The sequence below is a fragment of the Yersinia aldovae ATCC 35236 genome, assembly GCF_000173735.1.
In the GTDB taxonomy this organism is placed as follows: Bacteria; Pseudomonadota; Gammaproteobacteria; order Enterobacterales; family Enterobacteriaceae; genus Yersinia; species Yersinia aldovae.
Genome location: NZ_ACCB01000004.1, coordinates 1 through 57,671, shown reverse-complemented (window position 1 = coordinate 57,671; position 57,671 = coordinate 1). Strand labels below are relative to the sequence as shown.

Here is a 57,671-nt window from a genome sequence, read left to right as displayed (position 1 = left end):
GTTCGTATAGATACTGATTGAACATACAGAACGATAAAACTGGATTGTGCTACGCACTTTTCGGTTTGTTCGCCCATCCAATGATGATTGCTTACAGTTTATTACCACATGAGCCGATCCCCGATAAGAGCCTGGGGGGACCTTTTTCTTTCGATCATTAATTGTCCTATTAGGATTGTCTTTATTACCCAAACGTCTCTTCTAACGCCAATCTGAGATTGCCTATATTTCCTTCAACATATTCCAGAGTAACCGCGACACTTGAATGTCCTAACAAGGCTTGAACAGATTTTAGATTGCGATCCCGTGATTTCATCGCTGCTGTGTCGATCCTTTTGATATGGAAGTCCGATGAGATGAGAACCAACCTTATTTGTTATACCCTTCTGGGCCTGGCGTTACTCGCCAGTCTGTTCTTTCCCAGCCCCGCCTGGATGGGGTTACTGTTCCTCAATCTGTTAACGCTGTTGGTGTACTGTGCAGACAAACAAGCAGCACGCAAAGGCTGGCAGCGAGTGCCGGAAACCACGCTATTAGTGTTCGGTCTCATGGGCGGCTGGATTGGTGGATTCATCGGTCAGCAGCTGTTCCGGCACAAAACTCAAAAACAACCTTTCAGAACCTGGTTTATACTCAGTGTCGTCCTAAATATGGCTGTAGTTTTGGGGATAGGATATTGGATATACAGGTGCTGAGTGTTTTGCGATATTCACTTATAATCAATGGTAAAAGTCGCTGTCGCGTTAACACTGCCAGCAGAAACGCGGTCACTTGTTTGATAGAATTTTGCTTTATAAAATAGTTTTTCTCTGTGGCGATATAACCCAGAGCAATCTCTTTATTAAACTCCAAAGGATTATCACCATCCAGGATCTGGATACCCACTCCTGCTGAGGTTGATGTGGTATCAGCATTGATTACCCCATCTGTACCACCTCCCTGCCAGGTAATGCTCGCTTGCGGCTGTCCTTTACATTTCACATCAATATTGAACGCCCGTTCCCCGATAGCGCTATTTTTGCCTGTAAAGTGACTTTTTAATACAGCCCCCATAGAAACATTAAACTCTGGCGTAAGAATATCACAAGATTTTTCCTTTACGCTAAACACGTTAATATTATATGAAAATAGACTGCCTCCTATATTTTCATATTGTTTATATTTCATGTTTATAATGATACTGTCAGAATGACCGGAAACTATATTCCCAGTTTTAATTAAAGAAAAGGTATTTTTATATTTAGCCTCTGTATTTAGCCCACGAACACTCCCTATACTCATGCGCTGTCGTGCCCCACGTTCGCTTTCAGTCACCCATTGAATACCTACGCCAGGAATCGCCGTCTTAAAAATTCTATTACGGGATTCTGAACCAACTGCCGTGTCTACAAACATCCGCATTTCCTTCCAGGAAGAACACTTTATCTTTGATTCTACGACAATTTCCTCCCCAAATGCATCACCGACACTAACATCATTACGTATCGAAACATCACCAAAGGAGACAAATATATTATTAGCCGAACAATTGGGAACAGCAGAAAAAACCAATGATGAATAACAGATAAAAATGATAGTTATTGAATAAATAAGAGCATGTACATACACTTTTATTCTATTGAAGATAAATCTCTCTAACGTAAACATACTTAAATCCTTTTAATGACGACAATCGGCAGCAATCTGTAATACACCCGAGTTTTGTGATAATGCAGGTAAATCAGTTTTTACATAACATTGCTGTCCTTTCTCTTTACCCCATGTCACCTTTATTTCGGCTTTTTCTGGCACACCACTGAGATAAAGCTCACCGTTATCGCCAACAATTCCGCTGCTACTACTATCGGTTAATACAGCACTGGCACCGAAAGGGACGGGTTTACCGTTATAGCGCAATGTCACCAATACACGGTATCCCTGACGGACACGAAAATCGGCAGATATCACCGCGCCACGGGTTGGCACAACATTTTGCACGGCGTTATCGATATCAACATTGTCAGCCAGCGCTTCAGTATTCAACGTAATACGGTTATGGGCATAAGGTTCCACCGAAGGAATAACGGCATAACCGCGCGAGTCTGTTTTGATTCCACGATGATTTAGAATTTCTGTCTCTGCCGTTCCGACGGCGTTGACCAATACAACAGTTTCGCCCAGTGGCTGGGATAAAGTAATACCGTTTTGATGAGCCACGATACCACCAGATAATCCGTAATTTAGTAAACGACTGTTACTGCTGTAGCTATAATCTATATTCCCTCGGCCAGATGAGTAGATATATCCTAATGAAGCGCCAGCACTTGAGCTTGTCTGATTATTACCTTCGCTCCCTGTAATACCATATGACAAAGAAGCGTCTTTAAGCGCGGTGCCATTAATAGCAATCTGCTCGCTTCTCTGCCGGCGGTTATTCATAGTGACGCTGTAGGTTGCCCACCCACCCGGTAGCCATTTATCCAATGGGATAGAAACATTAAAAGATGCCTGCTTATTATTAAATTGAACAGATTCAGCATTGTCGCTATAAGCAATATTTAATCCATAACTAACTCTGGCATAATTAATGTTATAACCGGCAGACAATGATTGGTTGATACCCTGCATTCCCCAGTAATCTTGCTGATAGGCAGATAAATACAAACTACCAAAATCTCCCATGCCTTGACTTAAGGTAAGCTGCACCCGGCTACGCTTGTTTTGGCCACGGCTGGAGTCTTTTTTTTCTGTCCATTCATTTGCCTCAGCAAATGAATAATAGCCAGAAGTAGAATAGCGATACCCAGCCAGTGTCAGTGATGTCCCTGTTGCCTCAATGCTTTTGGCATATTGGATACGGTAGGATTGCCCTTGTTTATGTATATTATGACGAAGCTGAGTGTCTGCGAGTGTCGTATCCAGTGAGAACGCGCCAAAAGCACCCAATCCAAGGCCGACACCCCCATTTAAGGCTTTGTAGTTATCCGCAATCTGCGTGCCAGATAACAGACTTAGCCGATTGGAGAAACCATAAATAAATGCAGCTTCGCTAAAATAAGGCTTATTCACCTCAGCTTTCGCATGGCGATAACGCCCGAACGTAAACTGATACTTTAATTGCCCTTCTCGCTGCATCATTGGCACCGACGAGAATGGTTGTACAAACTTACGTTGCTGACCGTTCTTTTCTGTAATCGTCACATCAAGATCACCCGAACCTGAGGTGGAATAGAGATCTGTAATAACAAATGGCCCAGGAGAAACGTAGCTTTCGTAAATAACGTAATTATTTTGGCGAATGGTAACCCGCGCATTGCTCTGGGCAATACCACGAATAATGGGTGCAAAACCACGCTGACTGCCTGGCAGCATTAAACTGTCAGAGGCAATAGAGGCACCAGTAAACTGTATACTTTCAAATATATTGCCAGCAGTAAAAGTCTCACCAATCGTCATCTGGCTTTTTAACTGTTGAATGTCTCGTTGGATATAGCTACCTAAGGTAGATAGATTACTTTTATTTGCTTTGTCACCCGAATCGTAGTTATAGACAGATTGATTACGCAACCGCCAAGGGCCAATATTTACTCCACTGCGTAAATTTAAAAAATAACTTTGGCTATTTTTAATATCATTATGATTATCAGAGCCGCTAAAATCATAGCTCATCAACAATGCTGATTGCCCCTGTTGCCATAAATGAGGTGAAACCGCATCTCTGGCTTGATAATCCAAGGCTGCCTGCGGAATGCTAACATCTAACCGCTGACTATAAAAATCGAACGTCGTCGATGCTTGTGGTATGTATTCTCTGATATCATTAATAACATCTTCAGCAGATAATTCTGTCAGCGCTGGGAAATCAGAAAAATTTACACCCAAGTTTTTTAAATCACCCACGGTTAACTGTGGTGATAGAGTGTTATTTTGTAGTTGAATAAAGTTAATCGTTATGACTTCTCTCTCTTTGCCATTAAGCATAATCATAACCGGATATTTTCCGGGTAACTGTCCACCAGAGATGGAGAACACACTTAAATCAACAACTGGTTGTTCAGCGTTATTTAATTCTAATGCTGACACCCGAAAATGCTCTTGTGCGTAAATAGGTAGTGAAAACAATATGAAGAAGCAAAGAGAAAATACCAAAATGAAGTCATATTGAAATGATTGTTCACCATCTTGCTTTGTATTAAACATAACTCTCTCAGCCTCCTGCTGATCTTGCATATTCCTGTTAAAGCAGATCCTTTGTTATCTCCGCACTAATGCCACCATAGCTATTAATACTATTCCAACTGATTAATCCTGGCTGTCTGGATGGTAAGAGATAATACATGGTTTCTTTTGGCGCAATCATATCTACATTGGGAATCACCTTACCGGCCACTTTTAACTGCCCAATCGTCACGTAGTAATTACTGGGATTGTTAATCGCTAGTTGATTGCCTCTTTGGCTGAAGATAAGGGATTTATAAGCCTCCTCAGCATTGCCTTTAATACCTTCCGGGCGGTAAAACAGCTTAATCCGCGTTTTTACTGCTATCACTAAAGTATTTTGTTCACTTTCGTTAACCGAAGGTATCGACTTCACATTCAGGTAAAAAACTGATTCACGATCTGTAGATAAATGACCGCCAGTACGTGTGATACGTAGCGTATTTTCTTTTTCTGCATCCAACCTGAATAGGGGTGGCGTCACGATAAAGGGCGGTTTTTCACCTTTTATATTGCTATTGATAAATGACTGAATTAGATAAGGCCTATTTTCACCAGAATTCGTTACTGATATAGATGTTTCTTTCTTTTCTCCATTATAAATAACGCGAGTGCCGCCAACGACAACGGCTGCCATAGAATTTGTCAACCATAAAGATAAAATGAAAAAGCAAAGGATATGCCTCATTTTTAATATGCCCTGTATATATAACAAGTTTTTTATAATAAGTTCGTTCTTACATGAAAAATGTACTGAGTAAAAGATAAGAACGAACCATTAATTATATTATGCTGGCGTTATTTATATTCAATCTCAAAACTAACGCTCGCATTGGCTGGGCCAGCTGCCTTAGTGGCGCCGTTAGAGACGTATGCAGCTTGTAGTGGGATAGTCATATCTTTAGTGGCGATAGCAAGACCTAAATTATGCGAAACATCATTGATTTTTATTAAATCATTTGTCGCACTATAAATACCAATACCAACGCCGGTAGCACCAGAATCATCTAATTTAATAATATCAGGAACGTCAGAATCAGCCGTGCCTGTAAGTTTAATCGACAATGCAAGTTTATCTGCTGCAACAACGGGGCAATCTTTTAGCTTTATTTCAAAGCCAATTTTTGAGCCAACTACAGCGCTCTTAGTTCCAATATCGGCTTTGGAGTAATTCCCCATTTTTACTGGCCCGACAGTTCCATCCAAAGCGCAAGATGCTTCATATATTTCACCAGTAAATTTCACTGTACCTGTAACTGCATAAGAGGCGCTGCTTGAGAACATAAATGCCGAGGTTAATAGAGGCAAAAATAAATACTTTTTCATTGACTGCTCCTTGATAAATAAAATGCATATCCATGTGCTATCCGTAAAGTGGAACAAACACCGAACATTCGATAATAAAAACAGAAATTCCGTATAGAGGTTATCCCTATACTTACATAGCTTGCTAACTAGCAACAAAACTATAAACAACAAAAACAGAAAAAGTGAACACTTACGTGCTCAACGGCTTTCATAAATACACTGATAAAATAAGGTCATTCCTCAGTTAATCTTCCTTGATTAAATTTTCACGTCTATATTCCTAAGGCGAAAGAAGCATACTGCATTTACCGACTCAGGTCAAACCGTGCACTATTCGCATGTATTAGTTAAATATAAAACAGTAAAAATTACTTATAACAATAGGTTACACGATCAAAATAGTTTAAATTAAACAAAAAAATGAAGATATCATGATAATTAATTTTATCTTTTTCACTCTGTTACTCTGCTTTATTTAGTTATTTATTCCCTCTAATTCAAAGTTAAGACTTGAGTCTCACAAATATCAAAATGGTGTCATGAGCGTGGCCGCTACATTAGCTTTTCTGTTTTTTATCTCGTTTTATACTCTGATTTCACGTCCCGCAAGACGCCCCCCCCCTCGCGCGAGGATGGCTGGAGTCGTTTTCTCTCAAAACAGGGCAACAGCATCAGAGAATAAACCAAACTTACCGACGGAATATGCTCGCTTGTATCATAGGTGCTAGCCACTACGAGAATACGTAACCAGGTAGTCGCTATTCCCATTTTGCCGCCAGAGCTGTAAATCCCGAACCCACAACATCAAAAACTCTGGGCTGCTGAACCCGTGGAATTATAAATACAGCGTTGAAGCCCACTCATTCAAAATAAATTTATAGAGAGTGCTAACGACTATTTTCGTGATGCACGTTCGGAAAAGCATAGATTCAGTGATATCGTTCAGGCTTGGAAGATAATCAAGGCATCACGGGGAGGTTATAATGTATGCGCCCTCATCAGACGTTGAATTATATTACACCGTAGGAATTTACCGCAATATGGCGGAATCCTAAAATTAGCAGTCAACAACCCAATATTACTCACTGAGCTTTGTATCTATTCTGGGGCGGGTCAGTTGCTGCATCCAATAAGATGGTTTGAGTGGTTTCAATCAGCACATTTGATGGTCAATGTCTATATTTTAAAATTTCTTTTCTCTATTTTTCAGATCTGTGCTCTCTACCACACTCTCCTTACACAATAAAATACTTACGAGCCAAAAAATCATTTAACTTATACATTCTATAATGCCATTCAAATCTAACCTGACTGGATTGAATTTCACCTAAAAAACAGATATTTGATATGAGATTATTCTTAGTGATATTCATTATCATTTATGTTACTTGTAACATCTAGTATTAAGACAAGATGTGTTCACATTATTTTTAAGTAGAAACGCCTAAATATTCATTTTTTTTATTAATAAAAGCATACACTTACACTCTAAATGTTACATATAAAATTGGATTTTATAGCCAAGATTTAGGGTGGTAAGATCAACGATACACTAAAAAAACAGATCAAGATCAATAATTTGGTTAAAAATTTATTGGCATAAATTTAAGATAAGTCTAGTATTATCATACATCACACATTAATGAAAAATGACCTACCATGAAGAGTATGATACCAAGCAAGTCAGATTCCCATGATGATTGCATGGCCTTACAGAAAACATCCTGACACAGTGACTACAAAGTCTGTTTTTGCTATTTGTGCGGTGTGTTAATTTATTTTTCATTAGACTAAAACGCTTTTTGTTTCTTGTTAAAATAAATAGCCTAAGAAACGAACACTGTCGCTATCTCAATGGTATTTTCCATAAGTAATAGCTTATGGCGATATGGCCATTCGCCTTGAACGTGTGTTATTTGAAGCGTGGAAAGTGATTTATTTTTTGTTCTATTTTTGACATGAGATACTTTAAAGAACAATCAATATGTTTAAATAAAGTCTATTTATCATAATGTAAGCTCTACTGTATTAAGGACAGAACAGTGAATTTCAATCCCACCATAGAGGAGTGAATATATGGCGTAATGCTACCTGTGTCATGCATCCGTACAATGTAAAGATAAGTTCATTACTGGCCTAAACTGATGGTTAGGGATGACTTATCAATATTATTTTATTTAGTGTTAATCCCATTCAATACTCTATGGGTGTATTTACTGTGCCTATTTTTCAATCAATAGATACTAATTATTCTGGGAAATTAAATATGAAAAAGATCCAACTACTTGTCCTTAGCGCCAGCCTTTTTACATTTAGCACCCTCAATAGTGCTAATGCGGCACCCACAGGTTCGGTCGAATTTACGGGGTCGATTGTTGATACCCTTTGTAGCATTGTCGGTGGTGGTACCGTCAATGTAGCACTCGGTATGTACCCATTAGATAGCTTGAAAACAACTGGCGCACAGACTACCCCTAAAGATGTTGTTCTGAACCTGGAAAACTGCCCGGCTTCAACCGCAACCGTCACATTCAGCGGCACCGCGAGTACAAACCCGAATTTACTCGCCATTACTGTTGATGGTGGCGATGAGGCAACAAACGTTGCTGTTGCTCTGTTTGAGGAGAACGGCACTACAACTGTTCCTTTAAATCAAGCATCTTTAACAAAAACGTTGGTCGATGGGACGAATACATGGACGTTTAAAGCTGCTTATCAAGCACTTACCGCGGGTGTTACGGCAGGCAGTGCTAACGCCACTGCAACTTTCGAAATCGCTTATAACTAAGTTATTACCCTGCTGGGAATGGATGCCCAGTGTCCCATATACGTGTGTGGATAATTAGACCACTTATTTATTAGCGAGGAGAACGTGATGCTTAAGATAGGCATGATTGCTGTACAAATTATATCGTTAATGTTTATTTCAAATGCGGCTTATGCTGGCGTCATTATTACGGGTTCCCGCCTCATTTATGATAGCTCAAAAAAAGAGGCGTCCGTCGCCATAAGGAACCCCGATGAAGGAATGCCTTATCTTATTCAGTCATGGGTTGATAATTATTCCAGTAATAATACGCAAAAACCGCCATTTGTTGTGACTCCGCCCCTGTTCCGACTTGATGGGAAACAAGAGAACATTCTGCGTGTTATGCTCACCGGCGGCGCATTACCCAATGATAAAGAATCGATATTTTGGGTTAATATAAAAGCTATTCCCGCCACGCAAAAAAATGCCGTCAACAGATTATCTATCTCTATTAACTCCAAAATGAAGTTGATTTATCGCCCTCGGAATTTGTTTAATGGAGCCAGTGAAGCCTATAAGAAAGTCACGTTTTCCCGTGTTAATAATCAGCTACAAATCACTAACCCCACACCTTACTATATTTCATTTTCACGTATCTATATTAATAATCAGCCGATTAAAGAGAGTGTCATGGTGTCGCCTTTTGATAAGAAAGTGTTGAGCCAACCCATTGGGGCATCAGCGCAGATCAGTTGGGGAACCATCAATGACTACGGTGGCATCACACCACGGCAGAACGTGGTTTTATAGCCCGCATCGGTTCTATTTTTTTAAATTTTATCCCTTCAAGATAATGCAGAAGGTTAGGGAAAAACATGCTCAATCTTGTCTCTGTATACTCGACGCCTACCTGTTCTAAAGCGACTTATCCTGCGTATCGGTATTCATGGCTGGCTATTTGCATCAGTACTCAGGTCACCCTGGGGGCAATGTTCTATCCAATATTTGTCAATGCAGAAGACTATTTCAACCCGGCATCGCTTGAGATGAGGGGGAGCGCAGAAAAACTGACAGATCTGAGCCAATTCTCTCGCGCGGGAGGGCAGTCTCCGGGTACCTACTGGGTTGATATTTATTTAGGCGATCGCCGCATTAGCTCGCAGAAGGTGAATTTTGTCGATATCAATGGCAAGCTACAACCGGAGTTAACGCCCCGTCAACTCGGTGATATAGGCGTGAAAATTGATGCATTTCCCGCGTTAAAAGCATTACCACCCGATACGCCATTAACAGATTTAGGGCTGTATATACCCCAGGCCAGCAGCCGTCTTGATTTTAATCAGCAGAGATTGAATCTCAGCATTCCGCAGGCTGCATTGGACAATCGTGCGCGCGGGTACGTTAGCCCCGAGTTGTGGGATTCAGGGCTGACTGCATTGTTGATGGATTATAATTTCAGTGGTTCGAATACCCTCAGCAATAATCAGTCCGCAGCTAACAATAGTTATTACCTGAATTTGCGCAGCGGGCTGAATATGGGGGCATGGCGATTACGTAACTATTCCGCTTATTCTGACAGTAGCAGCGGTGGGCAAAATTGGGACAGTATTAATACTTATGCCCAACGTGATATCCAATCTCTCCGCGGGCAACTGGTGCTTGGGGAAACTGCATCCCCCGGTGATATCTTCGACAGTGTGCAATTCTTAGGTGCTCAGTTGCTTTCCGATGACAATATGCTGCCTGACAGTTTAAGAGGCTTTGCGCCAGTTATTCGTGGCATTGCACAGTCGAACGCTCAGATTACTATCCGTCAGAATAACTCCATTATTTATCAGAGCTATGTCGCCCCTGGCGCATTTGAAATCACTGATCTTTACCCGACCGCAGCCAGTGGTAATCTGGACGTCACTATCCGGGAGGCAGACGGTAGTGAACGGAGCTTTACCCAGCCTTTTTCGTCCGTGCCAATTATGCTCCGCGAAGGGCAAATGAAATATGCGGCCACGGCCGGGCAATATCGGTCTTCAAATAATAATAGCCAAACGCCTAATTTTGGTCAGGCCACACTGATTTATGGCCTGCCCTATGCCACAACCGTTTATGGTGGATCACTGATTGCAGAAAACTATACCGCAATAGCAGTGGGCCTCGGTTATGGCTTTAATGACTGGGGGTCAATTTCTCTCGATGGTATTCAGGCCAATACAGAATTACCGGATACGACAACTCATTCAGGGCAATCTTATCGATTCCGTTATTCAAAAGATATTGCCGTAACGAGCACCTCATTTAGCCTGGCTGGATACCGCTACTCCACAGAGGGTTATTATGATTTTCAAGAAGTGAATGAGTGGAGCAATGTCGACACCACTAATGGTATGTCGAATTATAATAAGCGCAGCAAAATACAGGCCAATATCAGCCAATCAATGGGAGATTTCGGATCGCTTAATTTCTCTGGTTATCAACAAGACTACTGGCGAAAAGAGGGTTATGAACGTAGTATTATGGCTGGATATAATCTGAGCTACAAAAGTATCAATTATAGTTTCAGTTACAGCTATACCCAAAATCCGGGAAGCGATATTGCGGCAAACCAACAGTTCGCTTTTGGCGTGCATATTCCACTCAGCCGATGGCTGCCTAATAGCTGGGCGACTTATAGTATTAATACGACTAAAGGTGGAAGTACGGCACAGCAAGCTGGGCTGAGTGGAACGGCGTTAGCTGATAATAATCTGAGCTACGGCATTTCACAGGGATACAGTAATCGGGGAGGGGGCAGCAGCGGGAATGCCAATCTGAGTTATAAAGGAACCTATGGTGAAGTGAGAACAGGTTATAACTATAGCAATGATTCTCATCAGCTTAATTATGGTCTGAATGGCGGCATTGCGGCCCATCCTTACGGTGTAACTTTCTCACAACAATTTGGCGATACCGCAGCATTAGTTCGAGCCCCAGGAGCAAAAGGTCTGCGGGTAGAAAATAATACCGGCGTTTATACCGACTGGCGGGGATATACCGTGGTGTCTTCTGTCAGTACCTACCGCAATAATCGTATTGCACTGGATACCCAATCGATGGCCGATGATGTCGATATCGATCTGGCGGTTCAGAACGTAGTCCCGACACAAGGGGCACTTGTACTGGCTGATTTTAAAACCCGTGTTGGTAGCCGTGTATTAATCAATCTCCAATACCGGAATAAACCCGTGCCCTTTGGCGCAATCGTCACCCAAAGCGATGTTGCAGCAACCGCACAGCCCAACACCAGTATCGTTGGGGACGAAGGTCAGGTTTATATGAGTGGCATCCCCGATAATGTGCATTTAGAGGTGAAATGGGGGGACGATATTTCGCAACGCTGTCAGGTGAGTTTTACATTACCTGAGGTTATTAATTCACCTTCTATTCGCCACATAGATGCAATTTGTCAGTGAATATTGCTCATAATTATTTGAAGGAAATATATCGATGAATAGCAAAGCTCCTACACATCGTAACTATTTATTAAAAATGGGATTATTAGTGCTGTTTTTATTCTCCATTCAGGGGAGGACAGCATGTCTATTTATAGGAGGAGGAGATCGTTCAACGGAAGCGTCCTGGAATCCCGGAAATATCGATACCGCAGGTAAAAACGTCGGTGACCTGCTTGCTGATAGTGGCTCAAGAAATTTAAGTTGGCCTGTTAATTTCACCTGTTCTGCGACATGGAGTCGAACGTGGCAGACGTTGATCTTTATAACGCCCTCATCGCTGGCACCACCCGATCTAAACTCCGTTATGATGGATACGAATATTCCAGGGGTGGGTGTACAAGTGACTACGCTCAGAGGCGACAGGACGACAGTCTTCCCCCCGTCTCCTTTTACAAATAGTAATTTAGTCCCCAACGTACAGTATGGCGCTGCACCCAACGGTATTTATGTACAAGTCAAATTGTATAAGACGTCTGACAGTGTGGGGTCAGGAGCATTGACGACAGGGCTAATATACGACGAATCTATTCGTGACACTCAAATGGGTATATCAATCACACGGTTCAAATTAACGGGCGGAACCATCATAAACTCGGGTTGCTCGGTGGCAACCCCCTCCGTTGATGTGAACTTAGGGATGATTCCTAAAAATATATTTACACATATTGGTAGTACATCAGAGGCTAAAAGTTTCAAGATTGACCTGACTAATTGCTCGATTAATACTAACGTTAATATCACTTTTGATGGTGTGTCATCAGGAACAGCGGATATCCTTGCATTAACGCCAGGTGGAGCTACCGGCGTGGGCGTCCAGCTATTGGATAATTCAAATAACATCATTCCACTTAATGCTCCCTTTTTTGTCGTGAACACAACAGAAGCAACTTATTCCATTCCTTTAAAAGCGCGTTATTATCAAACTGAGGGAGCAGTAGGGACCGGTATTGCAAACAGTACAGCAAACTTCACCATGACATATAATTAAATCCGCGAAAATAACGCAGCTAATTTATGTCAGGCGATTGTTATAGATTGATGGGGCTGTTCACAGTGAATTGCCCCACACTTATTAATTACACTGCGCTTCATAATTCAATATATAGCTAAAGCTCTCTGGTTAAAATACGTCCAGCGGGAGTGAATACAATATCACCTCTATGCCGGTGGCCAAATTCAGTATTCCACTTCACTATCTGCCTAATACGTTAAACTCATGATAAATCCAAGTATATAAATCAGCATTATTAGTGATGTTAAGTTTATTCATTACCGATCTTTTTTGAAAACTCACTGTTTTCACACTTTTGTTCAAAGCTTTGGCAATCTGAATCATACTATATCCTTCTGATATCAATGAAATAACTCTATTCTCGACTACAGACAGGGGATTTAGGTTTCTTTTTTTGATAGGAGACGGATCCCGTGATGACTCTAAAAAAAAGAAAACCAAGCACAACGTTTGACTTACATATGATAGTATTCACTTTATCATCACGATAAATATAATTATTATTTCCCTGAAAGGCATCAGACACATATTCACTGCTATTCACTATTTTAAGTGCATCACTACTGAACTTGACATTACCTTTACCATCAGGAATATAGAACGCCAACACATCCAATCCATTATGGTCCCTTACAATATTAACTTGTATTGAATAACATTCAAAACTAGTTTCTAAAATAACCTTAAGCCCCTCAGCAAATATATTATTATTATCAGATATTGTAGCAATAATCATAAGGCACCTCATAAAGTTAATATAGCTATAAACATATAAATCAATAAGCCACATGACAAATTTCACTTAACATCAATTGGACAAAATAGCGTATCATGCTCTATTAATAATTGGCTACCGTCTGGAACCGTAATTTCTGCTCAATGGATTACCCATTTTAGGCTGCATCCCAATTATCAATGTTAACCAGACTGGATTGATCCCTTATCACTGTTCCTGAAGTCTGTTGCAGACAAGTTTGGATATGGTGTTTCAGTATGTTCTTCCTCTGTTTTAATATACCTTGACGAACCAACACATTTATTTAAACTCGTTGATAAAGATTGTTTTCACTCTCATTTTATTAATACGGCTAACAAAGTGTCCAATCTCATCGATTTATTAAACAGCTATTTAGAAACGCCAATTTAGCCCCAGTGAACCTTGTGTTGTATGACCACCATGGCTAAGCCCATCACGATAGCTAGCCTGTACATAAGCACTCACAGTACGACTTAATTCAAGTGATGTGCCACCACCTAATTCCAATGTGGTGTGGTGGAAGTTGTTTTGCAACGTGGTTTCATGGGTTTCCGTCATATAAGCAGTCTGAATATTTCCACCTGTTTGACCCCACGCATTTACTTTAAGGTAAGGTGTCCATTGTACAGTACCAAGAGTCACATCATGCCAAACACCTCTTAAACCGATACGGCCGGTTGTTTGATCACTGATAATGCTGCTTACTGAGGTCTCTGCTAATTCGATATCATCGAATTGCATATTTTGATAAATAACTTGAATTTGTGGCTCGATAAAAAATGTTTTATTGGCAGAGAATGGAAAACCAATTTCTAAAGACGCTGTAATACCTTGTCCATTGACATTAATACGGCTTGCTCTATTCCCTACAGACCACCCATATTGTAATACGGTATCAGTGTAAAGCCCATTTGACTCTGTGCGCGTAAAGTAGCCCGCTATGCTATAGGCATCACTACTTACCGAACCGGCGTCAATATTCATTCCACCATCAATAAAACCTTTTACATCGGCGTCACCATGCGCCATAGACGTATAAACACCGACAATGTTATCAGCATCATCATCCGTTTTTCTGTTCCACAGGTCCGTACCTAATTCCAGCCCACTAATATGTGCTTGAAATGCCGGTGTACTGCCCCCTTCATTACTGTTGCGTTGATTATCCTGCCCAATAAAACGCATCCAAATCGCTTGGCCCACTCCAATTTCAGTATCATTACCGCGATGTGCATCACCACGGCGATCATTCAATGTACTGACCATGCTTTGCCATATTTGTCCGACTAAATCAATAGATGAGGGGAGCAGAGCTGTTTCTGGTCGATATGAATATGTACTCGTGAGATACCAGTTTTCGCCCCGTTGTTGTGCATCACCCGCGGTTAATTTGTAAGAGTACACTCCGGCATAAACAGGCGCGATAAGTTTAAAACTATCTTTGCTACTTTGAACTGTGGTGTTTGCGCCATTAATACCCTCGACAACCAGAATGCCATTTCCCGTAGTTTGTCCCCCTAATCCGCCTGCGTTATGTACGGCTATATAGGTTTGTCCCGTTACATTCCCACCATTAATGATGAGTTTATCGCTAATAGACTGCCCGTTATTCAACGTAGCGAACAACTCTACAACTCCGTTTTGTCCCTCCCAGTTAGCCGCTTCCAAAGATCTCCCTTGCGTTAAATTACTCACGGGAGAGAAATAGATATTGCCCGCTAACATCATCTTATTAACTATAGAGTCCCCAGTCATATTCCAGTGACTACGGCTATCAATACTCACATCGATTGGATCGATAATACCCGTTAAACTTGCACCACGAACCAGACTAAGTTGAGTATTTTGTAATCCGGTTATGTCACTGACCAACTGCCCCCCACCCTGAACACCATCCAGGACGAGCTGACCTTGTTTGATCAAAGTATTACCGGTATAGGCTGTATTACCTGAGAGCGTCAATGTGCTATTTCCAACCTTGACTAAGCTGGCTGCGCTCACATCTATATTGCCATCGTAGCCTGTATCTTGGCTATTATTGACCGTTAAAGTTTTACCACCCAGTACCAGTTGGCTTCCAGGTACGCCCGACAAATTATTGACTGTGGTATCAGTACCGTAAATACTGCTGACGTCGAAGAGGCTATATATGCTGGTTAGCGACAAATTGCTACTGGTCGATATATTTCCAGCACCCTTCAATGCCAGTTCTCCACCAGTAATTGTTGTTGAGCCGGTATAGGTGTTCTTTGCTGATAAGACTAACAAACCGCTGCCACTTTTAATAAGCTCTTGTCCTGACCATGTATTACTCGCAGGTTGATTAGCTAAAACTAAATCTACATTAAAAGCAGAGCCTTCGGCCAGACTGAAGCTCCCTCTCCGATTGGTGGGATTAGTCTCTGTCCAGGCCATTTCGAAACCCAAGTTATAATCTAATCCACTGTTCTCGACGAAACCACTGGTAATCAGATAGTCAAGTCCGCTGTTTATAAATGAACCATCAATACTGTTTATATTAGTAAAATTACCGGTTATGCCGTTGGTAGTGTGAATGAAGTTGTAGTTTTGGTTGGTCACTGCACTGGCTAATATCGGTTCAGGAATGGCGTTGAATCCATTAATTGTAAGTTTGCCTTCGAGTGTTGCACTATTTGCAATAATATCAGGTGACGCGCCTATCCAAGCAACCAGGTTACTATTTGCAAGCTGCTTAAAAGCACCGCCAACCTGTAATATTGCAGGTTGTGCACCAATAACCGTTGTTGCACCACCCGCAGTAGTGAAATTCCCCGTAGCAGTGAAGGTACCGTTTTGTTTAAAGGTAAGCGTCCCCTCATTAACAAATATATCACTCACAATGTGACCCGCACCGGACAATATTTGGTTGAGGTTGCCGGTTTTAATTAGATTACCACTACCAGAGAAGGCACCTGCATAATCAGCATTATCAACCAAACTACCATTATTACTTATATTATTTGCGCCGATAATCAACGTATTACGACCCAGTGCAATGCTACCATCACCGTCGATAGAGCCTACCGTGGCATTACCATTGAAGGCCGATATATCTAATACTCCTAAGGTATTCAGCTTGATTTGTGAACCAGCAGCATTTGCATTGTCACTAAGTGAAATGATCCCACCGGTGGCCCAGAGGCGAGTTCCTCCTGTATCTGTGTTTGTTCCTAAGGTAATCAAGCCTTCATTCTCTGCTTTAGCTCCCCACGAATCTAAGCCAGCGGTCATAGCCGTATTTAATGATGTATTAAGTAATGTTAAATGGCTGGCAGTCCCTGAGGCATTTAACACAGCAGAACCACTACCGGAAATAGTCACATGCGGAAGGATATTATTTATATTTTTATCTAGTGTCTTACCAGCACGATTAGTCACGCTGATACCATGCGCATTAGCGCCTGTAGTGTTAATAGCCCCGCCATTAACACTTAATACAGTATCTTCACCGGAGACCAGGATGGCGGAGGCACCGCTCCCCGTTGTATTAATCACTAAATCAGTATTACGCGCGAGCAGCGATGCACCGTCATAAACAGCTAAACCGAATGAATCATCACCAAAAATTGTAATTAGTGTCGAGCCTGTAATATCAATAATAGCCGAATGAGTAGCGATAATCCCAGAGCTGGATATGGACCCTTTATTGTTAATAACAGTGGTACCATTGAGATCAATACGACTACTGTTATCCGCATGTACACCATCAACAGCAATACTGCCATAACCAATCCAAAGATTCGCCGATCCGGTTATTCCAACCTTGGATAAATCACCTTGCGCGTAAATTGAATGGTCTTGATTACCACTATTAGCAATATTTACATCATTTAACAAGACTACCCCACCGCTGCTTACCTCTACACCTTTAGAAAAGGGAGACTCGATGTTAAGCAAGCCGCTGAAAGTAACGTTTCCTGAATTATATGCACTGACTGACGATAATGAATCAGATAACCCTAATGTTTTTATATTTGCGTTCACTAAACTAATACGGCTGTTAAGCCCTGTCGCCATGATGCCCGCTTCTCCGCCCGTGCCATATGTAGTGACAGTAACTAAACTTTGTACATTATCGGTGGTTATTACTCCACCGCTATCAACGAACAGCCCATACTTAGCTTCATTTATACGAGAGTTCCCCAAGCTAATGTTAGTTTGTAAACCATTAAGTTCGATGATTGATGCCTCGAAACTCGTTATTCCAGATATTTCTGGGTTTAGAGCGAATGGATCATTTATATCTATATCAAGATTGCCGTTGCTAATGACATGGCTATTACCTTGAGCGTTTAATCCTCTACGTGAGCCTGTTAGGCTGTTTGTACCAAGTAGCGTTAACAGTGATGAGTTTCGCACTGATACATTCACCCCAGAGGTCGAATCGGTAGCACCATTAATAATCGCATCTGTTATTTCCCCTGTGCTATTGTCCAAAATAACTCCAATGGAATCAGTAAAGAACAACTGACTCCCCGTTAATTGTAACTGACTATCAATAACGTAGATTGCAGATTTTGATGAGGGGTTAAATGTGTCCGCAGCACTATAAATACAGGTTTGACCGTTACTGCAAATTTGCGTTGTTGTATAATTTACCGCATATGCGCTACTCTCAATTATTATTGATAATAACACTGCCAATAACAGCCCTCTTATCTGACTGATACATAACCATGTATTATTAGATGATTTCACCTCACGACTCAGGCGATTTTCTTTACCAAGCATAGAGTGATGACCGTGACTTGAGTCTAATGTATAGAGGTACTGATAATAAATATATTTTTTATTAAAAACAGCAAGAGATGATTTATCCATGTGCTTACATTCCCTATTTATCATTGCATTTCGACTCAAGGGTGATAATTCTAATTATCTGAATGTGTATATTCCTGCTCAGATAATTAGGACTGACAGAGCAAGGTATTCACTAAAATTTATCGGAGAAATTTCTAAAAATTTAAGCAATACTCTTACGCATCTTACATTCAAAGAGGTAGCATATTCCGACGATACGTGACATTCACGAGGACTATTTGATGTATGTAAGTTCACTCCGTAAAATGGGCATTCTAGAGTTATTCCTGACAGTATTGATGATATTCCTTAGTGTTGTGGCAAGACAGGAGGAATCGATACTATTAAAAGTCATCTGGAAAATATGTTCTTTATGCTCAAATTTTCTGGCCCTATAAATATAGGTTACTCCGGCTGTATAAGTAGCAGTAAAAGCATTCGTACTTCGATAAGTTATGAGTATCGGAAGAGAGACCACCAGATAAACCAAGAGGATGGTCAATAATAACGGTGGACACGGGTAGCCGCCCAAAATGATTATAATAGATACGGAGAGAATATTTTTAGACATAACCTGACTTCCATGTTAAATATGTGAAATTAATAAATCCATTTTTAAACCAATGCGTAATAAGTTTAAACGACCAAGAGGAAGACACATAGCATTGAATAAAACAGGATTATTTTAAATAATCATGATAATACCATCGCCCACTCTCATGATAAAATTACCAAGTATAAAAATGCGTTCTCACTTAAATAAAATATCGATTAAACACCCGCGAGATATAGTGTAGAAACATTGATTGTATAAGACAAACCATCTAAATGTTACCAATTGTAAACGTCCTACACATTATAAATGTATTATTCAACTCGACAAATGAGAAATTTCTCATTAATAATACCGTAAGACATTGCGGTACAAGAGCGCCAACGAAATTCAATTAAAATAAGAACAAGAACATAAGAGATTATTAGAGAGAATATTCCTACAAATATTTTATAATAAATGTGACCCAGGTCAATTGCATTTCACCATGAGGTCGGTAGGAGTCATAACTACTAAGTAGTTCAAGCATAAAATACTCAACCGCATCAGTGTGTATTCTTAATGAATTATATTGAAGTCATACGTATTACTGGCTAGAAATTAGATATCATTAGAAGATATAAAAATGTCATCATTTAACCATTTAAAAGCTTGGTTCTATAAGGGCTAACTTATCAGTCAGATTCCAGCGTTGCTATTTCACACAATAACAGCTTGCCCAAAAATGGGCTTGACTCCATCGGCAACTCAGTTGGCTCTGTTAGGTAAGAACCAAAGGAAAAGGAGTTAGAGTTACCTATACTGCTTACAGCTCATAGAACTGAAACGATTACCTCTGTGGATCGAGTACTGGAGCTGAAATTAGGAAAGTGAATTATTTTACGTTAAGTGAAACAGCGGCTAATCGTTCAACATAAGTTGAATGCTGTAGCACAAAGACTGAAAAATACCTAAGACCCCCCTTTGTTAAAGGGGGTTGGGGATAATTACAATGCGTGGGTGAAAGTGCGGGAGATAACATCCTGCTGTTGCTCAGGCGTCAGGGCGTTGAAACGTACCGCATAGCCAGAGACGCGAATGGTGAGATTTGGGTAATTCTCAGGATGTTCAATGGCATCCAACAGCATGTCTCGGTTCATCACATTAACATTAAGATGCTGCCCGCCCTCCATTGCCTCATCATGGTGAAAATAGCCGTCCAACAGGCCAACCAGATTATTATTACGTATCGCCGAGTCCTTGCCTAATGCCGCAGGGACAATCGAGAACGTGTAGGAAATCCCATCTTTGGCATATTTGAACGGCAGTTTGCTGACTGAAGTGAGTGAGGCAATCGCCCCTTTGCGATCACGGCCATGCATCGGGTTGGCTCCCGGCGCAAATGGCATACCATCACGGCGGCCATCCGGTGTATTACCGGTCTTCTGGCCGTAAACCACATTGGAAGTGATAGTCAGAATTGATTGGGTCGGCACCGCATTGCGATAGGTCGGCAGCTTACTGATTTTCTTCATAAAACGCTCGACTAAATCGCAGGCAATCGTATCGACGCGCTCGTCGTTGTTACCGTACTGTGGATATTCCCCTTCAATCGCAAAATCGACAGCCAGCCCATCTGCATCACGAATAGGTTTAACCCTAGCGTATTTGATAGCCGAGAGGGAATCCGCGGCCACCGAAAGCCCGGCGATACCGCAAGCCATCGTGCGATAGACATCACGATCGTGCAGCGCCATCAGTGAGGCTTCGTAACTGTATTTATCATGCATATAATGAATCAGATTCAGCGCGCTGATGTATTGCACCGCCAGCCAGTCCATAAATACATCAAGACTGGCCATCACTCGCTCATAATCCAGCACTTCATCGGTCATTGGCGCACATTGCGGGCCGACCTGAATTTTGAGTTTTTCATCCCTGCCGCCATTGATGCAATACAGCAAGGTTTTCGCCAGATTAGCGCGCGCACCGAAGAACTGCATCTGCTTGCCGAGCACCATCGGGCTAACGCAGCAGGCAATGGCGTAGTCATCACTGTCAAAGTCAGCACGCATCAGGTCGTCATTTTCATACTGTAACGACGAGGTCTGGATTGATACATTGGCGGCATAGCTCTTAAATGCCGCTGGCAGCGCTTCCGACCATAGAATGGTCAAATTCGGTTCGGGTGCTGGCCCCATTGTGTCTAGCGTGTGGAGATAACGGAAGGTGTTTTTGGTGACCAATGTACGGCCATCCAACCCCATTCCGCCGAGCACTTCGGTGGCCCAAATAGGATCACCGGAGAACAGCGAATCGAACTCAGGGGTACGCAGGAAGCGAACCATGCGGATTTTCATGATGAAGTGATCGATAAGCTCCTGTGCATCCTGTTCGCTCAGTGCTCCGTTTGCCAAATCGCGTTCAATATAAATATCGAGGAATGTCGCGGTTCTGCCCAGAGACATCGCCCCGCCGTTCTGCGATTTTACCGCTGCCAAATAACCAAAATAGAGCCACTGAATAGCTTCCTGAGCATTTTTGGCAGGATCTGAGATATCAAAACCGTAGCGGGCAGCCATCGTCTTAATCTGCAACAATGCATGGCGATGCTCCGCCAGCTCCTCACGCAGGCGAATCACACTCTCCAGCTCAATCCCTTGCTCAAGCTGCGGTTGTAAATCGGCAAACTGCAACTCGCGCTCCCGTACCAGATAGTCGATACCATAAAGTGCAATACGTCGGTAATCACCGATAATGCGCCCTCGCCCGTAGCCATCCGGTAGGCCGGTCAATATGCCGGATTTACGGCATTTGAGCATCTCAGGGGAGTAAACGTCGAACACACCCTGATTATGGGTTTTGCGTAAATCAGTAAAGATATATTTGAAATCGGCATTCATTTCACGGCCATAAGCGTCAAATGCACTTTGTACCATGTTGATACCGCCGAAAGGGTGTAACGCGCGCTTCAGCGGTTTATCGGTCTGTAGCCCGACGATTTTTTCCAAGCCAGACTCGATATAACCGGGTTCATGAGCGGTAATAGTGGTGGCGATATCATCATCAAAATCAACCGGAGCATGAGTGGCATTCTCCAGCCGAATCCCCTCCATAACCTGTTCCCACAGCTTTTGCGTGGCAGACGTCACCTCTGACAGAAATGACTCATCCCCCTCATATGGCTGATAGTTTTTCTGAATAAAATCCCTAACATTAATCTCACTGTGCCAATCGTTTCCGCTAAATCCCAGCCAGGCATCTGCATATTTTTTATTGTTTACATCTACATCGGTCTTCATGAACGAACTCCAATAAACAAGATATGAGTGGTTTCTTAATGTGGCAAACGACTAGAAAACGGCCTCAGGAACCGCAGTGCCCTGTTGTGCATAGCCAAGGCGAACAGCATCGAGCGCAATCATTTTCTCTTCGTTAGTGGGAATCACGGCGACAACGACCCGTGAGCGGGCAGTAGTAATGACGTGGGCGGTTCCATGCGGCAGCCGCTTATTTTTACCGTGATCAATATCAATCCCAAAAGCGGCCAGATGTTCCAGTATTAACTGACGGATAAGCGATGAGTTTTCACCGATTCCTCCGGTCAGAATCAAGCCATCGAATCGGCGTAACGCGCTGACATGCGCGCCGATATGCCGTGCCAGGCGGTGTACAAAAGCATGGATTGCCAGACGCGCCCCGTCATGTCCCTCGTGGTAAGCTTTCTCCAGGACGCGCATATCCGCAGAAAGACCGGAGATCCCCAGTAAGCCAGACGCCTTATTTAACATATGATCCAGATCATCCAGGCTCTGCCCAGTCTGGCGTGCCAGATACGCTAGTGCGCCAAAGTCCGCGTCACCGCTGCGAGTCCCCATGATCAAGCCTTCCAGAGGAGTCATGCCCATCGATGTATCGACGCTTTTGCCGTCCTGAACGGCGCAGACAGAGGCTCCATTCCCCAAATGAGCGATAATCAGGCCGCAATCCTTCCCATCAAGGCCGAGGAAACTCGCCGCTTGCCCCACCACATAGCGATACGAGGTACCATGAAACCCATAACGTCGTATCCCATACTCGCGAAAATAGCGGTAAGGTAGCGCGTAAAGATAAGCCTCCGGCTTTAACGTTTGATGAAAACCAGTATCAAATACAGCCACTTGCTTGATGCCGGGGAACAGTTGACGTGCAGCCTCAACGCCGTGCAAATTAGCGTAATTATGCAGCGGTGCTAGCGGTGAAACTTTTTTGATCTCCTCCACAACCCGATCATCAATCAGTACCGATTCACTGAATATTTCACCACCGTGGGCAATGCGGTGACCAATGAGTGAAATTGATTTATTAACATCACGTTTTTCCAGCTCATCGGCAATCGCGGCTAATGCGTCAGCGTAATTCCATTTGGCCAGTTGAAACTGAGTGACTTTATCAATCCGCAGAAAAGGTTTTTCTGTACCGATGCCATCGGCAATTCCGGATACAATGGTTTCGCAATTGCTCACAGTAAGTACTGAAAATTTAATAGATGATGAACCACTGTTTATAACCAGAACTGTAGGGTTTAATGTCATGTGATTACTCCGCCCGCGTTTCATTGTGTAAACACGGGCTTTTAGCGCCGTCTTATAATAATTTGTAGACGATGTTGAAGATGGTCAGCAGACCGACGAGGGTAACAAAGTAGTTTTCTGGCCGGCCTCTGAAACGGGCCAGAGCAGGCAATTTATGAATAGCGTACATCGGTAGTAGACACAGCAGTGAGGCGATAATTGGTGCGCCCATCGCTTCAATTAAATCCAGGATGTTCGGATTGATATAGGCCACTAACCAGGTTGATCCCATAATAAAGAACATACTGATCAGATTGAGCTTTCCACTGGATATTTTAGTTTTATCACCCTTATAGCCGAACTTAATAACCAAGCCATTAAGACCTTCCAACGTGCCGAGATAATGTCCGAAGAAGGATTTAAAAATAGCAACCAGCGCGATTAGCGAAGCGGCATATTCTAGTGTCACAGAAAAGGTGGATTTACTGCCGGACATCGTAGAGAAATGGTTTGCCAAATAAGACAGTACAGGAATATTTTGTGCTTTGGCTTCCGCCATATTTTGCGGTGACAGAGTAAACAGGCAGCTAAAGGCAAAAAACATCACCACAGCCACCATCAATATGCTGGCCCTACTGATAATCTGAGAACATTTTTTCTCGGTAAACTCTCGACCAAATTCCGATTCGTATTCTTCGCGTTTCGATACCACGAAAGAAGAAACAATAGGTGAGAAATTAAAAGAGAAAACCATAATGGAGATCCCCAACCAAACGGTAACCAGTATACCGTCATGCCCCAACAGAGAAATCTGGCTCAAATCTACCTGTTCAATTACCGAAGCATTCCAGTAAGGGATCAGTGAGAGTGAAATCAGTACCAAACAGGCAATAAACGGGAACACCAGAAAACTCATAACCTTAACCATCAGGTCTTTACCGAAATAAATCACTGTGGCCATCAGTAGCAGCAACGCCAGCGCCACCACACCTCGGTTTAACGGAGCCAGTTGGAGCTGATTTTCCCAGAAGGTCATAAAAGTATTAGTGATAGTAACGCCGTAAATCCACAGCAGCGGGCAAATAGCGAAAAAATAGAGGAAGGTAATGACCACACCACCGGTCTTACCAAAGTGTTCTTCCACAGTTTCGGTGATATTGCCTGAACAGTTACTACCGGATAAACATAAGCGAGCTAATGCACGGTGACAAAAGAAGGCGATGGGATAAGCCAACACCAACATAATTAAGATAGGAATTAAACCGCCAAAACCAGCGCGGATAGGAAAGAATAAAACGCCAGCGCCGATTGCTGTGCCAAATAATCCCAAAGTCCAAGTGGTGTCTGATTTACGCCATGTTTTTGCTTTTGTTTCTGTTGTGGTTGTAATAGCATTATCGATACTCATTAATAGATTCCTTATTAATATGTTTTACGAAATACTGCCTAATCCCGTTATTTCAGATACGCGCGATAAATCAATATTGCCGCCTGATATAATGCTGACGGTCTTTTTGCCGGTGATGTAGTCTTTTAATTTTCCACTTAATAATGCTGCGGATGCTAATGCTCCCGCACCTTCAGTAATAATCTTATTACGCTGAATAAGATCGATCATACTTCTTCTTATTTCATCTTCGCTGACCAACACAATATCAGTAACGAGCATTTTTACGATTTCGAATGGTAGAGTACCAGGGCGGGAGACATCACAACCATCGGCCAACGTACTGGTTTTACGATGGTTAGTAATACTGCCACTATAATAGGATGCCGCCATACCGTGAACATTTTCTGATTGCACACCAATGATGTTAATTGTCGGATTAATAGATTTAATCGCCAGAGCAATACCGGAAATTAATCCACCACCGCCAATCGGCACAATGACATTATCAACATCATAGAGGTCTTCGAGTATTTCCAGTCCGATAGTACCTTGACCAGCAATAACTTTTTCATCGTCAAATGGATGGATGAAAATGCGGTTTTCCATTTCAATAATTTCGCTGGCTTTAGCAATGGTGTCATTGAAGTTTTCACCATGTAACACTACCTGAGCAGAATACTCGCTGGTCGCCGCAATTTTTGATTTAGGGGCACAATTGGGCATCACCACTTTACTGTTAATCCCCAACATAGCACAGGATAAAGAAACGCCTTGTGCATGGTTACCCGCAGAACAGGCCACAACCCCCTGCTTTCTTTCTTCTTCACTGAGTGAGCTGAGCTTATTAAAAGCCCCTCGGATCTTAAACGACCCCGTCCGCTGCATATTCTCAAACTTCAGATAAATCTCGCCATGGCAACGTTCACTCAGGTAATTCGATCTCGCCAGCCCAGTTTTGTAGATATGACCTTTCAGTCTTTTCTGCGCATCAATTACATCATTAATTGTTATTGGTAAGTCACTGTAAATTTTCATTTTTCGCAGCCTTGCAGAGTAAAATCACTAAGAGAAATGTATCTCATGAGGCAGGATGCTACGATACAAAAAACTGCATTAATGTGATGATTGCAGCAAAAAATTGTGCAGGTGATCATTCAGACAGTTGTTTATTTTAAAAAATGCAACGAGGTCGACACTCGGGGATTTGGATTAGTTTTTATAATCCGATAAGTTGTAAATAAAAGAAGAATAGATAGGAGTTAAGTTGTTAATAAATGGTTTTCTTAAAGATCATCCAGCACCTGCTTACCCCATTATTTCATCGGTATCTGGCATCATTAAATAGTCTAACTACGGTTCCTGTTTCCGAAATTACCTATTGATTCGCATTAATGTAATAGTATAACATTACATAATTAACCATTCATTAGGAGCCATCTATGTTGAGAAAACATTCCCATTTATCGTTAATCACCTTGGGTCTCTGTGCCACAGTAATCAGTTTCAATTTATCAGCGCATGGCAAACATGGTCATGAACATCAACAATCGGATGCAATGCGCAAAGCCAGTGAAGGTATTTTCGAAGATAACAATGTTATAGATAGAGCACTCAGTGATTGGGATGGCGTTTGGCAATCTATCAACCCTTATTTATTAAAAGGCGACCTCGATCCTGTTCTGATAAATAAGTCCAAAAAGAATAAAGATAAAACAGTTGAAGAATATAGAGAGTATTATAAAAAAGGATATGCTACAGATATTAATATGATTGGCATTGAGAATAACACCATAGACTTCCATACTGCGGAATCGGTTAGCTCATGCCAATATACTTACTCCGGATTTAAAATAATGCACTATGATTCAGGCAAGAAAGGAGTTCGTTATTTATTTGAATGCAAAGATGTCAATTCAAAATCACCCAAATACGTTCAGTTTAGTGATCATATTATTGAACCACAAAAATCCCATCATTTTCATATTTACATGAGTAATGAGTCACAGGAAAAACTGCTTAAAGAAATGGATAACTGGCCAACGTTCTATCCTATTTCTTTAGACAAAGATGATATCATCCACGAAATGTCTCATCACTAAAATGCAGGTTGCCGGATAGCTCTTCTAACCAATATATATCCGGCCACATGCGTATCTGATTTATGGTGTAGAAACATTCAACGATAGTAAACAGCAATATGCTGATCCTGTACCATTTCTATGCTGACTTTTATATCAAAAATATCTTCCAGAATGTGGGGGCGCATGATTTTCTTCGGTTCCCCACGATATATCACCTCGCCATTTTTCATGGCAATAATATGGTCGGAATAAGCAGAGGCAAAGTTGATATCATGAATAACAAGGATAATAGTTTTCTGTAACTCATCAGCAGCACGCCGCAATTGCTTCATCATTGCAACGCAATGTTTCATGTCTAAATTATTTAATGGCTCATCCAGCAGAATATATTTCGTGTCCTGACATAGCACCATCGCGACATACGCGCGTTGCCGTTGCCCACCCGACAGTTCATCAAGATAACGGTCTTGCAGTGGTTGGAGATTAAGAAACTCCATCGCGGCATTTATATGCAGGCGGTCATCGTCATTTAACCTGCCTTTCGAGTAAGGATAGCGGCCAAATCCAACTAAATCTGACACCGTTAGACGGCTGGTAAAATGATTCTCTTGGCGTAAAACCGACAGGATAGTCGCAAGTTTATCACCGGATGTTTTCGCAACATCAAGTCCGTTAAACAGAATATTCCCGATATCAGGAGCCAGAAGGCGACTCATAATAGATAACAATGTCGATTTACCTGCCCCATTTGGGCCAATGATCGAAGTAATGCCGCCAGAAGGAATGCTCTCATTTATATTATTGAGTACTGCGGTATCTTGGTATTTTTTATTAATGCCATTTATTTCAATCATACCGGAGCCTTTTTTATTAAAAGATAAATAAACAGGGCACCACCAATAAACTCGATAACTACCGATAGCGTTCCCGACATATTCAGTAAGCGTTCAAGAATTAATTGGCCGCCCACCAGCGTAATGGCCCCGAGAAGAAAAACACCAGGCAGCAAATATTGGTGGCGGAATGAACCAACAACCTGATAAGCCAGATTAGCGACCAGCAAACCAAGAAAGGTTAGCGGCCCCACCAATGCCGTCGAGATAGCCACCAGCAACGAAACCAGAAGGAGGATTGTGGTTATTTTCTTCTGATAAGCAACACCGAGATTAATGGCCGTACTTCTACCAAGCGCAATAATATCAAGGCAGTGACGCATACGCCAAACAGTAATCCCTACCATCAAGGTAATCCCAGCAGACACAGCGATAATTTCGGGTGCAGCGCGAGTAAAAGTGGCAAAAACACGCCCCTGAAGGATAGCAAACTCCCCAGGAGAAAGGAGACGTTGCATCAAGCTGGAAAGGCTACGAAACAGGGTGCCGCAGACCAAACCAACCAGTAAAACCTTGTGCAAATTAATGCCGATCCCCGTCAGCAACCAGCGGTAAAGAAAGACAGAGAACAGTAATAGCAATGCGGATTCACAGAGAAATTTACCGGTGATACCCAATACACGAAACCCATTAGCATCGACAAAAAATATCAACATTGTCTGAATCAGGATGAATAATGCCTCAAGCCCCATGACCGATGGCGTTAAAATACGATTATTGGTAACGGTCTGAAATAATACGGTAGCGGTGCCCGCGGCAAATGCGACCAAAAGCATGGTGGCTAAAATAAGGCCACGATGCACCAGGACATACCGAATATTACCGCTCAGATTTATCGTCATAAAAATAATCATTGCCACGAGTGCAATTGAACTCAATAGCAGCAATCGCTTTGCAGGTCGGCTTAACCTCAGTTTTATATCCTGCGACAGATGATCTTTTGAAGAATACTCAGCCTGCATAACGTTTTGTCCTAACAATTAATAACAGGAAAACGAATGCACCTATCGCTCCCAAAATAACGCTGGCGGGTATTTCAAACGGATAAGTAATTAACCGGCCGATAATGTCGCACAGAACAACCAAGCCACCACCACAAAGGCTAACCCAAGGTATAGTTCGGCGCAGGTTATCCCCCATCGCCATACTGACAATATTGGGGACAATCAAACCAAGGAAAGGCAGCACGCCAATAACTACCACTACCACGCCGCTAATAATGGCGATGATAGACATTCCTATCAGCATAACACGTTGATAGTTAAGACCAACATTAACAGAAAAATCACGCCCCATCCCGGCGACAGTAAAACGATCGGCGATCAAACACGCGATCAGTGTCAGCCCACCGACTATCCACAGCAATTCATAGCGGCCTTGTAATACGCCGGAAAAGTCACCTGACTCCCAACTGCCTAGCGACTGCAACAGGTCAAACTCCATCGCCAAAAATGTTGTGACAGCACTAAACACCGCGCCCAGCATAATGCCAGTAAGCGGAACCATCAGAGCCGATTTCATTTTCATTCGCGCCAGTAACAGCATAAACAGCGCGGTGCCGCCCATTGCAAATACTGTCGCCACGACCATTTTCACCATCACCGGGGCCGATGGGCTGAACACCATCACTAACAATAAGCCAAGGCTGGCTGACTGGGTGGTTCCTGCAATTGAAGGTTCGACAAAGCGGTTCTGCGTCAGCATCTGCATAATAAGACCGGCGACGCTCATTGCACTACCAGCCAACACTAAAGCCATCGTCCTCGGCACACGACTTATCAAAAAAATGTCACGCATATCTGGATCAGACCAGAGATTGGCGAATGTGACATGCCCGGCACCGATAAATAGGCTACATATCATCAGGCCCAGTAAAATAACCAGGCCCGCTACAAAGCTAATATTTTTCATTGATGAGAATTATTGCACTGCGGCTTGTTTATCCAACACTGAACTCACTTTATCCATCAACTGGCTATAACTTTGTATCCCACCCGCAATATAGAGCGAGGAGGAGTCGAGGTAGATAACGTGGTTGTTTTGCCAAGCCTTGGTCTTGCGGATCAGCGGGTTATCCAGAATTTGTTGTGCAGATTGCCCTTCGGTACGGCCAATTGCATTATCCCGATCGAGTACGAAAAGCCACTCCGGGTTGGCATTGAGAATAAATTCAGATGTCACTACATTGCCATGACGGCCAGTTTCAGTGAACGTTGCCGCTGGCGTGAAACCCAATTCGTCAAATACAAAACCGAAACGCGAACCAGGCGTGTAAGCCGACATTTTGCCACCGCTGACCATCAATACCATTGCTGATCCGGCGTTAGCTGATTTCTGCTTGATGCTGTTTATCTGAGAAGTAAAATTACCCAGCAGCACCTTAGCTTCTTTTTCTTTACCAAATATTGATGCCAGTTGCTCAGTGCGGTGCGTCAGGCTTTGGGTAAAGTTTTGGGAATCAATATCAAGCGAGATAGTCGGTGCGATAGCGCTAAGCTTGTCATAAGCATCTTGAGCGCGCCCACCTGCAATAATCAGGTCAGGTTTGGCTTGACTCAGCGCCTCATAATCCGGTTCAAATAAGGTGCCAGCATTCAGATAACCAGAGCCACTGTATTTGGATAAAAAGGCGGGCAAATGGGTACTGGTCTGCGGAACACCTGCCACTTTAATGCTCAGTGCGTCGGCAGTATCCAATACCGAAGGATTCAGAATGATAACTTTTTGCGGATTAAGCGGAACTTGAGTCGTGCCCTGCGCATGTTCAATACTAATTTTTGCCGTTGTTTCAGGGGGCGCAGATGAATCATCACACCCGGTAAGAATAGCCGTTGCCATCAGTAATGATAAAAATAGAGCTGTACGTAATCGCATTTTCTCTCCTGAAAATTAGGGATTTAATTATCCTTTGGCTGTAATGCTAATGATTTGCATTACTAATATCAAGATGATACCGATATATGCCAGTAATGAACAGGAGAGAAAAGCCCGCAAATGAAGTGCGGGCTGGAAAGGCGATTACGACAAGTGTGCGGCGTTATCATACCGCTATGGTTAACGAGCAACCGCCTCGGCTATCGACAGATAGCTACCGGTTTTGATGATGCGATTCAGTTTTAGGTCAGCTTTGGCAAGCACCAGTTTCAACTCAGCCTCAGTGCGCCCTCTGCCACCGTCAAAGCTTCCCATCAAGATAAGGTCCATATATTTCCCGAAATGTGGCTCATTACCTTCAGGAATAATGCCCTCCATGATCAGCACTTTTCCGTTTGGGTGCATCGCCTTACGACAGTTTCCAAGTATTTGTGCCGTCTTTTCATCCGGCCAATCATGGGTAATGTATTTAAGCAAATAAAAGTCTGCCGGAGGGCATTTTTCAAAGAAACTACCCGGTTGCAGCTTCCAGCGTGAGTCATCGCCCAACTCGCCAAGACAATGCCGTTCCAAAACCGGTGCCTGATCGAACAAAATACCGTGAAGTGTGGGATTGGCCTGCAAAACTTGCAACAGTAATCCGCCTAAACCACCGGCAATATCAACCACGGTCGTATTTGCAGGGAAATCATAGCTACGCACCAAAGCCAGATTTTCTACCGCTGACATAGAAGACATACCGGTATGGAAATCATATTTTGGCGAGCGTTTCTGCGGCTGTGACCAGTATTCGAAGAACGACATGTTGTATATCTGTTTAAAGACGGAGTGACCTTTGATGCTTTCTGCCAGATTGCCCAGCGGCCGCCACATTGTTTCATCTGTCAGCATCAAAATACCATCACGTAGCGAATGGGATGTCGATGTGCATAAAAACTCTGCCGCCGGAGTAAGAGCAAATCGCTGCCCTTCGACTTCATGGAAAATGTCCCGAGTCACAAGCAGTCGCATCACCCGATGCAGATTTTGCGCATCAACACTAAGTTCCTTCGCCAGTTCCTGTGCTGTTTTTGGCCCATTTGTAAGCTGATCAGCCACCCCCAAAATAGTGACTGCACGAAGTGCAGCCTGATAAGTGAACCCCATCGCCTGATCCAACAGAAATAATGCTGCGGCTTCCTTTTCAGGCGAAAACTCTTTATTAATTGCCATATTTATAACACCTCTCATAAATATTTAATAAGATATACAATCACAATCACTGAACGAAAAATCGGCCTGTTAAAGCCAGAGTTTTGTGCAATTAAATAATGGTTGTAAAAGATAATCCCGCTACTAATTAGAAGCAAACAGAAGAAACTGATATGTCTTATTTTACTTACATTCGGATGATAGTGTTTACATTTATAAATAAACAGCCACGTCACTTTTATAGTAATTTTATTTAATTAACAAAGTAGGCTAAAAAACAGCAAGACCATATAAAAATAGCCAATGATATTGATAATATTAATTATATAAACATTATCATCAGATGATAAACATAAAGAATAGAATTCAATTTAGCATGAGATAAAAACCATTAAATAGAGTATGTTATTAATAATTGCCTTTTTGACACGCCATTAAAGACCAAATAGTTTAGATAGATTGCTATATAATTTATAAAAACTCGGTGAAAGTCTCATGATGTAGATCGGTTCGCAGAGCTATTAATGAGCAAAATAATCTGTCACTTATCACAAATCTTGCAAGGTGCAAGACGGGCGGAAGAATAGAGTGTTCGCGCCAGGAATGGCGCGGTTCAAGCCTGCATGGAAGTCGTTACGATCGGCCTGTTCTCACCACTACTGGCGCGTTGTCATTAACCTCAGTAATCAGCCTAAACCAGCCAGCCGCTGGTGTAGGCTAACAAACCTCTATTCTGACCAGCAGGTACTCTAACGTTCCCAGTTAAACACTTTATATCAGGGTTTGACGCAGATCGCGTGTAATGGTTATTAGCTGATTCAGCCCAGCCTCCAATTCTGCGCCGCAAGACGTTTCAGGGAAACGCTGTAGCGCCAGCAACAGAGTATTCCCGGCGTCAGTCGCCAGCACGACTGAGCTGGCATAATTTAACTTCAGCACATTCTGCAACTGAGTGACTTGCGTGGGTAACGGCCCAACCGGGCAGCACATCTCTAACGCATCCTCTGACTCGTTGAAGTAAATGGTCAAATCGTTATCAATCACTAAAGCCGGATCGTCCCCATCAATTTCAAGCCCCAGAGCATCGTAAAGACGATAGATTATATTATGCATTTATTCCCTTAACTTCTTACCAGACGTGACAGACCTTGCACCTCGTTCCATACCTCGTTATTACCGATGCGTTCACCGTATGATAAGTTGAATATCGGTAATTTTTTAATACCTGGTTGCCTGCCGCGCCGGTGTTATAAGCCTGAACTTCTGAGTTACCACCGTTAACCAGCACTTGCTGAAATAATTTTTTATCACTATTGCTAAGAGCCTGGCCGGGTTTGCTCAATGGCAGCCCCTGGTGCTGGCTGACCACTTCTCTTTTGATTTCTGCGTCCAACATGCCGGTTCTGTCCTTACCGCTCTTACAGTTCCAGCAAGGCACTGCACCAATCTCATACGCTAGCATGGCAACACGTTGCGCCGCTTTATAAGGTTCACCACCATCACGATGGTGCGAATTATGGACAAGAATTTGCTTGAGTTGCTGACTCAACTCCCTCACTTTATCCCCATTCGTAGGTGTGTCTGCCAGATACTTACCCACCATCCCGGCAGGAGGGGAATTCGGTGTAAGGTCACCGCCCAATAGCTGTTTGAGCGCCTGCGCGTTATATCCGTCTGACGTTGACCGCCCTAACCCGAATTTCAATGCCATTTCGTTGACACCAAAATTGAACGCTGCCACCATAAGATTCACCGTTACTTGCTGCAATTTCCCGTCATTTCCCATGACAGACAAACTTACAGCTTTCTTTTCGCTCAACGATTGCCAGGCATTTATCTGATCCTTTAACATTTCATCTTCCCCGCCTATGTGGCTTGCCGTGACCAGAGAAGTGGAGACAATTTGTAACGGAACGGGTTCACCGGCCAAGGCTTTATTGAATAAGTCAGGCTTCGCATACAACGCAGCGGCCACAACCTCCTTTGCCCGAGAGAGAGCACCCGACGCACGCACGGGGTCATCATTTTTCAATCCATAAGGGGAGAGAATACCGTGGCGAATACCTTTAAATAACGTTTGAGCCTCACCCTTATCGTCAGGCCCGGCAATTTCCGACATCCATAAATTTGTCGCGTGTTCAGTCTCTGTTGTCGATGCGCTACAGACACCGTTGTTCTGGTAAGAATGCTGGAAAATATCACTCGTTCCACTTTTCATTTGCCCTGCCGGAATTAAAGTGCAGACGTATTCTTTACTATTATGTTCAAAATGAGTTTGTACCGTTTGCCAGGTTTTCTCATTACGCAACTTGGTCGCGGCTTCTTTAAATTCCAGACGAATAACTTTCTCTGTTTCCTTCAGCGAAAAAGCAAACTTATTACTCAGTAACCCGGCAATATGGCTAATTAGTTTTTTCTGTAACTCTTTCGTGGTTTTCATTTGCTGCTGAGTGACTAGCCCAACACCCGAATCCACGGTATTTAAAAGATCCGAAGGTGATAATAAAGTTGTCACATTAAGATTAAACTTAAGTTTATCCATAACAGACTGTGCGATATTCAACTGGCTAGCCTGGTATTCTTTAAGGGTAGCTACCGAGCGGGTAGCTGTGGGAATATACCCGCACTCAATCCCAATTATTCTCTCAACTTTCTGTGGCGCTTTTTCATTCATAGATATCAGTCGATAATTAGATTTATTCTGCGTGGCAGAACATTGCGGATCTTGTTTTCGGGTTACTGCGCAGTGGCCACTACGGGAACTAAATATGCTTGGGAAATTCATAATATCTCCAGCCGTACAGATGAATGTTCCGTTCTGTCAATCCCATGACATAAACGTCTATCCCATCATCATCAATGATGCACAGAAATGTTTCTTTCAAAAAATGAGCAGAGAGGGATATCGCTAACAACAGGCTGACAGCGTTGCCACCCTCCCCATTGGCCTTGCCTGAAATACCTCATATGCACGCGTGTTAACCCGCGCTGCGGCTGCACAACACCCTCTGCGTTTCATGATTGATGGCCCTGCGGCCAACGATTAGACATAAAAATCAACCGAGCTGGAATCCATTAGCAAAATAATTAATTAACAATAAATATGTCTTGATGTAACATCAGTTCATATTGATAATGATTATCATATTCATATTGCGTATCATTACCTTGTTGGTTATATGGACAATCCGTTGAATAAAGCACCGATATTGAACGACGAGCCTGCTGTCGAGTCCCCGATGGCAAGTAAGCCGCTGTCTATCACCAGCGAACAACTGCTGAGGGAGCACGGTGTCGCTTTTATCATTCATCAGGGCGAATGCTATCAGTTGCGTCAAACCAAGACCGGCAAGCTAATACTGACTAAATAACATACACATAGCCAACGTCATTGCCGTTACAGCAAACACTGCTGTCATGTTAAGGACCAAGGGCACAGCAAGCCACCCAGATTCTCGAATCAAGGCAGCCAGCAAACTATCTATCTGTTTTTTTGAATAGAAAATATGGAGAATTGCCGTCATGCCTCGTATTACTTCCAACCGTTTCCGTTGGTCACCACTCAGTTTGGCAATCGCTTGCACCTTGCCTCTGGCTGCCACCGCAGCCACCACGATTGAGCAAGAAAACAGCAAAAAACACACCACCGATACGATGGTGGTGACCGCAACCGGCAATGAGCGCAGTAGCTTTGAAGCGCCGATGATGGTGACCGTCATTGAAGGAACCTCGCCCACCAGCGAAACCGCCACATCTGCGGCAGATATGTTACGCAAAGTTCCGGGCCTGACCGTGACTGGCAGCGGGCGAACCAATGGTCAGGATGTGACACTGCGCGGTTATGGCAAGCAAGGCGTATTAACGCTGGTCGACGGTATTCGCCAAGGCACTGATACCGGCCACCTGAACTCAACCTTCCTCGATCCGGCACTGGTTAAACGCGTTGAAGTGGTACGTGGCCCGTCAGCACTGCTGTATGGCAGTGGCGCATTGGGTGGCGTCATCTCTTTCGAAACCGTCGATGCTGCCGATTTACTGTTACCGGGCAATAACAGCGGTTATCGGGTTTACAGCTCGGCCGCCACCGGTGATCACAGCGTAGGTCTGGGTGCCAGCGCGTATGGGCGCACTGACTCACTGGATGGCATACTCTCTTTTGGTACTCGTGATATCGGCAACATCCGTCAGAGCAACGGCTTTAATGCACCCAATGATGAGACTATCAGCAATGTGCTGACAAAAGGTACCTGGCGTATTGATCAGACTCAGTCACTAAGCGCCAACTTACGTTATTACAACAACGACGCGATTGAACCAAAAAACCCGCAAACCAGTAATGCCTCCAGCGGTAATGTCATGACGAATCGCTCGACAATTCAACGTGATGCGCAACTCAGCTACAATATTAAGCCACTTGACCAAGAGTGGTTGAATGCCACGGCACAAGTTTATTACTCCGAAGTGGAAATCAATGCCCGCCCACGCGGTTCAGCGGAGGAAGGACGTAAGCAGACAACCAACGGCGGCAAACTGGAAAACCGCACCCGTTTATTCACTGACAGCATCGCCTCGCACCTGCTGACTTACGGTACTGAAGCCTATAAACAGGAGCAGACTCCCGGCGGTGCAACAGAAAGCTTCCCACGAGCGGATATCCGTTTTGGTTCCGGCTGGCTGCAAGATGAAATTACCCTGCGCGATCTGCCGGTTTCTATTTTGGCCGGCACCCGTTATGACAACTATCGCGGCAGCAGTGAAGGTTATGCCGATGTGGATGCTGATAAATGGTCATCACGCGGAGCTGTCAGTATTACGCCCACCGATTGGCTGATGTTGTTTGGTTCTTACGCCCAGGCATTCCGCGCACCGACGATGGGCGAGATGTACAACGACTCAAAACACTTCTCGATCCCCATCCGCCCAGGGATGACACTCACCAACTACTGGGTGCCAAACCCTAATCTGAAACCAGAAACCAATGAAACCCAGGAGTACGGTTTTGGTCTACGTTTCAGTGAGTTACTGATGGCTGATGATGACCTGCAATTCAAAGCCAGTTACTTCGATACCCATGCTAATGACTACATCGACACCCGCGTTAACATGATGGCGATGACCACCACATCGGTCAATATCGACCGGGCGAAAATCTGGGGCTGGGATGCCACCATGAGCTACAAAACAGCACTGTTTAACTGGGATCTGGCCTATAACCGAACCCGCGGTAAAAACCAGAGTACCGGTAAATGGCTCGAATCCATCAACCCGGATACCGTCACCAGTATTCTGGATGTCCCCGTCGTAAACAGCGGATTCGCGGTCGGTTGGATTGCCACATTTGCCGATCGTTCCAAACCGTTAAGTACTGGTGTACGTCAGGCCGGCTATGGTCTCAATGACTTTTATGTCAGCTATAAAGGCCAGGAGCAGTTAAAAGGCGTAACCACCACGGTAGTGCTGGGTAACGCATTTGATAAAGAGTATTACGCGCCGCAAGGTGTGCCACAAGATGGCCGCAACGCGAAGCTGTTCCTGAGCTATCAGTGGTGATGCATTAAAAAAAGATAGTCTGAAATGTTGCTTCCGGTAATTCAATCTTTGCATTACCGGATTATCATTTAAAACTGCAACCTGCATATAAATATCTATAGGACATCATTATGAGCAAATCAATCTATCAGCAATATGTGCAAGCTAAGGTCGATAATCCGGGCAAATATGCGCGCGACTTAGCCACATTAATGGGTATCTCAGAAGCGGAACTGACCCACAGCCGTGTCGGTCATGATGCGAAACGTATACATGGCGATGCCCGCACGTTGCTGACCGCACTGGAGGCCGTGGGTGAGGTTAAAGCCATCACCCGCAACACCTATGCGGTACATGAGCAAATGGGGCGTTACGAGAACCAGCATCTAAACGGCCATGCCGGTTTGATCCTCAATCCACGCGAGCTGGATTTACGCCTATTCCTCAATCAGTGGGCTAGCGTTTTTACCCTGTCGGAAGAGACGCGTCATGGTGTACGTCATAGCCTGCAATTCTTCGACCATCATGGTGATGCCCTACACAAAGTGTATGTCACTGAACACACAGATATTGCTGCCTGGGAAGCGCTGCTGGCAAAATTTATCAGCACAGAAAACCCAGAATTGCAGTTAGAGCCTCACAGCGCACCTGAAGTTACCGAACCGACGGCGGATGATGCCACCGTCGATACCGAATGGCGCGCCATGACTGATGTACATCAGTTCTTCCAGTTGCTAAAGCGTAATGACCTGACTCGCCAACAAGCGTTCCGCGCCGTGGGTGATGACCTGGCTTATCAAGTCGATAACAGCTCGCTGACACAGTTACTTAACATCGCGCAACAGGACCAGAACGAAATCATGATTTTTGTCGGCAACCGGGGTTGTGTGCAAATTTTTACCGGCTTAATTGAAAAAGTAACCCCGCATCAAGACTGGATTAATGTTTTCAACAAACGCTTTACGCTACATCTGATCGAAACCGCCATCGCGGAAAGCTGGATCACACGGAAACCCACCAAAGACGGCTTTGTGACCAGCCTCGAACTGTTTGCTGCCGATGGCACCCAACTTGCTCAACTCTATGGGCAACGTACCGAAGGGCAGCCTGAACAAAATCAATGGCGTGAGCAGATTTCCCGTCTAAATAACAAGGATATCGCCGCATGAGACTCAGGCTGCTGTCACTCCCTTTCTTCCTTCTGTCGCTATGTGCCAGCGTCTTTCTACCGCTAAATGCATTGGCAACAGAACGTATTGTTACCATCGGTGGTGATGTAACAGAAATCGCTTATGCACTGGGTGCGGGTAGCGAGATTGTGGCCCGTGACAGCACCAGTCAACACCCTCAGGCTGCGTTGATGCTGCCTGATGTGGGTTATATGCGAATGTTGAACGCCGAAGGGATTCTGGCGATGAAACCCACCATGCTGCTGGTGAGTGAGCTGGCTCAACCCTCGCTGGTGCTGAAACAGGTCGCAGACAGCGGTGTGAGTGTGGTTACCGTTCCGGGCCAAACCACACCGGAAAGCGTGTCAGCAAAGATCAGTGCGGTCGCGATGGCACTTCATCAGCCAGAACAAGGGCAAAAGCTGATTAAAGACTACCAACAGCGTTTAGCCGCAGTGAGCAACACACCACTGCCGGTCAAAGTGCTATTTGTTATGAGTCACGGCGGCTTAACCCCGATGGCAGCCGGCCAAAATACCGCGGCGGATGCCATGATACGTGCCGCCGGTGGCAGCAATGCAATGCAGGGTTTTAGCCGTTATCGGCCATTATCACAAGAAGGTGTGATTGCCAGCTCGCCGGATTTACTGCTGATCACCCGCGACGGCGTGAAAGCACTCGGCGGCAGCAATGGCATCTGGAAACTCCCGGGGGTAGCCATGACGCCCGCAGGTAAACATCAGCGGCTGTTGGTGGTAGATGATATGGCGCTACTGGGTTTTGGGTTAAAAACCCCCCAAGTGCTGGCTCTACTGCGTGAGAGCATGGAACAAGCACAATGAATTACCGGATACACCCGCGCCTGATGCTTGGCATCCTACTGATGCTACTGATCATTTTAGCACTTGGCTCGGCCAACATGGGGGCATTGACGCTCTCATTTCGCACGCTGTGGCACGCTTCGCTGGACGATGCCATGTGGCATATCTGGCTAAATATCCGCCTGCCGCGGGTGTTGCTAGCCGTGGTGGTCGGCTGTGCGTTAGCGGTTTCCGGCGCGATTATGCAAGGGTTATTCCGTAACCCACTGGCAGACCCCGGTCTGTTGGGTATCAGCAGTGGTGCCGCCCTGTGTGTTGGGCTGATTATCGTGATGCCGTTCAGCTTGCCGCCATTACTGGCTCTGTACAGTCATATGGTGGGTGCTTTCATCGGTAGCCTGGCCATTTCAACCGTTATTTTCACCCTCAGCCGCTGGGGGCATGGCAATTTAGCCCGCCTGCTACTGGCAGGGATTGCAATTAATGCCTTGTGTGGTGCTGCGGTTGGGGTACTGACCTATATCAGTGACGACCAGCAGTTACGCCAATTTTCGCTGTGGAGCATGGGGAGCCTGGGGCAGGCACAGTGGTCAACGTTGATCGTTGCCGCCTCTCTGATTTTGCCCGCCTGCGCACTTGGGTTGTTACAGGCGCGCCAACTGAACTTGTTACAGCTAGGAGATGAGGAAGCTCACTATCTCGGTGTTAATGTACAGCAAGCCAAACTCCGTTTACTGTTGCTTAGTGCCATTCTGATCGGTGCTGCCGTTGCGGTTAGTGGGGTTATCGGCTTTATCGGTTTGGTGGTACCGCACCTGATTCGTATGCGTATTGGCGCTGATCATCGTTGGTTGCTGCCCGGTGCCGCATTAGGCGGTGCCTGCCTGCTCCTCACTGCTGATACGCTGGCTCGTACCTTGGTCGCACCGGCAGAAATGCCAGTCGGGTTGATCACCAGCCTGCTCGGTGGCCCTTATTTTCTGTGGCTGATTTTACGTCAGCGGGAGCAACGCAGTGGTTGATATGGTAATGACACCGGCCGCGTTATTGGAAGCAAATCAGCTTTCCTATCAAGTACAAGGGCGGAAGTTGATTAATGACGTTTCACTGCAAATTGCCAGCGGTGAAATGGTGGCGATTATCGGGCCAAACGGCGCAGGTAAATCAACCCTGCTGCGCTTATTGACCGGTTATCTTTCCCCATCAGAGGGTGAGTGTCAATTACTCGGGAAAACACTCAATCGCTGGCAACCACAAGCGTTGGCACGTACCCGCGCAGTCATGCGTCAATATAGCGACCTGGCTTTTCCGTTCAGTGTCAGCGAAGTCATTCAGATGGGCCGCTCACCTTACGGGGTGGTGCACAACCGGCAGGCATTGGAAGAGGTTATGGCACAAACAGATTGTTTGTCACTGGCACAGCGTGATTACCGTGCGCTATCCGGTGGTGAACAGCAACGTGTACAACTGGCCAGAGTGTTAGCACAATTGTGGCAATCAGAGCCGACACCACGTTGGCTATTTCTTGATGAACCCACCTCCGCATTAGACCTGTATCACCAGCAACACACACTGCGTTTGTTGCGGCAACTGACCCAGCAAGAGCCACTGGCGGTCTGTTGTGTCCTGCACGATTTAAATCTGGCGGCGCTGTATGCAGACCGAATTCTGCTGCTAGCCCAAGGTGAATTGGTGGCGTGTGGTACGCCAGAGGAAGTGCTCAACGCCGAGACGCTGACTCGCTGGTATCAGGCTGATTTAGGCATCTCTCGCCATCCAGAAAACCCTTTGCCGCAGATCTATTTGCGTCAGTAAGTGCTTGCTACACACTGCGAGACTCAACGCCCGCTTATCGCGGGTCAGAGTGCTGACAAAGTCAAATTAAGGAGAAACGGCGATGCGAAACGCCGGAGCGCCCATTGGGTACGTTCAATCGTGAGCTATCGATAGCGTTGCCATTAACCTCATCAGCTTAGGGTCTGTTTTATTGTTCCAGCGCCACCTTCGGCTCGTCCTTTGCCAATAATTCATCAATCGTCTTGCCGACTTTCTGGATTGCCCGCTCAATCTCACTGGTCATCGGTTTGCTGTAACTGAGTCGTAAACAATTGCGGTATTTTCCCGACGCAGAACTAATAAACCCAGCGGCAACCTGCACCCCTTGCGGCAGTAAACTGCGATTCAGACGCAGGCTATCGAACCCGTAAGGCAGTTCAACCCACAACATAAAGCTACCTTGTGGCCGACTCAGACAAGTATTCGCGGGGAAATACTTCATTACCCAGCCGGTCATAATGTCGCGATTGCGTTGATACTGGCGGCGCATCCGGCGTAAATGCTGCATGTAATGCCCTTGCTTAATAAACTCCGCCATCGCCAGTTGCGGCAAGGTAGCAACCCGCCCGGCAGAGATATACTTCATATGCAGCGCTTTTTCCAGGTAACGGCCTGGGGCTATCCAACCAATACGCAGACCGGGTGCAACCGTCTTAGAGAAGGAACTACACAGCAATACGCGGCCATCTTCATCAAATGAGGCGATGGTCGGTGGACGCGGGTATTGATAGGCCAGCGCCCCATATACATCATCTTCAATTATTGCGACATCATAGCGTTGAGCCAATGTCAGTAACGCTTTCTTGCGCTCATCCGGCATGTTGTAACCCAACGGATTATTGCAAGTCGGTGTTAGTTGGATGGCTTTAATCGGCCATTGATCCAGCGCCATTTCCAATGCTTCAAGGCTAATCCCAACCACCGGGTCGGTCGGGATTTCAATCACTTTCATGCCCATCCCTTTCAAGGTTTGCATCGCACCATGAAAGCTCGGGGAATCCACGGCTACAATATCACCGGACTGGCAAACAGCGCCCAATGCAATAGCCAGCGCACCGTGGCAGCCAGAAGTGATAATGATATTGTCAGCCGATTGATGATTGCCGCTGTCCAACATCAGGCGAGCAATCTGCTCACGCAGCACCGTTGTGCCGTAAATATTATCGTAATCCAGCACTTCCTCACTTTGATGCAGGCTAATGCGGCTCAGTAAACGGCTGAGTATTTTAAGCCCAGGGCCTGACAAGTCAGGCGAACCAACGCCCAGATGGGTAATATTCTCCTGATCGCCTCTTTGCAGAAACGCCAGTGTATTTTCCCACTGCGATATCTCTACCGGCCGCTGTGCATGGGTACATGTGGCGGGTAAGGAGGGCAGATTTGAACTGCAACGTACGAAGTAGCCCGATTTCGCCCGAACCTCAATCAGCAGGCACTCTTCCAGTTGCCGATAAGCCTGCTGGACAGTACTGATACTGACCCCGTGTTCGCCACTCAAAACTCTGACGGAAGGGAGCCGCTCGCCGGCAATATACAACCCCTCTTTAATACGCTGACTCAGAATATCAGCCAATTGTTGGTAACGAGTCATTGAATCACCTAATAAATTGAGCGCGACCAGTACAGATAGCGGTAGTTTGCACCATTCAGTTCATATATCGCATATCTGTATGGAAATAATAACCCCTATTTGCATCTGTAATGTTCTGCGCCAAAGTTTCATGCTAATGGCTCACCTACTGACGGGAGTCGATAATGAACAATATGATTGAAGATCAAATAGATGAATGCTGCTTATCGGCTACGCGAGTAACAGAGAAACGCCGCAATATTTTTATCAGCTTATGGCTTAAAGCATACAGATACGGATATCAATGGAATGAACGGCGCAAAACAGCCAATACATTGGCCAGATTAAATACCGACCAGTTAAAAGATATCGGCCTGAGTCGGGATGATATCAAGCGGGATTACAGCCGCCCATTTTGGCGCTAAACAGGCGCGTCACCTAAGGTACATTGCACCACATGTCATGGCTCCATAGGTGCAGCGGACAATCGATTAAATGAGAGCGCCAGCTACAATGATAACCCTTATCTTTCTTATATGAATTCGAACAAGCGAGGGCATAACTAAGATATTCAGCCGTGTACAGAGTGTGCCACAATGGTCATCAGACAGGTATCGCCAGCTCACCTACACTTATTGTTTGCTGGCTAATCGTGGCACTCACTTTCAGGCTGACCGGTTTTATGAAAATGAATAAGTACTTTGCTTCACATCGATATTATTCACTGCTATGCCTGCTGCTGACACTTATCTTCGCCTCCCCCACAGGGGTGGCCTTTGCTGCCACAATGCCAGCCGCGACAACTGAAAACAGTGAAGCGTCGGCGAAACCGGCAGTGCCAGTACAACTAATTAGCTTGCAAAAACAGTTGGATAAACTGAAGCAGAATGTTTCAGTCAGCACCACAGACAATCAGTTAAGTATGCTGAACGAAACCGCACTGACACTGGTGCGGGAAGCAGACATGCTGTTAGCCGACTTGAAACCCAAGCGGGAGCAACTGCAAACACAACTGGAAGTATTAGGCCCATTGCCTGCTGCCGGTGCATTGGCGGAAACCGCAGTGGTTGCCCAACAGCGCCGGATACTGAATACGCGAAAAATCCAGTTAGATGGCCAAAATGATCAGGCTCAGGCTATCAAAACCAGCGCTGAAAACCTGGCGACACAAATTATCGCGTTACGTCGCACGGCATTGAAATCACAAATCGCCTTAAATTCTGGCAGCTTATTAGGAGCCAGTTTCTGGGCCCCCATCGTTAATCCGGACGCCAATGACAACCGTCGTTTAAACGATTTCACCCAAGAACTTGGCGATGCCTGGAGCGCCGCCTGGTCACCGGAATGGCGTTTTGGTACCACCATGTACCTGTTATTGGCGCTGTTTATCGGCGTGTTTGGCTTTAAGTTTCTCGACAGCCTGACGGCATGGTTTTGCACCAAATGTTTACCGCAAGGCCCGCTGCGCCGCAGCTTTATGGCCTCGGCAACCACCCTGTATACAGTACTGATTAGCGTTACAGTAGCGCAATGCATCACGCAAACTTTTACCCGCACATCTGATGCATCACAGGTTGTAATTGATTTTTCAGCAGCATTTGTTCAATTGATGTTTTTCTCAGCACTGGTCGCCGGGCTGGGGCGGGCGTTTCTCTCCAATCAGCGCCCCTCATGGCGTTTACCGGCGATTGCCAATGAGGTTGCGCAATCACTAAGGCTGTTCCCGCCCCTCTTGGCCAGTTGCATCATGATTTTCGGTGCTATTGATCAGATGAATAACATGATCAATATCAGCGTGTCGGGGAGTATTTTCGGTAACGGCATTGCTGCCCTATTGGTCGCCTTAACCGCCGCCATTATTCCGTTACGGGCCAACCGGGTACGACGTAATTTGGTCGCTAATGGTGAAAAACCGGAAGCCTATTCCACGTTGGCTGGGTTGATCCATTTCGCGATTAGTATAACCGCAATAGCCATATTATTGTCGCTACTGATAGGCTACATCGCGCTCGCTAAGTTCCTCAGTTACAAGCTGGTGTGGAGCTGCCTGGTTCTTGCTTGTCTGTATTTACTGGTCCATTTGTGCGTTGATTTGGCTGACAGTCTCTTTTCCCCAACCAGCAGCGCCGGTAAAGCCATCAAGCAGTCACTCAATATTGACGATCGCCACTTGGCACAAGCCGCCACGTTATTGTCCGCCACCAGCAAAGTGCTCTTGATCTTGCTGGCAATTATCGCCCTACTCAACGGCACTTTTGGTTCTACTACACCGATTTCATTACTGCAAAAAACCGGGGAATTATTAAGCGGTGAAGGGCTGGAAAAATTAAATATCGTCCCGGCCAATCTATTTAATGCAGTTATCTGTCTGCTAGTGGGGTTGTATGTTCTTAAAGCGGCACGGCGCTGGTTAAATAATGAATTTTTGCCTAAAACCCAGATGGATAGCGGCATAAAAACCTCTGCGGTCACGCTGTTTAGCAATATCGGCTACGTGCTGGTGATTCTGCTGACCCTATCGGTGCTGGGGATCCAATGGAATAAATTGGCCTGGATTGTCAGCGCATTATCCGTCGGGATTGGCTTCGGTTTACAAGAGATCGTAAAAAACTTCATTTCCGGCATTATTTTGCTCACCGAACGGCCCGTTAAAGTGGGAGATTTGATCAGTATCAGTGGCGTTGAGGGGGATATCCGCCGCATCAATGTCCGAGCCACGGAAATCCAGCTAAGTGATCGATCGACGGTTATCGTACCGAACTCACAATTGATTTCGCAGAATGTGCGCAATGCCACGATGGCTAACGCGCAAGGGGTGGTAACGATTGCTCTCACTTTCCCACTGGATTTAGATGTTGAACTGGCACAAACACTATTGATAGAGGCTTATGAAGAGCATGAGTCGATACTCGATACACCGGCCCCGTCGGTGAAATTCAGCCAGTTAAGCCCGGACGGTATCGTACTTAGCGTCACCGGTTTAGTACCCAGCCCACGCATGGTCAGTAATACCAAAAGTTCATTGCTATTCAGTATATTAAAGCGGCTTCGTGCAGCAGGTGTGTCACTCGCAGTAGCAACTACTGCAAAAACAACCTCGGAAAACTAATGTTAGGCGGAGGAAGTAATCAATACCGAATCACCATTAATACAGGTATTGACTCAATAATGGGGCAACCCGCAGCAGTAACCATCCAAGGGCAGACAGCGTCTTGACGAGACGCTGGTTATCTGTGCTCAGAACACGTTGTTAATAAATGAAGAGCAAATTCAGCGCTGAATTAAATAGCGAATCGTTGGGCCTCCGCTGGATATCCAACACGTTATAACCGTAGTTTCGTGTATCCAACGGGGTATTATTAATTGCGGGCAGTCGCTGAACACTTCCAAAATTTCGCCTGGTTTCAATTGTGGCATGGCTTCGAGCGTCACCACCGCTGGCGCTAAATTATCCCAATAATACACCAGAATGGTGGCCCCAATAATGTTTCACTGCATTTGGCACAGCCCACAGGATGTTAGGTGCGACACCCCGTTACACGTAGCTGAAAATGCCTATCCTATTCCATCAATGACCGCATATGTGATGGGCACTGCTGAAAGCGGCGACGAAAACTATCAGAGAAATGGGCGTGATTGCTAAAACCGCACTCCATCGCAATATCAGCCACCCGCAGCCGGGTCGATAACAGCAGCTCACAGCCTTTCTTCAAACGTTGATCCAGTAGCCACTGTTTTGCAGACATTCCGAATTTCTCATAAAAAAGAAAATTCAATTTACGTGTCGAAATTCCTAACTCATCGGCATAACGCGAAACCGTCCAAGGATTGAGGCGGTTTTGTTCAAAAAACTCCAGTAATTCACTATTTGTACCTACAATAGATTCTAATAGTTGAGAAAAATACACCGGCTCCAAACCTAAGCAATAAAGGTAAAGAAAACGTAACGATGCCGTTCTTTCAATATTAGCCAACTGTTCAGTTGCAGACATAATATCATTACTGGCAGAGAGTAGTTTGTAATGACCGGAAACGTTGTAGGGTAAACGGATTTTATTTGATTGCACCATCTTACTCGCCATTTCTTGATATATAGGCAGAAGATCGATGGCATGGCACAATATTGAAATAAACGAACCCTGCGAGAAAGACGACACACTTGCCCGCTCGTTAGTTACCACTAAACTCCCGGCAGACATGGTCTGGTTCGTTCCATCACAACGTAAGACGCCCTCTTGTCGAAATAAAATAAATTGTATTGATTTCATAATATCCCTGAGAGTGATGCTATCCGTAAGTCATATTGGCAAATAACAGAGCAGAAAGGGATCGGGTAGATACCTGAGATCTGCTTAAGAAAATACTTGCCAGCTATTTCCGAAAAATTCATACCGAGATAATACCTTTACATATCTTTCATTATTAAATATCCGCTATAAATTAAAAAACTGAGTGTTTTTTTGTTAGAGCTAAATGAATCTATAACGAATAGTAATGAAAAAAGTGTAGTTCTTGATATCAAATTTAGATTATGGCGTACTAAAAAAAACAATCAGGCGACTTTATGGAAAAATCATCATCGCTTGTCACTCGATTGACACTATTACTGGGCGTTACATTAATGGCCATTTGGCTAATTTCGATGGCAGTCACCGCATTTTTCTCATATGAAAACACACGCCAGCGGCTGATAAATGAATTAACCAACATGGCCGAACTGCGTGCTGACCTCAGTAATCACCAATTTGAAGGAGCCGAACGAGACGCGGCTTCATTGATAAACCGCTGGAAAAACAATCAGGCAACGTGGCCTTTATTCGCGGTCAATACCACGAGTGACGACACAATTCCATTTAGCCTGGAACGGTGCCGTCGCTCGCAACATAAAAATGACCTTCAGATCATCCAGGCTTATGGCACTGTCGGACAAACCTATTATCTCGATAGTTTTATCATGAGGAAAAACAGTGACATTACATTATTCAGGCCACAAAAAGTATCAAGTCAGTATTTGAATCAGCGGCGTAAGGAGTTACTTTTACTGCCCATCTTTCCAACCCACAATAATGTCTATTGGGGGGCACCCGCTTATACCTCTAAAGAGGGTTGGCATGTCTCGGTCGCGGTTTGCGATAAGGAGGGCGGGTTGGCGGGCTTTGCCCTAAAAATTAATGGGTTGGTGAGCTATAATAAACCGGTAGAGCAGCGAGACATTAATTTATGGCTCGATAAGAATGGTGATTTATTACCGATGGCTCAACAGAGTATCTCCTCCCACCAATTGCATGAAATCCTGACTCAGCTAAAAAATACTGTATTGCACGACGGTTGGCAGCAAACATCTGATTATCTGGTATTAAGAAAGCAGTTAAAAGGCCCCGGTTGGCAACAATTAGTCATTTATCCACGCATCGGTTTTGCCTGGGAAGCCGCTAAACCCGCCTTATATCAGTTGCCTTTGGCACTGGCAATTTTACTGTTACTGACTTTAGTAATGTCATTGCTACTACGATATTATCTGGCAATCCCATTGTGGAATTTCGTCAATATTATTGGTGCGACCGGCCCGCAAACAATGGAACCGCGCTTACCGATAAAGCGCATGGATGAACTAGGGCATATTGCTTGTGCTTACAATAATTTACTCGATACGCTAAACGAGCAATACGATACCCTTGAGATGAAAGTAAAAGAGCGCACGCTGGCTCTGGCAAAATCCAAACAGGTAGCCGAGCAAGCCAATCAACGTAAAAGCGAACATCTGACCACGATCAGTCATGAAATCCGTACCCCATTAAATGGAGCTTTAGGGGCCGTTGAATTACTGCAAAATACCCCATTATCTCCAGAGCAAATGCAGTTAGCGGAAACCGCTCGCCAATGTTCGTTCTCTTTACTGGCAATAATTAATAATCTTCTCGACTTCTCGCGTATTGAGTCCGGTCAAATGACGCTTTCTCAGGAGAAAACGGCCTTATTGCCTTTATTGGATCAGGCAATGCTGACCATTCACAGTCTGGTATTGAACAAACCAATAGCACTCTCAACGTATGTTAGCTCGGACGTGCCACTGGAACTCGAGCTGGACAGTCAGCGCTTAAAGCAGATTTTGATCAACTTATTAGGTAATGCGGTTAAATTTACCCAACAAGGTAGCATTAGTTTGCATGTCTGCCGTAAAGGTCAAAAACTCTGTTTTAGCGTTGAGGATACCGGGTGTGGGATTGATCCGCAGAATCAACTGAGGATTTTCCAGCCTTTTGTTCAGAATAGTGACTATGCTCAGGGGACAGGGCTGGGGCTGACAATTGCAGATAATCTGGCGGGAATGATGGGCGGCCACCTTGTTCTCACCAGCCAAACAGACCGTGGCAGCCGCTTCTCATTAATTTTGCCATTGAGTGAAACCGCGCAGGGCAGGCTATTTGATGGAGAACTGTGTGTCCCACATTCGTTGCACGCTCAATTATCTGCGTGGGGTATCACCTGTCAGACTCCAGACGATGAATCATCACAACGACTACCTGCACTTTTTACTGATAAGGAACTGAACTACCTGCCTGGCCGCTTATACGCTAACGTTAAGCGACATTTGGCGGGTAACCATCAATCAGGCGAATATTCGCAAGAAAATGCGTCAAATGTGCTCGCAAATATCCCTCTACAACCTTGGCAAATGGCCGTATTGCTGATTGATGATATGCAGACCAATCGTGATATTACAGGCATGATGCTGCAACAATTGGGGCATCAGGTCACTCTGGCTGAAAGTGGTGAGTCCGCTTTATCTCTCGGCCGGACACAACGCTTTGACTTGGTATTGATGGACATTCGTATGCCGGGGATGGACGGATTGCTAGCAACCCAATGCTGGCGCAATGATACCAAAAATGTAGATAAACACTGCATGATAATGGCACTCAGCGCAAACGCCAGCCCAGACGAGAAAACCAGGGCTTATGAGTCTGGAATGGGCCATTATCTGTCAAAACCGGTCACTTTGTGGCAACTGGCTGGAATACTGGACTTAACCGCACAATTTCAACTGGAACGTGGCCTCCCCCTCACCCCTCAAATATCCAGTCCCAAACCATTACTGGATCTGACGAACCCGCAACTTAACATAGAGTTATATCGCTCACTGCAACTATTAATGCAGAAAATCAAAGAAGCGCGTCAAAACTTACCGCTCTTATCGCACCTAATCCACACACTAAAAGGCTGTGCCGGGCAAGCTGGACTAATTGAGTTATATGAGGCGGCGCTTCAATTGGAAACTGTTCTCGAAACTCACAACATCATGACTCAACAAGATATTGCACACCTGGATAAGATAATTGATTTGCTGTTTAACCCCGGAGCACCTGCAACTCCGCCTCAATCGTCATGTTAAAGGAATAACCTTATGAATGTAAAATTACTGATTGTTGACGACCATGAACTGATTATCAATGGTATCAGAAACATGCTCGCGGCTTATCCACGCTATCAAATAGTCGGTCAGGCTGATAATGGGTTGGATGTGTACGACTTATGCAGGAAAACCGAGCCGGACATTGTGATAATTGATTTAGGATTACCGGGAATGGATGGCCTTGACGTCATTATTCAGCTTGTTCGCCGCTGGCCTAAAATGAAGATTCTGGTATTAACCGCCCGCCACGAGGAGCACTACGCTAATAAGACATTGAACAGTGGCGCGCTGGGTTATGTTCTGAAGAAAAGCCCACAACAGATCTTGATGGCCGCGATTCAAACCGTTACCGCTGGTAAACACTATATTGACCCCACTCTGGATATCTCTCGGGTGAATAGGCTAACGCAAAATAGTGACAACAGCAGAACAGCGCTAACCCCCCGCGAGCGTCAAGTTTTGAAGTTAATCACCGAAGGCGCATGTAACCGTATCATTGCTGACAGGCTATCTATCAGCAAGAAAACCGTGGAAACTCACCGACTTAATATGATGAAGAAACTGGATGTACACAAAGTGGCAGAACTGATTAATTGGTCATATCGTTTAGGAATGAATGAATAATCGTTATAAATCAGTCAAAATTTCACTGTTCTATTATTGAACATAAATACAAATGAAAACGCCCTATCGGAATTCATCCAACAGGGGTTTTCACGAATATATCATGGAGTTATGTATGTATTAGCCCTGATTAACCGGCGTCTGCTGGGATGCAAAAAACGCTTTCTCATAAGCTTTGGCTTTTTTATGGTCAAACTGATGTTCCCATTTGGCAATCACCAACACTGCCAGCGCATTTCCCACCACATTCAGAGCGGTACGTGCCATATCCAGAATTCGGTCTACACCGGCAATAAAGGCCAAGCCTTCTAACGGAATACCCACGCTGCCCAATGTTGCCAGCAAGACAACAAACGACACGCCCGGTACACCGGCGATCCCCTTCGACGTCACCATTAGCGTTAGTACCAGAATGATCTCTTGCCCAATGGACAGCTCAATACCATATAGCTGGGCAATGAATATCGCAGCAATACTTTGATAAAGGGTAGAACCATCTAAGTTGAAAGAATAACCCGTCGGAACCACAAAACTGGTAATCGATTTTGGTGCGCCATAGGCTTCCATTTTCTCGATAATTCGCGGCAATACGGTTTCAGAGCTAGCCGTGGAATAAGCTAAAATTAGCTCATCTTTCAGAATCCGAATCAATATCCAGATGCGCAATTTACATAATCTGGCCACCGTTCCCAACACAACCAACGCAAAGAATAGAATTGCGGCGTAAACCAGAATAACCAGCTTAGCCAGCGGGATAAGTGAGGTAAAACCAAAGTTGGCAACCGTCACCGAGATCAAACCAAACACCCCTATCGGGGCATAACGCATGATCATGTGAGTGACTTTGAACATACTTTCAGAAACGGCTTTGAATACATTCAGCAGTGGCTCTTTGGTCTCTTTTGGTAATGAAGACAATCCTAGACCGAACAACACCGAGAAGAAAATGATTGGCAACATATCGCCTTTCGCCATTGAAGCAAAGACGTTGGCGGGGATCAGCGACAAGATTGTGCTTACCAAACTGTGGCTGCCACTTTGCACCTGTTCCGTGGTTTTTTCATACTGCGAGATATCCACCACGGTGAGCGCTGACATATCAATGCCATGCCCTGGTTGAAACACATTCGCTAAGGTGATGCCGACAATAATGGCCACTGTCGTGATAACTTCAAAATAGATGATAGTTTTCAGGCCAATCCGCCCAAGCTTTTTCGCATCACCAACACCGGCAATGCCGACGATCAATGTGGAAATAACAATTGGCACTACAATCATTTTAATTAAGCGGATAAAAATATCACCCGCTGGACTCAAGATATTGCTAACTAACCACTCTCTGGATTCAATTTGGTTATGTAATACAGCACCTACCAAAATACCTAAAACCAGTGCAATGAGTATTTGCCAGGCCAGACTTATTTTTACACTTTTCATACCCTAAAAATTCCTCAAAGCATTCTATAAAACGCAGATTTCCCTGCATTCAAAATAGAATACTTAATCATTAAACACGGGGCTATAGTTGATATAAATTATGGTTCAGCCTCCCGCCAGCCGTCCACGTTATAAACCAGTATCATTTTTGGACACTCTTCTGCAAGCCTTGTTTACACTATACCCACATTGATATGTCACATAAATTCGGCCATGTAGCATCTCAATATTCGGTAAATATTTGTTATTAAAAAAGTAAAAAGCATTATTCGTAAACAGCGGCTTAACTGCCAAGTATAAAAAACAAGCTAAATTAAATCTTCTTATAAACCACAATAATGTTTTATTTTTTGAGTTATTATGTTTTCATTTTGTTAAAACAAACTATGATTATTCTCCGCTTATTATAAATAATTCGCAATAAAACTGACTATTTCTCTCACAAGTGAGGAAATGAAAAAACACGAAAATTAATACATGAAATTGCATATTTATGCTGTTATATTTTTCATTTATATGCCCGTATTCCACATCGAAATATATATCTCATTATAATCACAGTCAGATATCAAAATAAGATTTTACTTATAGATGTAAACTATTTTATCTTTTTGACGTTAACACAGAACACTGTACGGTATTAATCACGCCCGGTCAGCACTTCCAACCCACCTCATCCTTAATATCTCCATCTGAAGCCATAAACAGGCTAATTGGCACATTTTCTTCCTTTATTGCTTTGCCATTTCACACCTCTCCTATCATTAAGGTATCGATTCACCACGCAGCCCATCAGGTAAGTCTCTAAATCAACATCTTTTATGCGTGATCTGTCGCCCAAAAAAGAAACAAAACAGACGCCCACACTATAATTAACCTTTAGTTGACATATTATTAACAATCTCAAGGAGAACTAACTATGAGCCAAATACATAAGCACCCCATTCCAACTGCAATTGCAGAACATGCCCTGATAAGCCCAGAACAATATCATCAATACTATCAACAATCTGTGCAGGACCCGGATACATTCTGGGGTGAGCAAGGCAAAATCCTTGATTGGATTAAACCGTATAAAACGGTGAAGAATACCTCTTTCGATCCCGGCCATGTCAGTATTCGCTGGTTTGAAGATGGCACCTTGAATCTGGCAGCTAACTGCCTTGACCGCCACCTGGCTGAACGCGGAGATCAAACGGCAATTATTTGGGAAGGTGATGACCCAAATCAATCAAAAACCGTCACCTATAAACAACTTCATCACGATGTCTGCCAGTTCGCCAATGTATTGAAAAGCCTTGGTATCAAAAAGGGCGACGTAGTCGCAATTTATATGCCGATGGTGCCGGAAGCCGCCGTTGCAATGCTGGCCTGCGCCCGCATTGGTGCGGTTCATTCGGTGATTTTTGGTGGATTCTCACCTGATGCCGTCGCTGGCCGAATTATCGACTCTAACTCAAAACTGGTGATTACTGCCGATGAAGGCATCCGTGCTGGTCGCGCAATTCCCCTGAAAAAAAATGTCGATGAAGCGCTGAAAAACCCGGCCATTACCAGTATCAAGAATGTTGTGGTTTTCCAACGCACCGGTAATGCCAGTTACTGGAAAGATGGCCGCGACTTATGGTGGCATGAGCTGATTAAAGAAGCCTCCACTGACTGCCCACCAGAAGAAATGAATGCGGAAGATCCGCTGTTTATCCTTTATACCTCCGGCTCTACCGGTAAACCGAAAGGGGTATTACATACCACCGGCGGTTACTTGGTTTATGCCGCACTGACCTTTAAATACGTTTTTGATTACCACCCTGGCGATATCTACTGGTGTACTGCTGATGTGGGTTGGGTCACTGGCCACAGCTATTTACTGTATGGCCCACTGGCATGCGGTGCCATTACCTTAATGTTTGAAGGTGTACCGAACTATCCGGGCGTCAATCGTTTAGGTCAGGTGATTGATAAACATCAGGTCAATATTCTGTATACCGCCCCAACAGCCATCCGCGCTTTGATGGCCGAAGGCGATAAAGCCATCGAAGGCACCAAACGCGACTCCCTGCGCATCATGGGATCAGTTGGTGAGCCTATTAACCCGGAAGCTTGGGAATGGTATTACAACAAAATCGGTAACAGCAAATGCCCAATAGTTGATACCTGGTGGCAGACTGAAACCGGTGGTTTCATGATAACGCCACTGCCAGGTGCTACCGAATTGAAAGCAGGTTCTGCAACTCGCCCATTCTTTGGGGTGCAGCCGGCGCTGGTAGACAACCTGGGTAACCCACAAGAAGGTACCGCCGAAGGTAATTTAGTCATCACCGACTCGTGGCCCGGTCAGGCACGCACCCTGTTTGGCGATCATGAGCGCTTTGAACAAACCTATTTTTCCACCTTTAAAGGCATGTATTTCAGTGGTGATGGCGCACGTCGTGACGAAGATGGCTACTACTGGATAACCGGCCGGGTTGATGATGTGCTGAACGTATCAGGTCATCGTTTGGGTACCGCTGAAATTGAATCAGCACTGGTTTCACACCCAAAAATTGCCGAAGCCGCGGTTGTTGGGGTTCCGCATAACATTAAAGGGCAGGCAATCTATGCCTACATCACACTGAATCATGGTGAAGAGCCAACACCTGAGCTGTATAGCGAGGTACGTAACTGGGTACGTAAAGAGATTGGCCCAATCGCCACACCCGATATATTGCACTGGACTGATTCACTGCCAAAAACCCGCTCAGGCAAAATTATGCGCCGTATTCTGCGCAAAATAGCCGCAGGCGATACCAGCAACTTAGGGGATACCTCAACACTGGCCGATCCGGGTGTCGTGGACAAATTACTGGAAGAAAAACAATTAATGCAAACGCCGTCGTAAATTGTGCCGCCTACGGGCGGCAAACTTAATTAATGCCTCAAAGGAGAGACTCTGATGAATGACAACATTTATCAAGAGATTGAAAATAACCCGCGTTTCAAAGAGTTGGTGCAAAAGCGCAGTCGCTTTGCCTGGCTACTGTCGCTAATTACCTTGGCGCTGTATGTCGGTTTCATTTTCCTTATTGCTTTCGAACCACAATGGCTCGGCACCCCGCTATACGCAGGTTCGACCATTACTCGCGGCATTCCCGTTGGTGTGGGTTTGATTGTTATTTCTTTTGTTCTGACCGGTATTTACGTTATTCGTGCTAATGGCGAGTTTGACCGTCTGACGGCAGAAATTCTTCGTGAGGTGAAGCAATGAAGACCCGCCATTGGTCCGTACTTTCCTTATTGACTCTGCCTGCACTGTCACAAGCAGAAGCTATAACCGGCGAAGTTCATCGCCAACCACTCAATATCCAGGCGATTGTGATGTTCGTGCTATTTGTTGGCGCGACTTTATATATCACCTACTGGGCATCAAAACGCACCCGCTCTCGACAAGATTATTACACAGCGGGAGGGCGCATTACCGGTTTCCAAAATGGTTTGGCGATTGCCGGTGACTTTATGTCTGCAGCATCATTTCTCGGTATTTCCGCATTGGTCTATACCTCCGGTTACGATGGTCTGATTTATTCCATCGGGTTCCTTATCGGCTGGCCAATCATTCTATTCTTAATCGCTGAACGTCTGCGTAACCTGGGGCGCTACACCTTTGCTGATGTGGCATCTTACCGATTAAAACAAAGACCCATCCGAACCTTATCTGCCTGTGGCTCATTAGTTGTAGTGGCTTTGTACCTGATCGCACAAATGGTCGGTGCAGGTAAGTTGATTGAGCTACTATTCGGTTTAAACTACCACGTTGCCGTTGTATTGGTCGGTATCTTGATGGTGCTGTACGTCCTGTTTGGCGGCATGTTAGCCACAACATGGGTACAGATAATTAAAGCGGTATTGCTGTTGGCCGGAGCCTCATTTATGGCCATCATGGTCATGAAATCGGTTAATTTTAACTTCAATACATTATTCAGCGAAGCCGTCAAAGTTCACCCTAAAGGCTTATCAATCATGAGCCCAGGAGGGCTGGTATCTGACCCGATATCCGCATTATCACTCGGATTAGCGCTGATGTTCGGCACTGCGGGCTTACCACATATTCTGATGCGTTTCTTTACGGTAAGTGATGCCAAAGAAGCCCGTAAGAGCGTGTTCTATGCAACTGGCTTTATCGGTTACTTCTACATATTGACCTTTATTATTGGATTTGGCGCTATCCTGTTGGTCGGCCCGAATCCAGCCTTTAAAGACGCTGCCGGAGCATTACTGGGTGGCAACAATATGGCGGCAGTTCATCTGGCTGATGCCGTAGGTGGCAGCTTCTTCTTGGGCTTTATCTCAGCTGTGGCCTTCGCAACAATTCTTGCGGTGGTAGCAGGTCTGACACTAGCGGGTGCATCTGCGGTTTCTCATGACCTTTACGCTAGCGTCATCAAGAAGGGTAAAGCGAATGAACGTGATGAACTGAGAGTATCTAAAATCACCGTTGTTGTTTTGGGGTTTGTCGCTATCGGATTGGGTATTTTGTTTGAAAAACAAAATATTGCTTTCATGGTAGGTTTAGCATTCTCCATTGCCGCCAGTTGTAACTTCCCAATCATTTTTATATCAATGTATTGGGATAAACTGACCACTCGTGGCGCAATGATTGGGGGCTGGTTGGGGTTACTGACTGCGGTGATCCTGATGATTCTAGGCCCAACCATCTGGGTGACAATTCTCGGCCATGCAAAACCAATCTATCCCTATGAATATCCAGCATTGTTCTCAATGATAGTGGCATTCGTCGGGATTTGGTTCTTCTCCATTACCGATAACTCAGCAGAGGGCCAGCAAGAACGGCTACGCTTCAAAGCCCAGTTTGTTCGTTCACAAACGGGTTTGGGTGCATCTCAAAGCAGCTCACACTAATTCGGTTTGATTCACAAAAGGCCCCTTGGGGCCTCAGACGGCGGATAAACCCCGATAATCCTATCTTGCGGGGTAAGTACGGGCAGAAGACAAAGCGTTCGCACCAGGGATGGTACGGCTCGAGCCTACGAGGAAGTCTTTACGGTATATCTACTATCGGCCTGTTTTCACCGTAGCTGGCACGTTGTCATCAACCTCAAGGCTACCCATCAGGGTAGCCTCCTCTCTTATTTGTATCTCTGACCACACTCTTTTCTCAGCATCACACCCGGCTCATCTGAGCGATGCCTCTCATCCTGAGAAGTTGTAACCTGAGGAGTCAACATTCAGCCGTATTTTACTTTTCTCCACACAGCAAAAACCCCACGCTTTTGGCATGGGGTCTCGGCTTGATTTGATGCCTGGTAGTCTACTGTATTCGTCTCATTTATGGATGAGTCTCACCCCTAAAGGGGCCAGCGTAAGGCGCGGTTCAAACTGCATTCGCAGTTTGTCACATGCTATGATCGAGTCGTCGCTGTCAGAAACA

General features: G+C 44.7%; 41 protein-coding genes and 1 pseudogene. 19 read left to right on the top strand and 23 right to left on the bottom strand.

The annotated features are described in order from the left end of the window. Positions 1-184: 184 nt before the first annotated feature. Positions 185-316: an integrase gene (locus YALDO0001_RS19875; protein ID WP_071986371.1), complete on the bottom strand. Its 132-nt coding sequence runs from the start codon at positions 314-316 to the stop codon at positions 185-187. A gap of 40 nt (positions 317-356) precedes the next feature. Here YALDO0001_RS19875 and YALDO0001_RS19870 point away from each other — a divergent pair, with 40 nt between their 5' ends. Further along, positions 357-695: a DUF1294 domain-containing protein gene (locus YALDO0001_RS19870; protein WP_049596231.1), complete on the top strand. Its 339-nt coding sequence runs from the start codon at positions 357-359 to the stop codon at positions 693-695. Here YALDO0001_RS19870 and YALDO0001_RS03035 read toward each other — a convergent pair. The 4 genes from YALDO0001_RS03035 to YALDO0001_RS19660 form a co-directional block, all read right to left on the bottom strand. Then, positions 634-1,647, bottom strand: a complete 1,014-nt coding sequence (locus tag YALDO0001_RS03035) for a fimbrial protein (protein WP_004699759.1) — start codon at positions 1,645-1,647, stop codon at positions 634-636. The two genes, YALDO0001_RS19870 and YALDO0001_RS03035, sit on opposite strands and share 62 nt — an antisense overlap. 12 nt (positions 1,648-1,659) lie before the next feature. Next, positions 1,660-4,179, bottom strand: coding sequence for a fimbria/pilus outer membrane usher protein (locus YALDO0001_RS03030; protein WP_231585793.1), 2,520 nt, complete (start codon positions 4,177-4,179; stop codon positions 1,660-1,662). A 37-nt stretch (positions 4,180-4,216) separates the two neighbouring features. Further along, complete coding sequence (locus YALDO0001_RS03025) at positions 4,217-4,834, bottom strand: fimbrial biogenesis chaperone (protein WP_004699756.1); 618 nt, start codon at positions 4,832-4,834, stop codon at positions 4,217-4,219. 161 nt (positions 4,835-4,995) lie between these two features. Further along, positions 4,996-5,523, bottom strand: coding sequence for a fimbrial protein (locus YALDO0001_RS19660; protein WP_049596229.1), 528 nt, complete (start codon positions 5,521-5,523; stop codon positions 4,996-4,998). A 2,248-nt stretch (positions 5,524-7,771) separates the two neighbouring features. Between YALDO0001_RS19660 and YALDO0001_RS03015 the strand changes: the two genes are divergently transcribed. From YALDO0001_RS03015 to YALDO0001_RS19655, 4 genes are all read left to right on the top strand, one after another. Next, a complete protein-coding gene (locus YALDO0001_RS03015) occupies positions 7,772-8,293 on the top strand; it encodes a fimbrial protein (protein WP_042839333.1) in 522 nt (173 codons plus the stop codon). 87 nt (positions 8,294-8,380) lie between these two features. Beyond that, the gene (locus YALDO0001_RS03010; RefSeq protein ID WP_231583202.1) at positions 8,381-9,064 is read left to right on the top strand and encodes a fimbrial biogenesis chaperone; all 684 of its coding nucleotides are present in this window, start codon (positions 8,381-8,383) and stop codon (positions 9,062-9,064) included. A 179-nt stretch (positions 9,065-9,243) separates the two neighbouring features. Next, positions 9,244-11,700: a fimbria/pilus outer membrane usher protein gene (locus YALDO0001_RS03005; RefSeq protein WP_004699748.1), complete on the top strand. Its 2,457-nt coding sequence runs from the start codon at positions 9,244-9,246 to the stop codon at positions 11,698-11,700. Positions 11,701-11,734: 34 nt separating this feature from the next. Then, a complete protein-coding gene (locus YALDO0001_RS19655; RefSeq protein ID WP_004699747.1) occupies positions 11,735-12,730 on the top strand; it encodes a fimbrial protein in 996 nt (331 codons plus the stop codon). Positions 12,731-12,934: 204 nt separating this feature from the next. Here the strand turns inward: YALDO0001_RS19655 and YALDO0001_RS22310 are convergent, their stop codons facing one another. From YALDO0001_RS22310 to tdcB, 7 genes are all read right to left on the bottom strand, one after another. Then, positions 12,935-13,078 carry a LuxR C-terminal-related transcriptional regulator gene (locus YALDO0001_RS22310; protein WP_004699745.1) on the bottom strand — a complete coding sequence of 48 codons (144 nt, stop codon included), beginning with the start codon at positions 13,076-13,078 and terminating at the stop codon, positions 12,935-12,937. Positions 13,079-13,109: 31 nt separating this feature from the next. Next, positions 13,110-13,490 (bottom strand): hypothetical protein, encoded by a 381-nt coding sequence (locus tag YALDO0001_RS21175; RefSeq protein ID WP_004699743.1) that lies wholly within the window; start codon positions 13,488-13,490, stop codon positions 13,110-13,112. 393 nt (positions 13,491-13,883) lie between these two features. After that, on the bottom strand, positions 13,884-18,353 hold the full coding sequence (locus YALDO0001_RS02990; RefSeq protein ID WP_042839332.1) for an autotransporter outer membrane beta-barrel domain-containing protein: 4,470 nt from the start codon (positions 18,351-18,353) through the stop codon (positions 13,884-13,886). 1,518 nt (positions 18,354-19,871) lie between these two features. Beyond that, positions 19,872-22,166 (bottom strand): formate C-acetyltransferase, encoded by a 2,295-nt coding sequence (pflB, locus tag YALDO0001_RS02985; protein WP_004699739.1) that lies wholly within the window; start codon positions 22,164-22,166, stop codon positions 19,872-19,874. 51 nt (positions 22,167-22,217) lie between these two features. After that, entirely contained in the window at positions 22,218-23,438 is a 1,221-nt protein-coding gene (gene tdcD, locus YALDO0001_RS02980; protein ID WP_042839331.1) for a propionate kinase, read from the bottom strand. 52 nt (positions 23,439-23,490) lie between these two features. Continuing rightward, positions 23,491-24,825: a threonine/serine transporter TdcC gene (tdcC, locus tag YALDO0001_RS02975; RefSeq protein WP_004699736.1), complete on the bottom strand. Its 1,335-nt coding sequence runs from the start codon at positions 24,823-24,825 to the stop codon at positions 23,491-23,493. 24 nt (positions 24,826-24,849) lie between these two features. Beyond that, positions 24,850-25,842, bottom strand: a complete 993-nt coding sequence (gene tdcB, locus YALDO0001_RS02970; protein ID WP_004699735.1) for a bifunctional threonine ammonia-lyase/L-serine ammonia-lyase TdcB — start codon at positions 25,840-25,842, stop codon at positions 24,850-24,852. A 404-nt stretch (positions 25,843-26,246) separates the two neighbouring features. Here tdcB and zinT point away from each other — a divergent pair, with 404 nt between their 5' ends. Next, on the top strand, positions 26,247-26,906 hold the full coding sequence (gene zinT, locus YALDO0001_RS02965) for a metal-binding protein ZinT (RefSeq protein WP_004699733.1): 660 nt from the start codon (positions 26,247-26,249) through the stop codon (positions 26,904-26,906). A gap of 77 nt (positions 26,907-26,983) precedes the next feature. Here the strand turns inward: zinT and YALDO0001_RS02960 are convergent, their stop codons facing one another. The 7 genes from YALDO0001_RS02960 to YALDO0001_RS02930 all read right to left on the bottom strand — a co-directional run bounded on the left by YALDO0001_RS02960 (position 26,984) and on the right by YALDO0001_RS02930 (position 34,520). Continuing rightward, complete coding sequence (locus YALDO0001_RS02960; protein ID WP_042839330.1) at positions 26,984-27,742, bottom strand: iron ABC transporter ATP-binding protein; 759 nt, start codon at positions 27,740-27,742, stop codon at positions 26,984-26,986. Next, a complete protein-coding gene (locus YALDO0001_RS02955) occupies positions 27,739-28,743 on the bottom strand; it encodes an iron chelate uptake ABC transporter family permease subunit (RefSeq protein WP_042839329.1) in 1,005 nt (334 codons plus the stop codon). Before YALDO0001_RS02955 ends, YALDO0001_RS02960 begins: the two co-directional genes overlap by 4 nt. Further along, positions 28,733-29,692 carry an ABC transporter permease gene (locus tag YALDO0001_RS02950; RefSeq protein ID WP_004699727.1) on the bottom strand — a complete coding sequence of 320 codons (960 nt, stop codon included), beginning with the start codon at positions 29,690-29,692 and terminating at the stop codon, positions 28,733-28,735. The genes YALDO0001_RS02955 and YALDO0001_RS02950 overlap by 11 nt, the downstream gene beginning before the upstream one ends. Positions 29,693-29,701: 9 nt before the next feature. After that, a complete protein-coding gene (locus YALDO0001_RS02945) occupies positions 29,702-30,655 on the bottom strand; it encodes a siderophore ABC transporter substrate-binding protein (protein WP_004699725.1) in 954 nt (317 codons plus the stop codon). Positions 30,656-30,835: 180 nt separating this feature from the next. Then, complete coding sequence (locus YALDO0001_RS02940; protein ID WP_004699722.1) at positions 30,836-31,867, bottom strand: methyltransferase; 1,032 nt, start codon at positions 31,865-31,867, stop codon at positions 30,836-30,838. Between the two features lie 750 nt (positions 31,868-32,617). Next, entirely contained in the window at positions 32,618-32,959 is a 342-nt protein-coding gene (locus YALDO0001_RS02935) for a type III secretion system chaperone family protein (protein ID WP_004699720.1), read from the bottom strand. A 16-nt stretch (positions 32,960-32,975) separates the two neighbouring features. Then, positions 32,976-34,520, bottom strand: coding sequence for an inositol phosphate phosphatase SopB (locus tag YALDO0001_RS02930; RefSeq protein WP_004699718.1), 1,545 nt, complete (start codon positions 34,518-34,520; stop codon positions 32,976-32,978). A gap of 505 nt (positions 34,521-35,025) precedes the next feature. On the opposite strand from YALDO0001_RS02930, the gene hemP reads away from it, so the two are divergent. From hemP to YALDO0001_RS02900, 6 genes are all read left to right on the top strand, one after another. Further along, positions 35,026-35,217: a hemin uptake protein HemP gene (hemP, locus tag YALDO0001_RS02925; protein WP_042839327.1), complete on the top strand. Its 192-nt coding sequence runs from the start codon at positions 35,026-35,028 to the stop codon at positions 35,215-35,217. Between the two features lie 151 nt (positions 35,218-35,368). Continuing rightward, entirely contained in the window at positions 35,369-37,396 is a 2,028-nt protein-coding gene (locus tag YALDO0001_RS02920; protein WP_004699713.1) for a TonB-dependent hemoglobin/transferrin/lactoferrin family receptor, read from the top strand. 110 nt (positions 37,397-37,506) lie between these two features. Beyond that, a complete protein-coding gene (locus tag YALDO0001_RS02915; protein ID WP_004699711.1) occupies positions 37,507-38,544 on the top strand; it encodes a hemin-degrading factor in 1,038 nt (345 codons plus the stop codon). Continuing rightward, entirely contained in the window at positions 38,541-39,386 is an 846-nt protein-coding gene (locus YALDO0001_RS02910) for a heme/hemin ABC transporter substrate-binding protein (protein ID WP_042547566.1), read from the top strand. The genes YALDO0001_RS02915 and YALDO0001_RS02910 overlap by 4 nt, the downstream gene beginning before the upstream one ends. Continuing rightward, positions 39,383-40,387 carry a FecCD family ABC transporter permease gene (locus YALDO0001_RS02905; RefSeq protein ID WP_042839326.1) on the top strand — a complete coding sequence of 335 codons (1,005 nt, stop codon included), beginning with the start codon at positions 39,383-39,385 and terminating at the stop codon, positions 40,385-40,387. Before YALDO0001_RS02910 ends, YALDO0001_RS02905 begins: the two co-directional genes overlap by 4 nt. Next, positions 40,380-41,180 carry a heme ABC transporter ATP-binding protein gene (locus tag YALDO0001_RS02900; RefSeq protein WP_082168203.1) on the top strand — a complete coding sequence of 267 codons (801 nt, stop codon included), beginning with the start codon at positions 40,380-40,382 and terminating at the stop codon, positions 41,178-41,180. The genes YALDO0001_RS02905 and YALDO0001_RS02900 overlap by 8 nt, the downstream gene beginning before the upstream one ends. 169 nt (positions 41,181-41,349) lie before the next feature. Here the strand turns inward: YALDO0001_RS02900 and YALDO0001_RS02895 are convergent, their stop codons facing one another. Further along, positions 41,350-42,792: an aminotransferase-like domain-containing protein gene (locus tag YALDO0001_RS02895; RefSeq protein WP_004699704.1), complete on the bottom strand. Its 1,443-nt coding sequence runs from the start codon at positions 42,790-42,792 to the stop codon at positions 41,350-41,352. 164 nt (positions 42,793-42,956) lie between these two features. Between YALDO0001_RS02895 and YALDO0001_RS02890 the strand changes: the two genes are divergently transcribed. Then, positions 42,957-43,196 carry a DUF1127 domain-containing protein gene (locus tag YALDO0001_RS02890; protein ID WP_004699702.1) on the top strand — a complete coding sequence of 80 codons (240 nt, stop codon included), beginning with the start codon at positions 42,957-42,959 and terminating at the stop codon, positions 43,194-43,196. A gap of 227 nt (positions 43,197-43,423) precedes the next feature. Continuing rightward, positions 43,424-45,880, top strand: coding sequence for a DUF3772 domain-containing protein (locus YALDO0001_RS02885; RefSeq protein WP_004699701.1), 2,457 nt, complete (start codon positions 43,424-43,426; stop codon positions 45,878-45,880). Positions 45,881-46,041: 161 nt separating this feature from the next. On the opposite strand, the pseudogene yedF reads toward YALDO0001_RS02885, so the two are convergent. Together yedF and YALDO0001_RS02875 are read right to left on the bottom strand one after the other, a co-directional pair. Beyond that, positions 46,042-46,257: pseudogene (gene yedF, locus YALDO0001_RS02880) on the bottom strand (sulfurtransferase-like selenium metabolism protein YedF). Positions 46,258-46,331: 74 nt separating this feature from the next. Further along, positions 46,332-47,039 carry a helix-turn-helix domain-containing protein gene (locus tag YALDO0001_RS02875; protein WP_042547562.1) on the bottom strand — a complete coding sequence of 236 codons (708 nt, stop codon included), beginning with the start codon at positions 47,037-47,039 and terminating at the stop codon, positions 46,332-46,334. A 296-nt stretch (positions 47,040-47,335) separates the two neighbouring features. On the opposite strand from YALDO0001_RS02875, the gene YALDO0001_RS02870 reads away from it, so the two are divergent. Together YALDO0001_RS02870 and YALDO0001_RS02865 are read left to right on the top strand one after the other, a co-directional pair. Continuing rightward, positions 47,336-50,164 (top strand): two component system sensor kinase, encoded by a 2,829-nt coding sequence (locus tag YALDO0001_RS02870; protein WP_049596227.1) that lies wholly within the window; start codon positions 47,336-47,338, stop codon positions 50,162-50,164. 12 nt (positions 50,165-50,176) lie between these two features. Next, positions 50,177-50,809, top strand: a complete 633-nt coding sequence (locus YALDO0001_RS02865; protein WP_004699694.1) for a two component system response regulator — start codon at positions 50,177-50,179, stop codon at positions 50,807-50,809. Positions 50,810-50,929: 120 nt separating this feature from the next. On the opposite strand, the gene gltP is transcribed toward YALDO0001_RS02865, so the two are convergent. Continuing rightward, positions 50,930-52,246 (bottom strand): glutamate/aspartate:proton symporter GltP, encoded by a 1,317-nt coding sequence (gltP, locus tag YALDO0001_RS02860; protein WP_004699692.1) that lies wholly within the window; start codon positions 52,244-52,246, stop codon positions 50,930-50,932. Positions 52,247-53,165: 919 nt separating this feature from the next. Here gltP and acs point away from each other — a divergent pair. From acs to actP, 3 genes are read left to right on the top strand one after another with little or no spacing between them, the layout of a single operon-like run. Then, positions 53,166-55,124 carry an acetate--CoA ligase gene (gene acs / locus YALDO0001_RS02855; RefSeq protein WP_004699690.1) on the top strand — a complete coding sequence of 653 codons (1,959 nt, stop codon included), beginning with the start codon at positions 53,166-53,168 and terminating at the stop codon, positions 55,122-55,124. Positions 55,125-55,178: 54 nt separating this feature from the next. Further along, on the top strand, positions 55,179-55,490 hold the full coding sequence (locus YALDO0001_RS02850; protein ID WP_004699689.1) for a DUF485 domain-containing protein: 312 nt from the start codon (positions 55,179-55,181) through the stop codon (positions 55,488-55,490). After that, a complete protein-coding gene (gene actP / locus YALDO0001_RS02845) occupies positions 55,487-57,142 on the top strand; it encodes a cation/acetate symporter ActP (protein ID WP_042547559.1) in 1,656 nt (551 codons plus the stop codon). The genes YALDO0001_RS02850 and actP overlap by 4 nt, the downstream gene beginning before the upstream one ends. The last annotated feature ends 529 nt before the right edge of the window (positions 57,143-57,671 follow it).

What these genes read in the sequence shown, in the direction of transcription:
- YALDO0001_RS19655 (WP_004699747.1), top strand. Translation starts at nt 11,735, where the DNA reads ATGAATAGCAAAGCTCCTACACATCGTAACTATTTATTAAAAATGGGA.
- YALDO0001_RS02910 (WP_042547566.1), top strand. Translation starts at nt 38,541, where the DNA reads ATGAGACTCAGGCTGCTGTCACTCCCTTTCTTCCTTCTGTCGCTATGT.
- gltP (WP_004699692.1), bottom strand. Translation starts at nt 52,246, where the DNA reads ATGAAAAGTGTAAAAATAAGTCTGGCCTGGCAAATACTCATTGCACTG.
- YALDO0001_RS02875 (WP_042547562.1), bottom strand. Translation starts at nt 47,039, where the DNA reads ATGAAATCAATACAATTTATTTTATTTCGACAAGAGGGCGTCTTACGT.
- YALDO0001_RS22310 (WP_004699745.1), bottom strand. Translation starts at nt 13,078, where the DNA reads ATGATTCAGATTGCCAAAGCTTTGAACAAAAGTGTGAAAACAGTGAGT.
- YALDO0001_RS02865 (WP_004699694.1), top strand. Translation starts at nt 50,177, where the DNA reads ATGAATGTAAAATTACTGATTGTTGACGACCATGAACTGATTATCAAT.
- acs (WP_004699690.1), top strand. Translation starts at nt 53,166, where the DNA reads ATGAGCCAAATACATAAGCACCCCATTCCAACTGCAATTGCAGAACAT.
- YALDO0001_RS02940 (WP_004699722.1), bottom strand. Translation starts at nt 31,867, where the DNA reads ATGGCAATTAATAAAGAGTTTTCGCCTGAAAAGGAAGCCGCAGCATTA.
- YALDO0001_RS03005 (WP_004699748.1), top strand. Translation starts at nt 9,244, where the DNA reads ATGTTCTATCCAATATTTGTCAATGCAGAAGACTATTTCAACCCGGCA.
- YALDO0001_RS02960 (WP_042839330.1), bottom strand. Translation starts at nt 27,742, where the DNA reads ATGATTGAAATAAATGGCATTAATAAAAAATACCAAGATACCGCAGTA.
- YALDO0001_RS03030 (WP_231585793.1), bottom strand. Translation starts at nt 4,179, where the DNA reads ATGTTTAATACAAAGCAAGATGGTGAACAATCATTTCAATATGACTTC.
- YALDO0001_RS02870 (WP_049596227.1), top strand. Translation starts at nt 47,336, where the DNA reads ATGGAAAAATCATCATCGCTTGTCACTCGATTGACACTATTACTGGGC.
- YALDO0001_RS19660 (WP_049596229.1), bottom strand. Translation starts at nt 5,523, where the DNA reads ATGAAAAAGTATTTATTTTTGCCTCTATTAACCTCGGCATTTATGTTC.
- YALDO0001_RS03025 (WP_004699756.1), bottom strand. Translation starts at nt 4,834, where the DNA reads ATGGCAGCCGTTGTCGTTGGCGGCACTCGCGTTATTTATAATGGAGAA.
- YALDO0001_RS02895 (WP_004699704.1), bottom strand. Translation starts at nt 42,792, where the DNA reads ATGACTCGTTACCAACAATTGGCTGATATTCTGAGTCAGCGTATTAAA.
- YALDO0001_RS02955 (WP_042839329.1), bottom strand. Translation starts at nt 28,743, where the DNA reads ATGCAGGCTGAGTATTCTTCAAAAGATCATCTGTCGCAGGATATAAAA.
- YALDO0001_RS03015 (WP_042839333.1), top strand. Translation starts at nt 7,772, where the DNA reads ATGAAAAAGATCCAACTACTTGTCCTTAGCGCCAGCCTTTTTACATTT.
- actP (WP_042547559.1), top strand. Translation starts at nt 55,487, where the DNA reads ATGAAGACCCGCCATTGGTCCGTACTTTCCTTATTGACTCTGCCTGCA.
- tdcD (WP_042839331.1), bottom strand. Translation starts at nt 23,438, where the DNA reads ATGACATTAAACCCTACAGTTCTGGTTATAAACAGTGGTTCATCATCT.
- YALDO0001_RS03035 (WP_004699759.1), bottom strand. Translation starts at nt 1,647, where the DNA reads ATGTTTACGTTAGAGAGATTTATCTTCAATAGAATAAAAGTGTATGTA.
- YALDO0001_RS19875 (WP_071986371.1), bottom strand. Translation starts at nt 316, where the DNA reads ATGAAATCACGGGATCGCAATCTAAAATCTGTTCAAGCCTTGTTAGGA.
- YALDO0001_RS21175 (WP_004699743.1), bottom strand. Translation starts at nt 13,490, where the DNA reads ATGATTATTGCTACAATATCTGATAATAATAATATATTTGCTGAGGGG.
- YALDO0001_RS02950 (WP_004699727.1), bottom strand. Translation starts at nt 29,692, where the DNA reads ATGAAAAATATTAGCTTTGTAGCGGGCCTGGTTATTTTACTGGGCCTG.
- tdcC (WP_004699736.1), bottom strand. Translation starts at nt 24,825, where the DNA reads ATGAGTATCGATAATGCTATTACAACCACAACAGAAACAAAAGCAAAA.
- YALDO0001_RS19870 (WP_049596231.1), top strand. Translation starts at nt 357, where the DNA reads ATGAGAACCAACCTTATTTGTTATACCCTTCTGGGCCTGGCGTTACTC.
- YALDO0001_RS03010 (WP_231583202.1), top strand. Translation starts at nt 8,381, where the DNA reads ATGCTTAAGATAGGCATGATTGCTGTACAAATTATATCGTTAATGTTT.
- hemP (WP_042839327.1), top strand. Translation starts at nt 35,026, where the DNA reads ATGGACAATCCGTTGAATAAAGCACCGATATTGAACGACGAGCCTGCT.
- YALDO0001_RS02850 (WP_004699689.1), top strand. Translation starts at nt 55,179, where the DNA reads ATGAATGACAACATTTATCAAGAGATTGAAAATAACCCGCGTTTCAAA.
- YALDO0001_RS02890 (WP_004699702.1), top strand. Translation starts at nt 42,957, where the DNA reads ATGAACAATATGATTGAAGATCAAATAGATGAATGCTGCTTATCGGCT.
- tdcB (WP_004699735.1), bottom strand. Translation starts at nt 25,842, where the DNA reads ATGAAAATTTACAGTGACTTACCAATAACAATTAATGATGTAATTGAT.
- YALDO0001_RS02920 (WP_004699713.1), top strand. Translation starts at nt 35,369, where the DNA reads ATGCCTCGTATTACTTCCAACCGTTTCCGTTGGTCACCACTCAGTTTG.
- pflB (WP_004699739.1), bottom strand. Translation starts at nt 22,166, where the DNA reads ATGAAGACCGATGTAGATGTAAACAATAAAAAATATGCAGATGCCTGG.
- YALDO0001_RS02930 (WP_004699718.1), bottom strand. Translation starts at nt 34,520, where the DNA reads ATGAATGAAAAAGCGCCACAGAAAGTTGAGAGAATAATTGGGATTGAG.
- zinT (WP_004699733.1), top strand. Translation starts at nt 26,247, where the DNA reads ATGTTGAGAAAACATTCCCATTTATCGTTAATCACCTTGGGTCTCTGT.
- YALDO0001_RS02935 (WP_004699720.1), bottom strand. Translation starts at nt 32,959, where the DNA reads ATGCATAATATAATCTATCGTCTTTACGATGCTCTGGGGCTTGAAATT.
- YALDO0001_RS02915 (WP_004699711.1), top strand. Translation starts at nt 37,507, where the DNA reads ATGAGCAAATCAATCTATCAGCAATATGTGCAAGCTAAGGTCGATAAT.
- YALDO0001_RS02905 (WP_042839326.1), top strand. Translation starts at nt 39,383, where the DNA reads ATGAATTACCGGATACACCCGCGCCTGATGCTTGGCATCCTACTGATG.
- YALDO0001_RS02945 (WP_004699725.1), bottom strand. Translation starts at nt 30,655, where the DNA reads ATGCGATTACGTACAGCTCTATTTTTATCATTACTGATGGCAACGGCT.
- YALDO0001_RS02990 (WP_042839332.1), bottom strand. Translation starts at nt 18,353, where the DNA reads ATGGATAAATCATCTCTTGCTGTTTTTAATAAAAAATATATTTATTAT.